Annotated in this window: 35 protein-coding genes; 28 read left to right on the top strand and 7 right to left on the bottom strand. The window is 53.6% G+C overall.

What is annotated here, in order from left to right; translation table 11 throughout:
• The first annotated feature begins 653 nt into the window (after positions 1 to 653).
• The 5 genes from JE47_RS0107260 (at position 654) to JE47_RS0107235 (ending at position 7,254) form a co-directional block, all read left to right on the top strand.
• Complete coding sequence (locus JE47_RS0107260; protein WP_031459118.1) at positions 654 to 2,264, top strand: gamma-glutamyltransferase family protein; 1,611 nt, start codon at positions 654 to 656, stop codon at positions 2,262 to 2,264.
• A 26-nt stretch (positions 2,265 to 2,290) separates the two neighbouring features.
• The gene (locus JE47_RS0107255) at positions 2,291 to 3,814 is read left to right on the top strand and encodes an acyl--CoA ligase (protein WP_031459117.1); all 1,524 of its coding nucleotides are present in this window, start codon (positions 2,291 to 2,293) and stop codon (positions 3,812 to 3,814) included.
• Positions 3,815 to 4,096: 282 nt separating this feature from the next.
• Complete coding sequence (coaA, locus tag JE47_RS0107250; RefSeq protein WP_031459116.1) at positions 4,097 to 5,053, top strand: type I pantothenate kinase; 957 nt, start codon at positions 4,097 to 4,099, stop codon at positions 5,051 to 5,053.
• Positions 5,054 to 5,075: 22 nt separating this feature from the next.
• Positions 5,076 to 6,056 (top strand): 2-dehydropantoate 2-reductase, encoded by a 981-nt coding sequence (locus JE47_RS0107245; RefSeq protein WP_031459115.1) that lies wholly within the window; start codon positions 5,076 to 5,078, stop codon positions 6,054 to 6,056.
• A gap of 316 nt (positions 6,057 to 6,372) precedes the next feature.
• Positions 6,373 to 7,254 carry an ABC transporter permease gene (locus JE47_RS0107235; RefSeq protein ID WP_031459114.1) on the top strand — a complete coding sequence of 294 codons (882 nt, stop codon included), beginning with the start codon at positions 6,373 to 6,375 and terminating at the stop codon, positions 7,252 to 7,254.
• Between the two features lie 237 nt (positions 7,255 to 7,491).
• Here JE47_RS0107235 and JE47_RS0107230 read toward each other — a convergent pair whose 3' ends face one another.
• Complete coding sequence (locus JE47_RS0107230; RefSeq protein WP_031459113.1) at positions 7,492 to 10,653, bottom strand: S8 family serine peptidase; 3,162 nt, start codon at positions 10,651 to 10,653, stop codon at positions 7,492 to 7,494.
• Between the two features lie 982 nt (positions 10,654 to 11,635).
• On the opposite strand from JE47_RS0107230, the gene JE47_RS0107220 reads away from it, so the two are divergent.
• The 3 genes from JE47_RS0107220 to JE47_RS0107210 all read left to right on the top strand — a co-directional run bounded on the left by JE47_RS0107220 (position 11,636) and on the right by JE47_RS0107210 (position 13,535).
• Entirely contained in the window at positions 11,636 to 12,352 is a 717-nt protein-coding gene (locus tag JE47_RS0107220) for a hypothetical protein (RefSeq protein WP_031459112.1), read from the top strand.
• A gap of 70 nt (positions 12,353 to 12,422) precedes the next feature.
• Positions 12,423 to 12,821: a hypothetical protein gene (locus JE47_RS0107215; RefSeq protein ID WP_031459111.1), complete on the top strand. Its 399-nt coding sequence runs from the start codon at positions 12,423 to 12,425 to the stop codon at positions 12,819 to 12,821.
• 48 nt (positions 12,822 to 12,869) lie between these two features.
• Positions 12,870 to 13,535: an SOS response-associated peptidase gene (locus tag JE47_RS0107210; RefSeq protein WP_031459110.1), complete on the top strand. Its 666-nt coding sequence runs from the start codon at positions 12,870 to 12,872 to the stop codon at positions 13,533 to 13,535.
• Positions 13,536 to 13,578: 43 nt separating this feature from the next.
• Here the strand turns inward: JE47_RS0107210 and JE47_RS0107205 are convergent, their stop codons facing one another.
• The gene (locus JE47_RS0107205; RefSeq protein ID WP_031459109.1) at positions 13,579 to 14,322 is read right to left on the bottom strand and encodes a response regulator; all 744 of its coding nucleotides are present in this window, start codon (positions 14,320 to 14,322) and stop codon (positions 13,579 to 13,581) included.
• A complete protein-coding gene (locus JE47_RS0107200) occupies positions 14,304 to 15,026 on the bottom strand; it encodes a Maf family protein (RefSeq protein WP_031459108.1) in 723 nt (240 codons plus the stop codon). Before JE47_RS0107200 ends, JE47_RS0107205 begins: the two co-directional genes overlap by 19 nt.
• A 398-nt stretch (positions 15,027 to 15,424) precedes the next feature.
• On the opposite strand from JE47_RS0107200, the gene JE47_RS0107195 reads away from it, so the two are divergent.
• The 20 genes from JE47_RS0107195 to JE47_RS0107100 all read left to right on the top strand — a co-directional run bounded on the left by JE47_RS0107195 (position 15,425) and on the right by JE47_RS0107100 (position 37,038).
• Positions 15,425 to 17,362: an ABC transporter substrate-binding protein gene (locus JE47_RS0107195; protein ID WP_031459107.1), complete on the top strand. Its 1,938-nt coding sequence runs from the start codon at positions 15,425 to 15,427 to the stop codon at positions 17,360 to 17,362.
• Between the two features lie 122 nt (positions 17,363 to 17,484).
• Positions 17,485 to 18,678 (top strand): ABC transporter permease, encoded by a 1,194-nt coding sequence (locus JE47_RS0107190; protein WP_031459106.1) that lies wholly within the window; start codon positions 17,485 to 17,487, stop codon positions 18,676 to 18,678.
• A 63-nt stretch (positions 18,679 to 18,741) separates the two neighbouring features.
• Positions 18,742 to 19,734, top strand: coding sequence for an ABC transporter permease (locus JE47_RS0107185; RefSeq protein WP_031459105.1), 993 nt, complete (start codon positions 18,742 to 18,744; stop codon positions 19,732 to 19,734).
• 79 nt (positions 19,735 to 19,813) lie between these two features.
• Positions 19,814 to 20,830: an ABC transporter ATP-binding protein gene (locus tag JE47_RS0107180; protein WP_031459104.1), complete on the top strand. Its 1,017-nt coding sequence runs from the start codon at positions 19,814 to 19,816 to the stop codon at positions 20,828 to 20,830.
• A gap of 211 nt (positions 20,831 to 21,041) precedes the next feature.
• A complete protein-coding gene (locus JE47_RS0107175) occupies positions 21,042 to 22,034 on the top strand; it encodes an ABC transporter ATP-binding protein (RefSeq protein ID WP_031459103.1) in 993 nt (330 codons plus the stop codon).
• 219 nt (positions 22,035 to 22,253) lie between these two features.
• The gene (locus tag JE47_RS21770) at positions 22,254 to 22,406 is read left to right on the top strand and encodes a hypothetical protein (RefSeq protein WP_160173278.1); all 153 of its coding nucleotides are present in this window, start codon (positions 22,254 to 22,256) and stop codon (positions 22,404 to 22,406) included.
• A gap of 27 nt (positions 22,407 to 22,433) precedes the next feature.
• Positions 22,434 to 23,660, top strand: coding sequence for a metallophosphoesterase family protein (locus JE47_RS0107165; protein ID WP_031459102.1), 1,227 nt, complete (start codon positions 22,434 to 22,436; stop codon positions 23,658 to 23,660).
• Between the two features lie 487 nt (positions 23,661 to 24,147).
• Positions 24,148 to 25,161, top strand: coding sequence for a Gfo/Idh/MocA family protein (locus JE47_RS0107160; RefSeq protein WP_031459101.1), 1,014 nt, complete (start codon positions 24,148 to 24,150; stop codon positions 25,159 to 25,161).
• A gap of 27 nt (positions 25,162 to 25,188) precedes the next feature.
• Positions 25,189 to 26,304: a DegT/DnrJ/EryC1/StrS family aminotransferase gene (locus JE47_RS0107155; protein WP_031459100.1), complete on the top strand. Its 1,116-nt coding sequence runs from the start codon at positions 25,189 to 25,191 to the stop codon at positions 26,302 to 26,304.
• A gap of 49 nt (positions 26,305 to 26,353) precedes the next feature.
• A complete protein-coding gene (locus JE47_RS0107150) occupies positions 26,354 to 27,367 on the top strand; it encodes an SDR family NAD(P)-dependent oxidoreductase (RefSeq protein WP_031459099.1) in 1,014 nt (337 codons plus the stop codon).
• Positions 27,364 to 28,521, top strand: a complete 1,158-nt coding sequence (locus JE47_RS0107145; protein WP_031459098.1) for a DegT/DnrJ/EryC1/StrS family aminotransferase — start codon at positions 27,364 to 27,366, stop codon at positions 28,519 to 28,521. Before JE47_RS0107150 ends, JE47_RS0107145 begins: the two co-directional genes overlap by 4 nt.
• Before the next feature lie 17 nt (positions 28,522 to 28,538).
• On the top strand, positions 28,539 to 29,546 hold the full coding sequence (locus JE47_RS0107140) for a glycosyltransferase family 2 protein (protein WP_031459097.1): 1,008 nt from the start codon (positions 28,539 to 28,541) through the stop codon (positions 29,544 to 29,546).
• 12 nt (positions 29,547 to 29,558) lie between these two features.
• Positions 29,559 to 30,272, top strand: a complete 714-nt coding sequence (locus JE47_RS0107135) for a polysaccharide deacetylase family protein (RefSeq protein WP_031459096.1) — start codon at positions 29,559 to 29,561, stop codon at positions 30,270 to 30,272.
• A gap of 102 nt (positions 30,273 to 30,374) precedes the next feature.
• Complete coding sequence (locus tag JE47_RS0107130) at positions 30,375 to 31,319, top strand: glycosyltransferase family 2 protein (RefSeq protein WP_031459095.1); 945 nt, start codon at positions 30,375 to 30,377, stop codon at positions 31,317 to 31,319.
• A gap of 18 nt (positions 31,320 to 31,337) precedes the next feature.
• The gene (locus JE47_RS0107125) at positions 31,338 to 32,276 is read left to right on the top strand and encodes a glycosyltransferase family 2 protein (RefSeq protein ID WP_031459094.1); all 939 of its coding nucleotides are present in this window, start codon (positions 31,338 to 31,340) and stop codon (positions 32,274 to 32,276) included.
• A 197-nt stretch (positions 32,277 to 32,473) separates the two neighbouring features.
• Positions 32,474 to 33,391, top strand: a complete 918-nt coding sequence (locus JE47_RS0107120; protein WP_031459093.1) for a glycosyltransferase family 2 protein — start codon at positions 32,474 to 32,476, stop codon at positions 33,389 to 33,391.
• A gap of 346 nt (positions 33,392 to 33,737) precedes the next feature.
• On the top strand, positions 33,738 to 34,280 hold the full coding sequence (locus JE47_RS0107115) for an acyltransferase (protein WP_031459092.1): 543 nt from the start codon (positions 33,738 to 33,740) through the stop codon (positions 34,278 to 34,280).
• A 4-nt stretch (positions 34,281 to 34,284) separates the two neighbouring features.
• Positions 34,285 to 35,289: an exopolysaccharide biosynthesis glycosyltransferase EpsD gene (gene epsD, locus JE47_RS0107110; protein WP_031459091.1), complete on the top strand. Its 1,005-nt coding sequence runs from the start codon at positions 34,285 to 34,287 to the stop codon at positions 35,287 to 35,289.
• An 11-nt stretch (positions 35,290 to 35,300) separates the two neighbouring features.
• On the top strand, positions 35,301 to 35,915 hold the full coding sequence (locus JE47_RS0107105) for a serine O-acetyltransferase (protein ID WP_051871090.1): 615 nt from the start codon (positions 35,301 to 35,303) through the stop codon (positions 35,913 to 35,915).
• 16 nt (positions 35,916 to 35,931) lie between these two features.
• A complete protein-coding gene (locus tag JE47_RS0107100; protein ID WP_035419149.1) occupies positions 35,932 to 37,038 on the top strand; it encodes a glycosyltransferase family 4 protein in 1,107 nt (368 codons plus the stop codon).
• 77 nt (positions 37,039 to 37,115) lie between these two features.
• Here JE47_RS0107100 and JE47_RS0107095 read toward each other — a convergent pair whose 3' ends face one another.
• From JE47_RS0107095 to JE47_RS0107080, 4 genes are all read right to left on the bottom strand, one after another.
• On the bottom strand, positions 37,116 to 38,618 hold the full coding sequence (locus JE47_RS0107095; protein ID WP_236631160.1) for a sensor histidine kinase: 1,503 nt from the start codon (positions 38,616 to 38,618) through the stop codon (positions 37,116 to 37,118).
• A 19-nt stretch (positions 38,619 to 38,637) separates the two neighbouring features.
• The gene (locus JE47_RS0107090) at positions 38,638 to 39,336 is read right to left on the bottom strand and encodes a response regulator transcription factor (protein WP_031459087.1); all 699 of its coding nucleotides are present in this window, start codon (positions 39,334 to 39,336) and stop codon (positions 38,638 to 38,640) included.
• Between the two features lie 309 nt (positions 39,337 to 39,645).
• Positions 39,646 to 40,140 carry a hypothetical protein gene (locus tag JE47_RS0107085; RefSeq protein WP_031459086.1) on the bottom strand — a complete coding sequence of 165 codons (495 nt, stop codon included), beginning with the start codon at positions 40,138 to 40,140 and terminating at the stop codon, positions 39,646 to 39,648.
• A gap of 197 nt (positions 40,141 to 40,337) precedes the next feature.
• On the bottom strand, positions 40,338 to 42,706 hold a 2,369-nt coding region (locus JE47_RS0107080), incomplete at its 5' end, for an aminotransferase class III-fold pyridoxal phosphate-dependent enzyme (RefSeq protein ID WP_031459085.1).

Genomic DNA, 42,706 nt, shown 5'->3' with positions numbered 1-42,706 from the left:
AGAGAAAGAACGCTGAAAACCCCCTCACGTAAGCGTCGCATGAGAACGGTACGCGCCTGATGAAACGTTTTTGATCACCCTCTGAGAGATTGGCAACAGCGGCGTATGCAACAACTGCGATGAGGCACGTATGCAGGATCAGGACGATCCCCAGACAAGGGGTTAAAAAGGGGGTAGCGCGATTTCAGGCATTGGACGGGGTATCGAGATGGGAGACGGGGCCGGAGGTGCAGCGGTGCGGCATCAGGCTCTGCTTCCATTCCCTGAGCGTGTCTCTGAATATTCCCTTGCTGACCAGGGATTGAAGGAATCATTAGCTTGCTGAAGTCAAGTTTTGGCATTTTACATAACTCAACTTTTTTCAGATGCGCTCAGAGGGCTGGCGGATCATTACAGGATCTCTGCGAAAAAGCTTAGTCTAGCGGAACGAAATCTGCCATACTAAGAGCCTATCCGGAATACTCTGTCGCAGAAGAAGATCGGTTGGGGCGCAGCGCCGCTGCGCCCGTACATCTATCAGGTTTCATCCGCTGTACTGTGAGATAATTATTTGGATAGGCACTAAAAACAATCCGCTTCTGTCACCCGATAGTTCGGTTCATTGTATAATCAAATATCTCATCACAATGTGTTTCGTGCAAAGGAGCCTTGTCATGGAACTCAACCTGCACTACTTCCCCTACCCTGGACGACGGATACCGGTAGTTGCCGAGCGTGGTGTGGTTGCCAGTAGCCATCCGCTGGCATCGCAGGCCGGCATGCAGATATTGCAGGCAGGCGGTAATGCGGTCGATGCCGCTATTGCCACTGCTGCGGCACTGACCGTTCTGGAACCGACTTCAAATGGTCTGGGTGGTGATGGCTTTGCGCTCATCTGGGCCGGTGATCAACTGTACGGTATCAACGGTTCGGGGGCAGCACCGGACAGGTTGAGCGTTGATGCGTTGGCTGCCGCTAGCTACACCGAAATCCCCACCCATGGTTGGTGGCCGGTCACAGTACCGGGCGTCGTTAGATTGTGGGGTGATATGCACGATCGGTTTGGTCGGCTTCCCCTGGATCAGTTGCTGGCCCCGGCGATTACCTATGCTGCCGAAGGTGCACCAACTCCGCCGATGGTAGCATACTTCTGGGCGCGCGGCGTAGAAGCGGCCCGCACCCGCCATGGCCCCGAATTTGCCGGTTTCTTACCAACTTTTAGCATCGATGGTCGTGCGCCGCGTCCTGGAGAACGCTTTGTCAGTCCTGGGCATGCCCGTACCCTGCGCCTGATAGCCCGCCATGGGGCTGATGTCTTTTACCAGGGTGAGATCGCTGAGGCGATTGATCGCTTTGCCCGTGAAACCGGTGGTCTGCTGCGTGCGGAGGATCTGGCTCATCATCGTTCTGAATGGGTAACGCCGATTAGTATGCAGTATCGCGGTTATACCGTTCACGAAATTCCGCCAAACGGTCAGGGTATCGCGGCGCTGATGGCCCTCGGTATTCTCGATCAGTTCGATCTTGTGCGCTATCCCCGTGACTCGGCTGCAGCGTTTCACTATCAGATCGAGGCGATGAAGCTAGCGTTTGCCGATACCTTCGCCTACGTAGCCGACCCGCGCAAGGCCGCTGTCCCGGTGGCCGATATGCTGAACCGTGAACGGTTAGCTGCTCGTTCTCACCTCATCGGTGAGCGCGCCAACACGTTCCAGCCCGACAATCTGCCACGTGGCGGAACCGTCTATTTCGCAACGGCTGATCGTGATGGTATGATGGTGAGCATGATTCAATCGACGTATATGGGGTTCGGTTCAGGGGTAGTGATCCCCGGCTACGGTATTGCGATGCACAATCGTGGTTGTGGTTTTGTGATGACACCCGGCCATCCGAATCAGGTTGCACCGGGCAAACGTCCATTTCATACCATTGTCCCCGGTTTTCTGAGCAAGGATGGCTTACCTATCGGTCCTTTTGGCGTCATGGGGGCACATATGCAGCCGCAAGGTCACGTGCAGGTGATCGTTAACACGCTTGACTACGGCCTGCATCCTCAGGCAGCGCTCGATGCACCACGCTGGCGTTGGGAACGTGATGGAACTCTTCGGCTTGAGCTTGAAACACCCCGGCACGTTATCGAAGGGTTAGCAGCTCGCGGTCATCAGGTCGTGGTCGAGAGCGAATTAGGCGGTTTCGGGCGTGGTCAGATCATCTGGCGTCTAGCGAGTGGTTGCTACGTAGCCGGTACCGAACCTCGTTGTGATGGATTGGCAATTGGCTGGTGACAGATAGCATAATGGGTAAGCGTGTTATGACGACCAATCGCACATTGTTTGATCTTCTGTCGAACGGCGCCGATCGGGACCCAGCTTTGATTGCACCAGGTGGGCCGGTCTGGAGTTTTGCCGATATTCGTTCACAGGTCCAACGCCTGGCCGAATGGCTCCAAAACCACGGGCTGGGGCATGGAGATCGGATCGCCATTGCGCTTGGCAACGGGCCGGCAATGGCAATCACCTTTCTGGCTGCGGCCACTGCTGCCACTGCTGCGCCGCTCAACCCGAAATATCGACGTGATGAGTTTGCCTTTTACTACGAAGATACCAACGCTCGCGCCTTGATTGTAGCCCCCAACGAAGGTGAAGAGGCACGAGCAGCACTGCGTTCGGGCATGATGCTGATTGAAGCGTCATTTGATGCTCAACACCAGCTTGTGTTTGTCACCTCTGCTCAGGCTGCTTCTCCCCGTCGTGATGGGCTGGCAACGCCTGACGACATCGCTATGATTCTGCACACCAGCGGGACGACCAGTCGCCCTAAGCGCGTACCCCTGCGTCACCGCAATCTGGTTGCCTCAACCGCAAATATTATTGCGACCTACCAGTTATGTGCTGCTGATCGATCACTCTGTGTGATGCCACTGTTCCACATTCACGGGATCGTTGCCTCGCTGCTCAGCCAATTGGCCGCTGGTGGTGCAGTTATCTGCCCACCTGGTTTCGATGGTCTCAAATTCTGGAGTTGGGTAGAGCAGGAACGACCAACCTGGTACTCGGCTGTACCAACAATGCACCAGGTCTTGCTGGCCCGCGCCAGCCGCAACTCGGCCATCATTGCCGCTCATCCGTTCCGCTTTATCCGCTCGTCGAGTGCACCATTGCCGCCGGTAGTAATGGAACAGATGGAACAGGTTTTTGCAGCGCCGGTCATTGAGAGTTATGGCATGACCGAAGCGGCCCACCAGATGACTTCAAATCCACTTCCGCCCGCTCGCCGCAAACCAGGGTCGGTAGGAATTGGATTCGGGGTAGAAGTGGCTATCATGGATGAAGCAGGCCGCTTGCTGCCAGCAGGTGTCAGAGGCGAGGTCGTGGTGCGCGGCCCAAATGTGATCGACGGTTACGAGAACAACCCCGAAGCAAATGCGGTGGCGTTCGTTAACGGCTGGTTCCGTACCGGTGATCAAGGGTATCTCGATGAAGATGGCTACCTGTGCCTCACCGGTCGCATCAAAGAGCTGATCAATCGTGGTGGTGAGAAGATTTCACCCCTCGAAATTGATGATGTGCTCTTGCGGCACCCGGCAGTTGCTGAAGCATTGGCCTTTGCCGTGCCTCATCCAACGCTTGGTGAAGAGGTGCACGCCGCTGTCGTCTTACGCGAGGGTATGAGTGTTGATGAGCGCGCACTGCGCGAGCATTGCGCCCGTATGTTGGCCGATTTTAAAGTGCCACGGGCAATTCACATCCTGAGTGCCTTGCCACGGGGGGCTACCGGAAAGTTGCAACGCATAACGATGGCAAAGACACTAGGGCTAGACAAGGCAACCACTTGATTGGTGATGGATGCCTGAGAGGCAGATTATGTCTTTCTATTGCGATAGTGGCTTGCTCCCTTTGCTTGTTTTACGGATGGAAGGGAGCAGAGAAAAGGTGAGAACTACCAGTTGTGCTCTGTACAGCCACGCGCCGGGCCACCGGTTCTGCTACCTGATCGGGCCGGCTTCCACTAGCGTATTGCTGGTGCGAAACAGGCGGTAGTCAGGAACCCTGTACCTTCCTCGAAAGAGTAGTGTATTGGTTTTAAATCCACTTCCCAACCGGAGACAGGAAACGGCATGATCCCGAAGCCAGAACTCGAACGCCGCCTTTCGCCATACCTGAGCTTTTCACGCTCAGAATGGGCAGCACTGCGCAATGGAACACCACTACCTCTTAGCGCAGACGAATTAGACTCATTGGTCAGCTTAAACGACAGCGTCTCGATGGAAGATGTTGCCGACATCTACCTGCCGCTGGTGCGGTTGCTCCAACTCTACTACGAAAACGCCTGTCACTTGTATCAGGCGACCAGCACCTTTCTTGGCTCGGCAACAGCGCGTGTGCCGTATGTCATTGGCATCGCGGGGAGTGTCGCGGTCGGTAAAAGCAGCACTGCCCGCATCTTGCAAGCCATCCTTTCGCGTGGTCCTGGGCAACTCAAGGTTGATCTGGTCACAACTGATGGCTTTTTGTACCCTAATCGCGTCCTACAAGAACGGGGTATCATGCATCGGAAGGGGTTTCCCGAAAGCTACGATCGTCGGCGACTGTTACAGTTCATGGCCGACATCAAGTCGGGTTATGGGCCGGTAACGGCTCCGGTTTACTCGCACCTGATTTATGATATAGTTCCTGACCAAGTTCAGGTGGTCGATCATCCCGATGTGTTGATCGTCGAGGGGTTGAACGTTTTGCAACGTGGCGCCAATACCAGGAGGGAACCACAACTTTATGTGTCGGATTTTTTTGATTTCGCGATCTACGTTGATGCGAATGAACATGATCTGGAACGATGGTATATTGAACGATTTTTACGGTTGCGCGAAACAGCATTTCGTGATCCCTCGTCGTACTTTCGCCGCTACGCCGAACTGAGCGAGAGTGAGGCTATTGCAACTGCACGTCGCATCTGGCGCGAGATCAATTATGTGAATCTCAAGCAAAATATCGAACCGACACGTTGGAGCGCCGATCTGATTCTGGTTAAGGGATCACGCCATGAGCTTGAGCGCGTGTATCTGCGCAAACTGTAGTGATTCGTTCAGAGGATAGCGTATGCGTATCTGCATTGTTGGTGCTGGTGCAATTGGCGGCTGGCTGGGGGCCAAACTGATTCAAGCTGGCGCTGAAGTGACATTGATTGCACGGGGTGCGCATTTGGCAGCGATGATTGCCAACGGCTTAACCATCGAGTACGCTGATGGTCACCGTGAGGTTGTACACCCGGCATTGGCGACAGACGATATGAACGTTGCTGGGCCACACGATCTGGTTATTGTTGCCGTCAAAGCGCAGGCATTGTCGGCGCTAGCAGCGCCGATGCGTGTCCTTTACGGGCCTGATACAGCCGTTGTCTACGCTCAGAACGGGATCCCCTGGTGGTATTTCATGCGGCACGGCGGCCCATACGAAGGTCATCGGATCGAGTCCGTCGATCCCGGTGGGGTTATCGCTGCCAATACTGAAATCGAACGGGTTATTGGCTGCGTCGTCTATCCGGCAGCCGCCATTGAACGCCCCGGCGTGATTCGTCATGTCGAGGGCAATCGCTTCGCTCTTGGCGAACCAGACGGTAGCCGCAGTGAGCGTGTTATCCGCCTGAGTAAGTTACTCGAGTCGGTCGGTTTGCGTGCGCCGGTCAAGACTGATATTCGTAATGAAATCTGGCTGAAGCTGTGGGGTAATCTCTCATTCAACCCGATCAGTGCCCTGACTCGTGCGACCATTGATCGGATTATTGCCGATCAGGGTACCTATGCTCTGACAGTAGCAATGATGGCCGAAGCACAGCAAGTGGCCGAAAAACTGGGTGTTCGTTTCCCTATTTCTATCGAGCGGCGCATCCGAATGGCTGAAGAGATCGGTGCTCATAAAACGTCGATGTTGCAGGATATAGAAGCAAAACGTCCAACCGAGATCGATGCTCTGTTGGGAGCAGTGGTTGAGCTGGCCGAATTGACTGGAACGCCGACTCCCACCCTGCGAGCTATTTATGCCGTGACCTCACTGCTTGATCGGATCAACTGTGGACGATGAAGGTATCTCGTTGCCCGTCTCGGGTCTGGATACGATGGTTGTTTCGGTCATACCCTAGACATCATTCTGTTGCGGACACCTGCACGATAATGCAGATGCCGGGAATATGTTACCGGCAGGCGAATACGCTGAAATCTATCCCTACAATGTGAGTGTTGATGCGCGTTCTAAACGGTTTCGCAATCTACCTGTGGCGAACTGAAGCGCGAGCCGACGAGTGTAAGCATAACCAACCGTTCGTCTTGAAACCGAACCATTCTGGTGCCGATGAGCATTCATACCGGTTGATAATACGATTTCTCGCAAAGGAGCATCCATGCATCTGCCAATCGTCAATCCTGTGTTGACACGAGAACTCTTTGGCCGTATTCGAGGTCGTAACGCATGGTTCATTCTAACCGGCTACTTGACCATCATCGGTGCGATTACCCTCTTGGTTTATGCCGTATTTGTCAGTTCGGCTATCCCCAACGATCCGGAAACTTCGCTCAGAATTGGTAAAGGCATCTTTTTTACCGTCATGACCGTGTCGTTAATACAGGTGTGCTTTCTTTCGCCCTCACTGACGGCAGGTGCGATTGTTGGCGAAAAAGAGCGACAAACGTATGATCTGTTACTCGCCTCACCGCTCTCACCACTTCAGATTGTTACCGGTAAAGTATTGGCGGCGATTGCCTTCGCTTTGTTGCTGATTATGGCCTCTCTGCCCATTGCTGGTCTGTCCCTGTTGTTTGGCGGCATTACCGGCCAGGAAGTCTTTATCGGCGTCGTTGGTCTGTTGATAACGGCAATTGCATACGCCGCCATCGGTATATTCTGGTCAACTGTAATGCGCTCAACGCTCGGTGCAACGGTGATGGCTCAGGGCACAGTGCTGGTTATTTTACTCCTGGTGCCATTCCTCTATTTCGTTATTTCATTACTGATCGGTGCTTTTGATGGTCCCCCGTCGCCTTTGTATATCTACATAATGGGTACATTCCTATGTCTGCATCCGTTCATTGCCTTGGGGATGACCGTCGGCGCCCTCGAAAGTGGGAATGGCCCGCTCTTGTGGCAGCTTTCTTCCAGCATTGGCGATTTGTTCGTGCCCTCACCCTGGCTGGTGTACTCGGTTCTGATGATTCTGGTGACGATCACCTGCTTGGCTCTTGCTTGGCAGCGCATACAGTTGGCTGAAGATGATAGCGGTAGCTAGCCTGTCTGTGGTGTGCTGAAGCAACTCGCCACTGCCATGTTGCAGTGAGGAGTAAAACCCGCGGCACGAGGTCAGTGTACTCGAAGGAAGCCGCAGTGGAAACGGCTTGATTCGGTCTGCACATCTATGCTAGAAGAAGGTCATTTGCTGTCACGATAGCGGGGCGACCAGATTGGACGCCCCGACTAGCAATGATGGAACAGATTACGGAAACAGTTTCATCCGTATTCATTCACATCAACGCACAATGATCGCACTGGCCTCACGGCCTTCCGGCGCAAAGGAGTAGTGTAACAGAATACCCGAATCAGTCACATCAGCCGGGGCGCTAAACCGGTAGATTGTGGTATTGAGCGATCCCCTTTCCGGTACTACCCCACTCCCGACATCAATATCAAACCGCGGTGCGCCCAACACCGTGCTCATACCTTCGATCTTGCTTAGCTCAAAACCGGTAAAGTAATTGTCGTAGGTATAGGCATCAACATTGATCTGCTGACCAAGGCTGGTAACACCGATCTGACTTCCGCACATCGTCAGGACAGTGTTCGCGCTGTTGGTAGCGTGGCCGGTGAAGAAGAAGGCGCTGTACGGACCAGCCAATGGGCCAACAAAGAAAGCATTCCGGCCATCAGCCGCAAATGCTCCCGATGGTAGACTCAATTCTGCTGTAAAGCCAACATAGTCGGGTGTCCCATCGCGGTCGGTATCGAAGAGCAGGTCTATCTCCACCGGATAGTTTGAATGAGTGATTCGCTGGTGGGTAGTCACTGCAAACTGAACGATCGGGCTATTTGCCGGGCAGAAACCTGGGATACTGAAAGCTCGCACACCAACGTAGCGCAAATCCATTGGCGGCATTTGTATGCCGGCGCCAGGTGATGCTGTCACAAACGGATTTTCACCGATTAGCGTAAACGGATCGACACTCACCGGATTAGCGCCGGTGTTGGTTAAGCGGGCAGTGGCGGGGCTGGTTGTGGTAGCGCGCACTGAAGTTGGTGCACTAACGGTTCCCGCTGCACGTGGTATGACATGCCATGGCATGGTTAAGTCGTTGGTCGTACCTGCCGCATCAAGCACCAGGTAGCCATCATATTCAACGTCAGTTAGTGCCGCTCCGTTCCCGCCATTTGTTCCTGAATTCAAGACCCAGGTTGGTAGTTTCGTTGGATCGATACGCAGGGTCAGGGTAAAGGTACGCCGACTACGTGGTGGTACCGTAATTGTAGAAACAGAGGTACTCGGTGTCACTGCTCCACTGGCTGCATCGTTGCTATAGCGGAACGTGGGCGTGATGGTGTAGGTGAGAGGTGTATCACCATAGTTACGGACAACAATCGTCCGGCGCAGCGTTGTCGGATTACGTGTCGCATCAACTAATCCAAACGAAATCGTTGCCGCTCCATTTGAAAGCTCCCAGGCGCTGGCCTGCGCGGCAATTGCCCGGTTAATGCGTACTTCGCCACCGCCAATGCGTGTGATAGGAGCCAGCGCTGGGCCGAGGAAGGCCGGTGGACCGTTGTAGATATTCGTTTCAGCAGTGTTGATCAAGCGCGCTTTCAATTCCCACGGTGAGAGGCTCCAGTTCGACGCATTGTACAGTAGTGCAGCCGCTCCGGCCACCATTGGGGCTGCACCGGAAGTACCACCAAACGGCGCCACCCCAGTACCACTACCGGCTACTGCTGAAATGGATGCTCCAGGGGCGCCGATTTCGGGCTTAATGATTTGACCGTACATGATCTGATTGCCGTAGGTCATTTGCCCTAACGTTGGCCCACGTGACGAGGTACCAACCACACTGCCGGCATTACTGAACGGCGTATCAAAACCAATCGTAGTAGTATTTCCGGTGCGCGCTTTAAGCGTATTGCCAGCAGCCTGTGTAATTGAGAGTACCGGTACGGTAGGTGTACCACCGCCAAAGCCAAAAACAGGCGGTACTGCACCGGCAACGTTGTTAGCTACAATCACTGCCACTGCACCAGCGGCAGCACCGTTTGAGCCCTTGATACTGATCGCACAGACACCCCGATCAACCAACAGGATTTGCCCGGTCAATGAACCAGGTGAATACGCTGTACAGCCGAGCGCGTTTCCCAATGCCTGACCGTATACCAGTGTTCCACTTACGGGCGTATTGGGAATCGGTGCCCACGGTTGGGCTACTCCGTAGACTGTCGTACTAAGGACGGTAATCGGGTACGAGGCATCGCTCGGCACAGCCGTCTGTGCTACCGAGAGGGCGGTTCGAGCGCCGGCCGGGGTACCGGTAATGTACGGACGATCCGCACTATTGCCGGCTGAAGCGACGACTAGGATGCCAAGCGGTTGCAGATTATCAACCGCAATGGCGGAATCATCGTCATAGTTTTGCCCATACGCAGCCCCAAGCGACATGTTCACAATGTGCATCCGATCATCGGTTACCCCGTCACCGTTAGGATCGGCAACCCAATCGAGACCTTGCAAGATGGCAACCCCGCTGCACGATGAAGAGACCGCTGAACAGACCTTCACCGCAAAAAGATCAACTTCTGGTGCAACTCCTTGCTCACCACCGATAATGTCGGCGACATGGGTACCGTGACCGCCAGCACACGTGCCGCTGCTCAATCCAGGCGCGCCACAATCAATCGGATCAGGATCAGGCATCAGGGGCCCATTTGGCCAGACTTCGCCAACAAAGTCGTAACCGCCCTTCACGCGATCGGTCGGAAACAGGCCATCGAGAGTCTTGTTACGTGGATCGGCAGGGCTTGTCCCGTAGGCTGCCTGATAGGCTGCCAGCGTCCCAGGGCCACCAAACGCGGCATGTGTATAGTCAATACCGCTATCGAGTACAGCCACCCGTACACCTTTGCCCCGATAACCAGCAGCTTGCACCTCAGGTGTAGCCCCGATGTATGGTACCGTCTCCATCGGTGGTTGCGTTTCCCGTTCATAATTCACGACTGGATTAATACGCACCACTTCAGTGTCACGAGCCAGCGCCGGTAACGCTGCACCATCAACCTCAACAATAACCGCATTCAATGCCACCCGCAACCGGGCCAGTTCGGTCAGGGTTGGATCGATAGTTCGTAAGCGTGCCAATACGCGCTCTTGCTGCTGGGTAATGCGTTGGAGTTGTGCTGCTTGCGCAGCCCCCTCAGGTACACGTGCTGTCGGATTTTCGCTCAAGCGAATGACAACCTCTTGCCGACCGCTAGCCCCAATGAGACTGGGAGAAAGAACGAGAGACCGGCCTTCAAGCATCGCCGGTTCTTCCAGACGTAGAGCTTCAATGTTTGGTAGCGGACGTGGCGGTTGTGCAGCGGATGGGGCAACGAGAGCTATGGTAAGGCCAATGCTTATGATCATCGCAAATAGATGACGTTTCGTGATCGATCTCATACACTCCTCAGCTTGTCAATGATACTACCAAACGAACAGGCTATCACACTGGTTGGTGCAACAAACGCTGATCACTACTTTGTGAGTTGCGAATTCCTCCTTTTCTAGGACGTGCGTAATCCTCCAAAATGCTGACGCATGGGTGAGATGAGTGTTCAGATAGCGCACAGCAACACGTCAGAGTGTTGGATGCACTCTGCACACTCAGCAGCAACGTCGCTGGCAAGATAAGCTGAGGTGAGATGGAGATTTGCAGGCAAAAGGGTAAACTGATTAAACGTATTTGTCAAGCAGAATTTTCTGATCAACAATTAAAAATTCTTCATCTGAGTCATTGCTGCGATGACGTTTTGTTTATCTTCCTTATGGAATGGGGATGAGACGGAGCGGGGTAGTGGGCTGGCACGCCAATCGATAGTGGCCATCCTACCCAATGCGGGCCGGAGGCCCGCGCTCCCAGGAAAGCGGGGGGAAGACGTTTGGCTGGTTCCGATGGTGCCTTGCGCCCAGCCCGCTGTTGTATCACTGCATCACGCTCGTCGGCGCATTGGGGGCGACACCCCCGCTGACGCGGGACGGGGTGGTGGGCTGGCACGCCAGTCAATAGCTGCCATCCTACCCAATGCGGGCCGGAGGCCCGCGCTCCCAGGAAAGCGGGGGAAGACGTTTGGCTGGTTCCGATGGTGCCTTGCGCCCAGCCCGCTGTCGTATCACTGTCTCACGTTCGTCGGCGCATTGGGGGGCGACACCCCCGCTGACGCGGGACGGGGTGGTGGGCTGGCACGCCAATCGAGAGCGGCCATCCTAACCCAATGCGGGCCGGAGGCCTGCGCTCCCAGGAAAGCGGGGGGAAGACGGTCATCGATGAGCACAACTAAAACCTGAAAACGTTGAAAATCACCAGGGGTTGAACCTACACCTTTCTCATTGTGGGCAAGTTGCGGTATACTACCAACAACATTACTCATCGCGGAGGTCCTCAGTGTCTGCCATTGATACGTTGTCAGTTGTCATTTCTGCGATCGACGGTACCCATCTCGAACGAGCGGTTATGGCTGCGCACATTGCTGCTGCTCGCTATAGCCGTCACCACGAAATTATTATCGCTGCCACCCCACCGGCATCTGCCGTCGCTACTCGCCTAGCTACGACCCGGCCACTCGTATATGCCACATATCATTCTCAGCCGCGTCGTGCCGCCTACCTGCTGCGCGATGCATGCTCACTGACAAGCAATGAGATGATTCTGGCGTTTGAAGCGACTGCTCCACCATCAACCCTGGCGCTCGAACGTTTGCTGGCAGCGTATACCGGCCAGGATGTTCTGGTTGGAATGCGGACACCAGCACCGACCCATCCGCTGCAACGAACACACGCAGCTCTTATTCGCCGTATCCTTGTTAGCGATCAGGTTGATCCTCTTCTGCCACTGGCACTCTTCCGCGCTGACCTGACCGATCTCCTTCCTGGTGATGGTGAACTAGCGCCGCCCCTCGCTCACTTATACGCTATTGCCCGCCGCCGCCAGTATGTGACGGCTCAGATTGCCCTTCCTGCGCAGAGCGCTGGTGCCTATCGCACTGGAATCGCTGATCTGGCTGCATTACTGGGCCACGGTCCGGCTCGGGGTGCGCCGCCAGCGCTGGGGGTGCTGGCGGTTGTTGGCAGTCTCTGGTTGTTGTTACGCCGACGACGCTAAGTGCAACACATGGGTGTTGTCCTTCGTCTTCTATACTAGATGTAAGAGGAGTAAGACAAGGAGCAAACGTATGAGTCAACCTGAACAACAGCCCGATCAGTCGCCTGATCTCGGTGCAGAGCTTCGTGAGCTGGGTCAGCGCATCGAAACTGCTTTGCGGAGTGCCCTTGAAAGCGAGCGCGCTCGGCAAGTGCAACACGAACTGCTCAGTGGGTTGCGCACACTTGGCGAACAGGTGCAAACGGCAGTCAAGACGATTGCGGAACATCCGCGTGTGCACGAGCTGGCCGAACGTGGTCAACAAACGCTACATCAACTCCAGCAGAGCCAGGCGGCCCAAGAACTTCAACAAACGCTGGCCCGCGGGATTGCCCAGCTTAATGAACAACTGGCTGAGTTTATTAAGCAAATGCAATCACCGCCACCCGCTACCGGTGAGACGACTCGGCTCGATAAGGATGAATCTTGAGCTTCATCGGTTATCGCTGACCGCGTTTTCTCATCAAAAGGCTTGATCATGTGTGGACGGTACACGCTTGCGGTTTCGCCTGGAAAGCTATCAGATCGTTTTGCAGTCGAACCGCCATTTGATCTGAAACCGCGCTACAATATCGCCCCTACACAGGCAGTTGTCGCTGTGCGTGAGATCGACGGCCATCGCGAACTCGTTTCATTACGTTGGGGATTGATACCGGCGTGGGCAAAAGATGCCAGTATCGGTAATCGTTTGATCAATGCGCGGAGTGAAACGATCCTTGAAAAGCCGTCGTTTCGGACGGCTTTTCAGCGGCGGCGTTGTTTGATCCCTGCCTCGGGCTTTTACGAATGGCAAACACTGCCAGATGGTAAACAACCTTTTTACTTTACCCCTAGTGATGATGCTCTGATAGCATTTGCCGGTGTGTGGGAGCAGTGGCGTGCGCCTGATGGCTCGCTCATAGAGAGTTGCACAATTTTGACCACTAAGGCCAATGAAGTGGTGGCGCCAATTCACGACCGCATGCCGGTTATTGTGCCACCCGATCTCGATGCAGTCTGGTTGTATCCGACAAGTGATATTCAGCAGCTCTATAAACTTTGTCTTACGCCGCCACCGATTGCGTTACGATGTTATCCGGTTAGCAAGGCCGTTAATCAGGTACGTAACGATAGTGAGGTATTGATACAGCCACAGGCGCAGTGAGCGTCTTTCCCTCTCTCCTATCTTGTGGTAGCCGTAAAACAGTCTATTCTTCATCTTCACCGCTGCCCGACTGAATCTGCTGCGGAGTCTCAATCCAGCCACGACGCAGTGCGAGGATCACCGCCTGGGTTCGGTCATTGAGTGACAGTTTACGGAGAATTGATGAAATATGGTTTTTTACTGTCTGCGTACTGATCCCTAGCTCATCAGCGATCTCTTTGTTGCTATGCCCGGCAGCAATGCGTTCAAGCACTTCGATCTCACGTTCACTCAGGGGGGTAAAGACCTGTAAACTGGGATCACCGCCTACTGTCTGCACTTGCGGCAAATTACGAAACTGCGACAGGATTCGGCTTGCAACACGCGGTTCTTCCAGCAAAACATCGTTGATCACGTATTCACCGTAGGCCACCCGCCGCAGCGTTTCGGCGAGTGCTGCTGGTTTAATATCTTTTGAACGGTACGCTGCTGCACCGGCGCGCAGCGCATTAAACGCTGCTTCATCACTCTCGTGCATACTCAACATTACTACGGCGATGCTGGGGTACTGGCGACGAATCTGGCGTGTTAGCTCTAAACCACTCATGCCGGGCAAGTTCAGGTCAACGAGCATCACATTCGGTTCGTGACCGGCATCAACCTGTGCCAGCCAATGTAATGCTTCTTCACCATTCGCCGCCTCGCCAACAATCTGGATGTCCGGTTCGTTTGCCAGCGCCCACCGTACTCCCTGGCGAAACAGTGGATGATCATCAACAACCAGTAGTCTTACGGTTGAATTGACCATGGCGGTGGTTCCTTTCCTTGATTGCGCAGCCATGCGTGATATGCCTGTTCTGGGTCGATAGGAGGTTGTATACCGGCAACCTGTAACAACCTGGCTACTGCTGGTAACGGTAATCCTACTACATTGGTGTAGCTACCGTCGATGGCAGCAATCAGTGCAGCACCGCCACTTTGCAGGCCATATCCGCCAGCCTTATCGAGCGATTCGCCTGATGCAACATACGCGGCAATTTCATCCTCGGATAAAGAACGCATCGTGACCCGGCTGACCACCAGATCAAATAGCACCCGTCGTTGATCGTAGATGAACCCCTCAGTCCCCATATCGGGATGCATTACGATGCACAGACCGGTAAGAACGGTATGGGTACGACCGGCCAGCCGACGAAGCATCGCTATCGCATGATCTTGATTCTGTGGCTTACCCAAAACTGTTCCATCAATTGCAACTTCGGTATCGGCAGCCAAAACGATTGCATCAGGGTGTTGTTGACTGACATCAGCAGCTTTACGCCAGGCAACCAGGGTTGGATGCGCTTCCAATGGCAACGCAAGCGGTAACGCCGGTAGATGTTCGACCAAGTCAGGCGGTGGTGGCGCCGGATAGTCTTCAACCTGACTGACCAGACAGGTATACGAAACCCCAAGTTGGCCGAGTAATTCACGTCGGCGTGGCGACGCTGAAGCCAGGATGAGCGAACGCATAACCCTCCTGTTGTGACGTTCTATGACGACCTCAATCATAGCATGGCCGATAGTGACGCGCAAGACAAACACTTACAAAAATACCCTGCTATAAATCAGGAAGTTTTTCGGTTGACAGTCGCAAACACAACGAGTATAATCCCGCCTAACGATGTACAGTCTCTTCAACAATCGGTAGTTGTCGTTGCACCACGCCTCACGCTATTCAGTCCGCAAAAAGCAGGTTTGTATTATCTCAACATCTAAATTGATAGTGCAACCGGATAAGCGGCATGTAGATTCTGGAAAGGAGGTGCGCGGCAAAGAGTAAACGCAATGGCGCGGTTCGACTACCGTAGCGAAAAGAGGCTGGAAATCGTTGGTTTCGTTGCCCTCGAATACAAGGAGGACACACACAGATGGTTAGCTTTACTAAACGCGCTGTTGCCATCGTGATGGTGATGGCAATGATCATTCCCGTTCTGGCCGCATGTGGTGGCGGTGCTGCGCAGCCACAGGTCATCCGTGAGACGGTGGTCGTGGTACAGACGGCCGAGCCAGTCCGTGAAACGGTTGTTGAGACGGTCGTAGTCACTGAGGCGGTTGCTCCAGAGCCGTACACCACACCACACCCGATTTTGAGTGACATCCGTGTGCGCCGGGCAATTGCCTACTGCACCAATCGCCCAGAGCTGATCGCTTCGGTTTACCCCTATCTCACGCCTGAGCAGCAGCAGGAACTGCTGATGGACACCTTCCTGCCGAAAGCGCACTGGGCAGCAGCCAAGGAGAACATTACCGTCTATCCGTTCGATCCAGAGAAGGGCAAGCAACTGCTAGAGGAAGCAGGTTGGACGGGTGAACCGATCCGCAGCAATGCTAACGGTGAACCGCTGTCGTTGCGCTTCACGACGACGAATGCCCAGTTCCGCCAGACCTGGTCGGCTGTCTTTATTCGCCAGATGCAGGCATGTGGTATCCAGATTATTCCGACGTATGCGCCAGCTTCGTGGTGGTTCGGCAGCAGCACCGGTTTGCGGCGCCGCGATTTCGAGCTGGGCGCCTTCGCTTGGGTCGGTCAGGCTGATCCCGGTGGTCAGACGCTCTACGCCTGTAATCAGATTCCGCTCCCCTCGAATAACTGGGAGGGTCAAAACTATATGGGTTGGTGCAACGAGCGGGCCAGCCGGGCGATTATTGCTGCCAACAATACCCTTGATCGGGCCGAGCGTATTCGCCAGTACGCCATCGTGCAGGAGGAATTCACCAAAGATATGGTGAGCCTGCCGCTCTTCAATCGGCTAGAGGCGTATGCTGCGACCAACCGGCTCAAGAACTTCAAGCCAAACCCAACTGAGTACTACACGGCGAACGCCGATGAGTGGGAGTTGACCGAGGGCGACACGCTTGTGTTGGGCTTCACTCAAGAGCCACAAACGATGTGGAGCCTGATCGAGAGTGCTGCCGTACAGCGGGTTGCTTCGCAACTGCTCGGTGTTCCGGCAACGACCAGCTATGACTACGACTACCAGCCGGTGGGTCTGGATGGTCTCTCAACCATCGAAAGTGGCCGCGCTACCAATGTTGATGTCGAAGTTAAGGAAGGCGACATCGTCTGGAATACCGATGGTGAGGCAGTTCCGCTGGCGCCGGGTGTCGAGATTACCACTGCCGATGGTGAGACGATCACCTATCAGGGTGGTACGGTCAAGATGAAGCAATTGACCGTCACCGACAAGTGGATTTCGGGCATCAAGTGGGAAGATGGTGAGCCGTTGAAGAAAGCCGATTTCGAGCTGGCTTACAAGATCAACTGTGATCCGGATTCAGGTGCTACGTCGCTCACCTACTGCAACTCGATCAAGAGCATTGACTTCAAGAGCGACACCGAGTACACTGTTACCTTCCACCCTGGTGTACAGTGGCCGACCTATTTCGCCGGCGCCGGTCTGGGTGCCTATCCGTCGCATCAGGTCTTGAGCGATGGCCGCAAGCTGGCCGACGTTCCGGCAGCCGAGTGGCAGACCTTGCCCGAGATTATCGAGCGTCCGCTGAGCAATGGCCCCTACATCCTCAAGGAGTGGGTTAAGGGCCAGAGCATGACCTTTGAGGCGAACCCCAATTACTACAAGGGTGAGGTCAAGGTCAAGAAGGTGATTATCAAGTTCATCGCCGACACTAACCAGGCCGTTGCACAGTTGCTGACCGGTGAAGTGGACGTGTTGGGTAGCGAGACACTAGGTGCTGGTGCTGAAGTGCAAACAGTGATCGAAGCAGGTAAGGAAGGCAAGATTCAGGCCTTCGTCGTTGCCAGCCCGACCTGGGAGCACATTGATATGAACCTCTTCACCAAGTAATCGTTATCTGAACGGAAACAGGATGGCGGTGGGCAGTTTCGTTGCCCATCGCCATGCTATCTGTAAGATAATCCACGTCGGTAGACGTGGCAGGTCTATATCCACGTCTGAGGAGTACTCGTATGGCAGGTTACCTTGCCCGCCGTTTCTTACAAATGTTACTTGTTGCATTGGTAGCAGCCATCTGTTCGTATGGCATGTTATACCTGGTACCAGGCGGGCCAATTGATCAATTGCTGGCTGAGCAGCAAAATACCGGTCAAAATCGAATTACAGAAGACGATATTCGCCGCGTGCGTGAGCGTTTTGAATTAGATATCTATTTGCCATTTCGTTTCACCCGTTGGCTGATCGGCTGGCCAGCCGGGCCGTTGCCCGGTGGAATTGGTGCCGATTGGCAAGTGGGTTGTTCCATCCCAGGGCAGGTGCGACTACGTTATCCTGATGGTCGGGTAGAGGTGGTCGAAGAGGGTTGTGAAGTGCCGGTGACTCTGGCCGATCTCGAAGGTCGAAAGGTGAGTCGGGGAATCGTCTTCGGTGACTTTGGGATGTCGCAAGTGATGCTCCGTGGGCGTCCGGTCACTGATTTGATCATGACCCGCTTACCGTACACGCTCTATTTGATGGGTGCCTCTATTTTACTGTCAATCTTGATCGCCATACCAATCGGAGTGTATTCTGCAGTCAGGCAGTATTCGCGCTTCGATTATGTGATGACAACGGTTGCTTTTATTGGGGCTTCACTACCCAGCTTTGTTTTCGGTATCTTCGCTATTCTGCTCTTCTCGGTTTTAGCTAAAAATGCCGGGCTGCCGTATCTCCCACCTGGCGATGCGGTTGGGGTACGTGATTACACGATACCCTGGATCGGAACCGTCCAGGCCGGATCGTTCCTCGACCGGTTTCTGCGCTTCTTGATGCCGTGCGGCGTCCTAACGTTTATCAATATTGCGGGTTGGAGCCGTTTTGTGCGCGGAAGTATGCTTGAAGTGCTGAGCCTTGATTATGTGCGTACTGCACGGGCTAAGGGTGTCGCCGAACGAGTGGTGATCCTCAAGCATGCCCTGCGTAATTCGTTAATCCCATTTGTAACGCTGCTGGCCGGCATTCTGGTTTCGCTCTTCAGTGGTGCATTGATTACCGAGACCGTGTTCAATTGGCCGGGGATCGGTCGTTTGTTCATCGATGCGCTTAGTCGCAATGATTATAATGTAGTCATGGCATTGCTGATCATCAATATCGTGTTATTGCTGATCGGGATTTTAATTGTTGATATTCTGTACACGGTTGTCGATCCGCGTATCCGACTAACGTAAATTGGTATAGTTGACCGACAAAGGTGTTGGTCGTATTTCAATCAATTCACGAGGAGAGTTTTGATGGCCACTAGCACGACTGCCGTGCCGCTTGAAGAGGCCGTGACCCGGCGATCTGAAGGGCAATGGGCGATTGTTTTTCGTCGTTTCCGACGCCATCGTCTGGCAATGTTTTGTATTGGCATATTGGCGCTATTGCTGCTCTTATCGGCGGCAACGCCGCTTATCGCCCCTTACGAACGCGATCAACCAAACCTGACTGGGCGCTTTCTGACACCACTGGGGGTTGATGCGGATGGCGGTTTCCATCTGTTAGGTACCGATCACCTTGGCCGCGATTACGCAACGCGATTGCTGTACGCTTCGCGGGTGTCACTCGGTACGGCGTTTATCGCGACTCTGATCTCTTCAACCATTGGCATCTTGCTGGGCATGCTGGCAGGATATTTTGGTGGATGGGTTGATACAATTATCAGTCGGACCCTCGAAATTGTTGCAACCTTACCTACGCTCCTCCTCCTGCTGATTCTGGCATCAATTCTGGTACAGAACATCAACGCTGTACCGTTACCGTCCTGGGGGGCTTCACTGCTGGCGTTCATCTTTGCCGTTTCAGAGCGTGAGGCGCGCATTATTTTTGCGGTGATCCTGGTATTGGCCTTCTTTGGTTGGACGGGAACGGCCCGTTTGATGCGCGGTATGGTACTCTCGGTACGCGAAAATGTGTATATCGAGTCGGCACGTGCGTTGGGCGCTAGTAATATGCGCATTCTGTTCCGCCATGTCTTCCCGAATGCCCTGCCGCCGATGATTGTCGATTTCACGTTGGGCGTTAATGGTACGCTGGTTGCCGAATCGGCGTTGAGTTTCCTCGGTTTCGGCATTCAGGACCCAACACCAACCTGGGGGAATATGCTCAGCTATGCTCAAAGCTATATGTTCCAGCATCCGTGGATGCCACTTATCCCGGCAATGCCGATCCTGATTGCCTCAATCGCGATTAACTACATTGGTGATGGTTTGCGTGATGCGCTTGATCCGCGTCAGCGTGGCTGAAAAAGAGGCTCGTAGTTCCTTTTGCTCTCTAGGATCGCTGAGGGCATGAACGCTTGAGATATAAAGATACGGAGTAACTGTGGCAACTGTATCTCGTGTCGTAACCGGTGCAGAACGTTCGGTTGCCCGTCGTGGCGCTGAGTTACTGCGTGTAGAAGGGTTAAAAACCTACTTTTTCACTGAAGAAGGCGTGGTGCAGGCGGTGGATGGGGTCGATTTTACCCTCCACCGTGGTGAAACGCTCGGGATTGTCGGTGAGTCGGGGTCGGGTAAGAGCGTAACCTCGCTGTCAATCATGCGCCTGGTCAGCCCGCCTGGCCGTATTGTCGAGGGGAAGATCATTTTTGATGGGATCGATTTGCTTACCCTCGATTCTGAATCGATGCGCAAGATTCGCGGTGATCGGATCGCGATGATTTTTCAACAGCCAACGACTGCGCTGAATCCGGTATTCCGGGTTGGCGATCAAATTATCGAGACACTGGAGATTCATCAGGGATTGAAGGGTGAAGAGGCGCAGAAACGCTGTATTGAACTCCTTTCAATGGTCGGTTTACCCGATCCTCAGCGTCGGATGCGTCAGTATCCCCATGAATTGTCCGGTGGCCAATGTCAGCGGGTGATGATTGCCATGGCTTTGGCGTGTAATCCAGAGCTTTTGATCGCCGATGAACCGACAACTGCGCTGGATGTGACGATTCAGGCCCAGATTCTTGATCTGATGCGCGAGTTGCGCGAAAAGATTGACACGGCCATTATGTTGATCACGCATGATATGGGGGTGATCGCCGAAATGGCTGATAGTGTGGTCGTGATGTATGCCGGTCAGGTCGTTGAATATGCCGATGTCCGGTCGCTCTTTAGCGATCCAAAGCACCCCTATACACGCGGTTTGCTCAATTCTATGCCGGTACTTGGCGATACCCGCGAAGAATTGGAAGTTATCCCCGGTACCGTTCCCAGTTTGATCAATCCACCGAAGGGGTGTCGTTTCGCTTCGCGTTGTAGCAAGCGGTTTGAGAAGTGTGACCAGCCCCCACCGATGATCGAGCTAGGAACACAGCGGCGAGTGCGGTGCTGGCTGTATGAGGAATGAAGCGAGTGCAACGTTACTGCCCGGTAGCGCTCTTGCCCGTTCCGAACGTAGAAAGTTATGATCAAAATAGCTTGCAGACGCTCTCCAAGCGTGATTGTACGGTGATCTGGCAGGGTAGCATGCCCTCGCCCCGCCTGTTCCCGTCTGTAGGAAAGAAACATCTGTCGCGTCCTGCAAAGCTGTTTTTACGATAAGTTCATGGAGTGAACGAATGGCGTCAATTCCATCGACCGATGATACCTTACTTGAGGTTCGTAATCTCAAAAAGTATTTCCCGATTAAAGGTGGCTTTTTGCGCCGCACCGTTGCCGAGGTACGGGCAGTTGATGATGTCAGTTTCACCATTAAACGAGGTGAAACGTTAGGGCTGGTCGGCGAGAGTGGGTGTGGAAAGACCACGACTGGTCGCACGATCCTCCGTCTGGAACGGGCAACCGCTGGCGAAGTTGTGTTTGAGGGTCAGGACGTCATGCGGGCCAGTGGTCGCACCTTGAAGGCCCTGCGGCGCGATATGCAAATTATCTTTCAAGACCCTTATGCCTCACTTGATCCCCGCATTACCATCGGGGAAAGTGTGGCCGAAGGGTTAGTGATCCACGGGATCGGAACGCCGGCCGAACGGCGTGAGCGGGTGCGCGAGGTGCTGGCAAAGGTCGGTTTGAGCGCCTCGCACATGACACGCTTCCCCCACGAATTTTCCGGTGGTCAACGGCAACGAATTGGGATTGCTCGCGCTTTGATCATGGAGCCGAAACTGATTGTTTGTGATGAGCCGGTTTCTGCTCTCGATGTGTCGATTCAGTCGCAGGTGCTCAATCTCCTGCGTTCGCTGCAACGCGAGTTTGGTTTGACCTATCTTTTCATTGCGCATAACCTGGCAGTGGTGGAACACATCTCAGATCGGGTCGGTGTGATGTATCTGGGCAAGATGGTCGAACTGGCAACCAGTGAGGAGCTGTTCCGGGAACCACTCCACCCGTATACCAAAGCGTTAATTTCGGCTATTCCCAATCCTAATCCGTTTGCCAAACGGGAACGGATTGTATTGCAGGGTGATGTTCCCAGTCCTATTAATCCACCAAGCGGCTGTCGTTTCCATCCACGTTGCTGGATTGCCCGGTCTATCTGCAAGGAACAGGAACCGGTCTTTGAAGAGAAACGCAAAGGGCATTGGGTAGCCTGCCATTTTGCCGGTCAGTTTTGATAAAATGAACCCCTTGCTGAGCTGATCAACCCTTCTCTGCACCAGCATAGTGTGCAGAAGGAAGTAATACCAGGCAAATATGAAACGGTTGTGAAGCCAACGTGCCATCGGTGAGCTGGTTGTCTGGAAGGCATGTGCAGTGAGTGGCTGATACCTTTCGCCTTCTTCCTGGCCCTCTGTTGCTCCTCTACCAGGAGCAACAGAGGGAAGTAGAAAGCGATGGATGACACACTAGTTGCACATTATCAGTACGCTCTGATGGATGATAAGAAACCCGCTCCTCGCGATCCAGCACGCCAGGAGCGGGTAGAATCACCTGGTGACACGTTGGTACAAGTTGATGGAAGGGATACCGCGTCGTTGCGCTCGTAAGCTCTACAATGTCCTGCTGAGGTCGCAATGATCCGCATGCTGCATCTGGCCGATCTGCATCTTGGGATAGAGAACTACGGTACTATCGACCCACGGCGTGGCCTACATTCGCGTCTGCTCGATTATCTTGAACGTCTTGATGAAGCGATCACCATTGGTCTAGATCACCAGATCGATATCTGTCTTATTGCTGGTGACGTATACAAAAATCGTTCTCCCAATCCGACGGTACAACGTGAGTTTGCCAGTCGCATTCGTCGTCTCCGCGAAGCAGGTGTCGCAGTTGTCATTTTGACCGGAAACCACGACATCTCACCGGCGCAAGGGCGTGCCCATTCGGTCGAAATCTTTGCGACGCTGGCGTTAGAAGGGATAACAGTAGCCGATCGCCTGCGGCTGCATCGGATTGATACTCGTCATGGGCAGATACAACTGATTGCTGTACCGTGGGTAACCCGTCAGATGTTGTTAACCCGTGAAGAGATGGCAGGTGCATCATTTGCATCGGTAGAATACGAATTACGACGGCGAATCGAACAGTTTATTGAACGTTCCGTTGAAGCGCTCGATCCTGATATTCCAACCGTTCTAGCCTTCCACGGTACTGTGGAAGGCGCCCAACTCGGTACCGAGCGGGCCATGATCCTGGGGCAAGACCTGAGCTTGCCCCGTTCGGTGTTGGCTCAACCTGGCGTTGATTACGTGGCGTTAGGTCATATCCATCGCCACCAGTGTCTTGGTGAACGGCCACCAATGGTCTATCCCGGTAGTATCGAGCGCGTCGATTTTGGCGAGCGTGATGATCCAAAAGGATGTGTCCTGGTTGAACTGGTACGCGGTCAGACACGCTGGCAATTCGTACCCCTGGCCGCCCGTCCATTTGTCAGTATCGAGCATGATCTGCGGCGGAGCAGTGATCCGGTGCACGCACTACGTACATTCATCGAGCGTCACGATCTGCGTGACGCCGTTGTGCGTGTCCAGGTTCGATTGTCACGGGAACAGGCAGCTTTGCTGAAGGAAGAACAGGTACGTGAGTGGTTGCGTGCTGCGCGGGCTGGGGTCATCGCTACAATTGTGTTCGATGTCGAACGACCCGCCCGCCAGCGCTTTGCCGGTGTTGCCGAGGAACTGAGCAACGGTCTGACACCGTTACGGGCGCTGGAGCTGTACCTTAAGAGCAAACAGGTACCACCAGAGCGGATTGAGCAGTTACTGGCAGCGGCAAATGAGCTTATTGATAACCGCGAGTAATCGTGGTAGCGCGGAGCATAGCAGATTCTAGGGATTGTGTCTGAATTCATATCTGCTCTGATTGCCACGCTGTGAAATCTCATCAGGCGAGTAAGGTTGAGAAGCCTTATATTCCTATCGCTCGACGGACGGGTGGGTGAACGAAGTGTCTTTGCCCACCCAATTTGATTGTCGCTTACAGTGTCTTGAAATACGTTTGCACAACGTCTAACGAGATTTGACTCAAACGATGGCGGTCAATATCAACCCCATAGCATTGGTCTCAACCGTAATGCGTATTGTCGATGCAAAGGATCATCATTTTGCTTCACTTATTAAAGAACCTCTCATACCCTCCTGTAATTCTCTCACGTTCATATCATCTTTCCTACGTATGATGGCAGTGGTAAGACAGTGGTGCGTTCATTCACTTATGATCACAGAAGTAAGGACAGAACCACTGTTCATTTCAATCTCATTGCAATCTCTGACAAAGGCAGGTGTCATCATGGTCGGAATTGGCGTCATTGGATATGGCTATTGGGGCCCCAATCTTGTCCGTAATTTCGCTCAGGTCACTGGCGCACGGGTAGTGGCTGTCTGTGATCAGCGCGCTGAACGACGGGCACTGGTCGAACAGGTGTATCCGTCGGTAAACACCTACGCTGATGTCAGCGAGATGCTCCGCAATCCGAAGGTAGATGCGGTAGCCGTAGCAACACCGGTCTCGTCACATTTTGAGTTGGCACTGATGGCATTGCAGGCCGGTAAGCATGTGCTGGTTGAGAAACCATTTACCGCTACCGTCGCTCAGGCTGAGCGATTAGTTGAAGAGGCTGAACGACGCCAATTAACGCTGATGGTTGATCATACGTTCATCTACACTAGTGCGGTGCGTAAGATTAAAGAACTGGTGGATAACGGTACACTCGGCACCCTCTACTACTACGATTCAGTGCGCGTCAATCTCGGGTTGTTCCAGAATGATGTGAATGTGCTCTGGGATCTGGCGGTGCATGATTTGTCGATTATGGATTATCTGGTCCAGTCGAGCCCGACCGTAGTCGCTGCGACTGGGATGGCGCATGTACCAGGAAAACCGGAAAACATGGCATATTTGACGTGTTATTTCCCCGATAACCTGATAGCTCATTTTCATGTGAACTGGATGGCGCCGGTCAAGATTCGTCAGACACTGATCGGCGGTTCGGAAAAGATGATCGTTTATGATGATATTGAAATGAGCGAGAAGGTTAAAGTCTACGACAAAGGCATTATTGTCAGTGAGAGTGAAGATGCGGTATATCAGCGCCATGTTGGCTACCGAACCGGTGATATGTGGGCGCCACGGCTCGACAATGTCGAGGCATTACGAATCGAAGCCGAGCATTTCGTTGATTGTGTACGAACTGGTCGGCGTCCGCTATCTGATGGTTACGCCGGTTTGCGCGTTATCCGCATTCTTGAAGCTGCTACGCAATCAATGGTCAATCGTGGACAGCCTGTTACGTTGTCGTGGTAACAACCAAGGCATGTAAGGGAGTATCACATGATCCCGTTTGTTGATTTGAAGGCCCAGTATCTTTCCATCAAAGAAGAGATAGATCGGGCAGTTCTTGACACCCTTGCCAGTACCCAATTTGTGTTGGGGAAAGAGGTTGCGGCGTTTGAAGCGTTGTTTGCTGTGTATACCCAGTGTCAGTACGCGATAGGCGTCAACTCAGGCACTAGTGCTCTTCATCTTGCGTTATTGGCTGTCGGCGTAGGTCGTGGCGATGAAGTAATCACCACCCCTCATACCTTCATTGCAACCGTCTCGGCCATAGATTACACTGGCGCCCGTCCGGTCTTTGTCGATATTGATCCAGTGAGCTTTACCATTGACCCGAAACAGATCGAAGCGGTGATCACACCGCGCACCAAAGCGATTATTCCGGTACATCTGTATGGTCAGCCTGCTGACATGGATCCAATTATGGCCATTGCTCGCAAATATGGGCTGGCTGTAATCGAAGATGCAGCTCAGGCGCACGGTGCTGAATACAAGGGACGACGTGTCGGTAGCATCGGTGATGTAGGCTGCTTTAGTTTTTATCCTGGCAAAAATCTGGGTGCGTATGGCGAAGGTGGGGCAGTGACCACCAACAATCCTGAACTGGCCCGTACCATCCGAATGTTGCGTGATTGGGGCGCCGAGCGACGCTATCATCACGATCTGAAAGGGTTTAACTACCGGATGGAGGGAGTACAGGGGGCAATTCTACGGGTAAAGATGAACTATATCGAACACTGGACTGAGCTGCGGCGGGCGGCAGCGGCGCGCTACGATGCAATGCTGGCGCCGATGGGTATTCGTACACCGGTCGCTCTTCCTGAGCGTCGTCATGTCTACCATATTTATGCGATTCGCGATCGGCAACGTGATTCACTCCAGGCCTATTTGAACGATCATGGGATAAGTACCGGTATTCATTACCCGATCCCGGTTCATCTCCAGAAGGCATTCGCTGAATTGGGCTATCGGCCTGGCGATTTTCCACAGGCCGAAGCGGCAGCAGCAGAGGTGCTTTCATTGCCCATGTTTCCTGAGTTGACTGTTGAACAACAGCAGGTTGTGGCCCAAGCATTACAGGGTTGGATGGCGCACGTCGCAGCAAAGAGCTGATAATCTTTCGGACCGTATTTCGTGAGATTGATGTTCCAGGATAAAAACAATGACAGCAAAACGGATTTTAGTAACCGGCGGTGCAGGTTTCATCGGTAGTGAGCTGGTAACACAACTGGCTACTGCCGGTCATCGAGTTATTGTGGTTGATAATCTGGTCAACGGGAAACGGGCGAATCTGGCCCATCTGGCCGGGGCCGATGTTGAGCTGGTAGAGGCTGATATTCGTGATCGTGACGTCATGGCTCGCTTGTTGCCTGGTGTTGAGATTGTCTACCATCTGGCCTGTCTGGGTGTCAGACACAGCCTTCACAATCCGTTCGAGAACCACGAGGTGAATGCAACCGGTACGCTGATCTTGCTTGATCTGGCTCGACGTGCCGATGTACCGCGTTTTGTCTATGTGTCGAGTTCGGAAGTGTACGGTACTGCCCGATGGGTTCCTATGACGGAAGAGCACCCGACCTACCCGATGACCGTGTACGGTGGTGGAAAACTGGCCGGTGAGTGCTATACTCGTGCCTTCTGGGAAAGTTACCGCTACCCCACAGTAGTAGTACGTCCGTTTAACAGCTTTGGGCCACGGAGTCACCACGAGGGCGATAGTGGTGAAGTCATTCCCAAGTTTATGTTACGGGCGATGGCTGGTAAGCCGATGGTGATCTTCGGCGATGGCTCGCAGACCCGCGATTTCACGTATGTGAGTGATACAGCGCGAGGTATCATCCTGGCTGGCATGGTAGATGCTGCGGTCGGCGGTACGTTTAATCTTGGGCAAGGGCGCGAAATTTCGATCAATGAACTGGCACGCACCATTGCAGCGGTTGTTGGTCGGCCCAATGCACCAATTACGCATGATGCCCCACGTCCGGGCGATGTTTTGCGGCTCTACGCCGACAGCACCCGAGCTCAGCACGTATTGGGTTTTGTACCAACTGTCTCGCTTCACGAAGGCCTACAGCGTTTACATGAATGGTATCTGGGATGCGGAGTTGCGATTGAGGATTTGCTGGCCGAAGAGCGGGTCTACAACTGGAAAAAAGAGGAGAAGGTTAGTCTATGACAACAACAGCAAAACGGCATATTCCCCTCACCAGACCGGTAATGGGAGCGCCTGAGGCTGAAGCAGCCCAACGTGTTATTCTGTCGGGATGGATTACACAGGGGCCGGAGGTTGCTTCCTTCGAGCAAGAGTTTGCTGCCTATACCGGTGCTGAATATGCTGTAGCTGTATCAAACTGCACGACGGCATTACATCTGGCTTTGCTGGTGGTAGGTGTTGGCCCAGGCGATGAAGTGATCACGGTCAGTCATTCCTATATTGCGACGGCGAACAGTGTACGCTACTGTGGGGCCGTGCCGGTTTTCGTCGATATTGATCCGATGACACACAACATGGATCCGACCCTGATTGAGGCGGCTATTACCCCAAAGACAAAAGCAATTTTAACGGTTCATCAGATGGGGATGCCAGCAGATCTCGAGCGGATCCTGGCTATTGCTGATGCTTACCATCTGCCGGTTATCGAAGATGCGGCATGCGCGATTGGCAGCGAGATATTATTCCATGGGCGCTGGGAACGGATTGGAAAGCCGCACGGTGTGATTGCGTGCTTCTCATTCCATCCGCGCAAGGTGCTCAGTACTGGCGATGGTGGCATGCTAACGACGAACAACCCGATGTATGCCGAGCAGTTCCGCTTGTTGCGTCAACACGGAATGAGCGTTAATGATCGCGTGCGCCATTTAGCCAATCAAGTGATTTTCGAGGAATACAACGTGATAGGCTATAACTACCGTATGACCGACATTCAGGCGGCTGTTGGGCGCGAGCAGTTGCGGCGTTTGCCCGAAATCATTGTAGCGCGTCGCCGGTTAGCCGAACGATATGCGCAGATGTTGAGTGCAATCCCAGGAATAGAGGTACCGGTAGAGCCGCCATATGCCCGCACGAACTGGCAAAGCTATCCGATCTACTTGCCGGAATGGTGTGACCAGCGTGCGGTCATGCAATACATGCTCGATCACGGTGTTGCCACCCGGCGCGGGATCATGTGTGCTCATCGCGAAAAACCGTATTGGCGTCAGGAGGGATACCATCTACCAAAATCGGAATATGCACAGGATCGTAGCATCTTGCTCCCATTCTACCCGCAGATGACACCTGACGAGCAAGAGTATGTTGTTGCAACCCTGGCAGCAGCCTGTGCATCTTGATTATCAAGGAGTTGGCAATGACTGCCAGTAATGATTCGCCATTGTTATCAGTTACCGTTCTGAATTACAATTATGCTCATTTTCTGAGCCATTGCCTCGATTCAATCTTGCAGCAGAGCTTTACCGACTTTGAGGTTATTCTGATCAATGATCGTTCGACCGATAACTCATTAGCGGTCATCAAGCCATATTTGCGTGATCCACGAATACGATTCGTTGACCATGCACAGAATCAAGGATTCGTTGCCTCGTTGATTGAAGGCATGCAATTATCACGCGGGAAGTATCTCAGTGTGATTTCTGCCGATGACTGGGTGGTTTCACCACACGCCTTTGCTCGGCAGATCGAAATTCTCGAACGCCACCCACAGGTGGTGATGGCGTTTAGTGCTTACGGGCTTTATGCCGATGAGCAAACACTTAGTTTTGTGAGTCGAGCGGCGCCCGCTAGTTACGTGCGTGATGGGCGATCAGTCTTTGCCGATTTCCTGCTAAAAGGGTATCCACAACACAGTGGCACGATGATCCGGAAGAGTGCGTATCAGGCGATTGGTGGCTACGATCCGAAGTTACGCTGGTCACTTGATGCACAGATGTGGCTGGGATTGTGTCATTTTGGCGACATTGCCTATATCGATGAGATGCTCTACGCATATCGTCGCCATCCATCGAGTATGTCGAAGGACCCAACAGCGTTACGCAACGCGATTATTGAACTATTTAACATTTTTGACTGGACGTTTGGCCTGATGCCGGAGACCGAACGACGCAAACAACAATGGCTGTACCGCAAAGCACGTCAGCGGGCACTGATCTCATTTGCAGCCGATGCAGTCTTCAGCGGGAATGTCAGGTTAGGCTGGCAGTTTTACAAAGTCGGCCTGCAAGTAAGTCCGTGGGAGACCCTATTCCAGAAAGGAACGCTGGCCATTGCGCTGCGGGCGTTGTTGGGTGCCAGGCTGTATGATCGTTTATTCCGTCGTGCAGCGTCAACGTCCTCCGGGCGTCCAGTGGTGTCAGCCTGAGTGAGGAGCATTATGAATTTGCGTGCCACTGTTACCCGTACTATCGATCAGCTCGGCAATCTGTTCCTCAGTCCACCATACGGTGGGTTTGGTTACTACCACAATCATGGGCCACGCACGCGACGGGCAGTAGCCTTTACCTTCGATGATGGGCCGAGTAAGCCTTGTACCGAATTGTTACTCGATACCCTGGGTGAACTCGGCATTAAAGCGACATTTTTCTGCGTTGGGTTGAGTGTGCAGTGGCATCCCGATGTGGTGCAGCGGGCATTTGCTGAGGGACACGTTATCGGCAACCACTCAATGATGCATAGCCGTAAAGCTGGCTTGATGCCGTGGGGCGGTGACCACATCGATGAAGCAACCACCGCTATCAAGCAGGTGATTGGTCGGCGACCGCGTCTCTATCGGCCACCATGGGGCTGGTTAACGCCATGGGAAGGGTGGCGTCTGCAGCAGCGCGGATATACAGTGATTGGGTGGGATATTTATCCTGATGATTGGAAAGTGCCAGAGGTGCCGGCTGAACAGTTGGTTGCCCAAATCAAGCCATTGATCAGACCCGGTTCGATTATTTTGATGCATGACTCGGTTTCTAACCAATTTCGGTGGGAAAAGACTGAGACAGCACGAGCAGTACGTTTATTGACACCATGGTTGCTTGATAAGGGTTATGAGATTGTGACAGTGCCAGAGTTGTTAGGCGTACCAGCATATCACGTATGACATGTGTCTGTTAGCTGTGGTGGAATGTCATATCTGTATGAAGATCTGCAAGCCGGAGCGCCATCAGGTTGGTGAAGATAGGTGTATGATAGGGGCCAGGAGATGTGTAGGCCAACCATTAGCGCTGTAATCTGTACCCGTAATCGTGGTAAAAGCATCTGTGCAGCAGTCGCAAGTGTTCTAGCGAACGATCATCCTGCGTTTGAACTCATTGTCATTGATCAAAGCACGGATACCGTAACAGCCACCGCATTGCAGCAGTTTAAGCATGATCGGCGTTTGCGTTACATTGCTACCCACACGAAGGGTTTGGGTATTGCGCGAAACATTGGGTTGCGACTGGCCCATGCACCTCTAGTAGCCTTCACTGATGATGATTGCCGGGTGCCGACCGATTGGTTACGGATTATCGAAGATGAGCTGCACCGTGAACCTCAGGCTGCCGTTCTTTTCTGCAACGTACTGGAAGGACCGCACGATGCCAATGCCGGCTTTATCCCAGGCTATCAACGTCGCCAAAAAGTGGTTGTCAAAACGTTCAGTGGCAAATGTCGAGCTCGTGGAATTGGGGCCGGTATGGCGGTTCGGCGTGAATTGGTGTTAGCACTGGGTGGATTCGATGAAGCGTTGGGGGCTGGTGGACGTTTTCCATCGGCAGAGGATGCCGACATTGCGGTACGTGCGATTGCTTATGGGTGGAGTGTGATCGAGACACCAGCCACGTATGTTATTCACGATGGTTTTCGTACCTGGCGTGAAGCACGTGAGCTGGCTGCACGCGATTGGGAAGGTTTAGGAGCAGCTTACATTAAGCCGTTACGCGCTGGTCACTGGCGGGCTGGCATTGTGTTTTTGTACGAATTACTGGTGCCAGCCCTGCTTGAACCATTGTTGCCATTGCTCCGATTACGGCGACCCCGTGGCTTAGGACGGTTCATAGCATTTCTTCGCGGCAGTTTACGTGGTCTGGCTCATCCGATGGATCGTGAATACATGGTTTATCAGGGGGTGGCGATCCATCCTATGGTGATAGAGCGGTCATTGTAACTGTTAAGGATGAGATACATGCTAGTGTCGATCATTATTCCCACCAAACAGCGTCCACAGCCATTGTACAGTGCGGTGCAAAGTGTTTTTCGGAGTACGTATCAACCATTTGAACTCTTTGTGGTTGATCAAAGCTCTGATGATTCAGGTGCTGTGCTTCTGGAATCATTTCGCAGCGACCCTCGCTTTCATTATCTCTCCAATCGGCGTTCGGGCTTTGGGGCGGCTAGCTCACGCAATCTTGAAATTGCAGCCGGTCATGGCGCGATTGTCGCGTTGATTGATGATGACGTTGAAGTTACGCCGAACTGGTTAGAACAAATTGTTGCTGAGTTTAGCGCCGATCCTGAACTTGATTTCATTGCCGGACGGTTGACAGCTTCGCCATGCGATTCTGCGCAAGGGTATACACTTTATGCCTGGCCTGGATTGTCACGATGGCACTTTTCCCTGCATGCTTCAGGCGCAAATTTCAGTATGCGTCGGCGTCTGTTTGACCGTGTTGGCGGCTATGATGAATTTTGCGGGCCCGGTAGCCGGTTACGAGCCTCTGATGATACCGATCTATGCTGGCGGATTGTGCGCAGCGGTGCCCGTTATAAGATTTGTCCGCATATTGAGGTTATTCATACCCACGGCTTTCGACCACGCGATAAAGCGGAAGCTCTCTTTGCGCGTTATCAGTATGGGAATGGCGGTAATTTTGGTCGCTTTACGCGACGTGGCGATCTCTTCGCGGGGGTATGGTTTCTAGCTCGCGAATTCAGGCATATAGTACGTGCACTAATAGCAGTGTTAGGCGGGGATCGGCGTGAGTGGCTCTATTCCAGACAGCGGTTACGAGGTTTATGGGATGGTTTTTGTTTGCCACCCAATGGGGGATTTGTCAGTGGTAGCCGATTACAGCAGATGGCACTTTCTCTGGCCTTTACCTCAAGCGACTGTAGTTATCCATGATCTAAGGACGGTGGATTGGGTTGATACAGGTTGATCGCAGAGCGCAAAATTGTTGAACTGTGCAATACAGTACAGATGGGTCTCTCGTGTATAGACAGGTGGTATACAGGTTTCTAGAGTGGTCATCATCACGGAGCAGAAACCACGGTTTCCGATTAGAGAGCATAGGAGTGAGTAAGTATATTTTTCAGGTACTTATGAAACCACCAACTATCAGCGTTGTTATTTGCACGAGCGATCGTGGAACACAAATCATCAGTGCGGTCGAAAGCATTCTTGCTAATGATCATCCGGCTTTTGAACTGATAGTCATTGATCAGAGTAGGGATACGGCCACTGGATGTGCGTTACAACGGTTTGCACAGGATCGACGTTTCCGCTACATTCCTGTTCGGTTTAACGGATGGGCGCGTGGTCACAATCTCGGATTGCGCATGGCGCGATCGCCAATTGTTGCGATAACCGACGATGATTGCGTGGTACCCCCCGATTGGTTGCACACGATTGAGCAAGAATTGCAGGCTGAGCCACAGGTTATGGTACTCTATTGCAATGTCTTGCCAGCTCCCCATGATCCCGATGCTGGGTTTGTGCCAGAGTTTCAGTGTTCTCAGCGTCTGGTCGTTCATACATTGCAAGATAAGTGGTATTTGCGTGGGATAGGGGCCGGGATGGCTGTTCGTCGCGACCAGGCACTGGCCATAGGTGGATTTGATGAAGCGCTAGGCCCTGGTGCTCGCTTTAAGTCGGCGGCAGATGTTGACATCGCGATACGGGCTATTTTGTTCGGTGGTTCTGTCGTAGGAACACCGGCGACGTATGTGATCCATTACGGTTTTCGCACTTGGGAAGAAGGCCGTCATTTGACAGCTCGCAATTGGGAGGGATTGGGTGCAACGTTTGTCAAGCCGTTGAAGGTTGGCTACTATCAGGCTGGGATTTTGATCTGGTACGAGTTGCGATTCGTTTTACTCGAACCGCTCCTGCCGCTCTTGAAATTGAAACGCCCTCACGGATTGGGACGATTTGTCGCGTTTACGCGCGGGGTGCTACGGGGATTAGTCCATCCGATAGATCGGAAGTCGCTGAAGTACAGAATTGAAAGTAGGTCTTAGGCCTCTCGTTGCGACGGTTCTCTTTTCGTATGGGAATAGGTTTCTCCCCCTCTATGCCTGTTACCGCACGAGTGGGGTAGGGTTCAAACCGCTCTGCCAGGGCATGAGTAATGATCGTTCCACACAATGCTGGGGCACAGAGCCGTTGCGCCTCTATCATGGTGTGGGATTGCTTCTCGCCGTCCACTCGCTCCTGTCAGGATGCAGGACGGATATTCGTATTGCCAGACCATCATTTGCAAAGAAACGTACAACGAAACTGTCAGCCGGTGAGATTGTTTTATTTAGCATTCGTTCATATCGCACGGGTAATGTGCATGTGGAATAATGATAGAGGGGATCGGTCATGTCGTCACGATCGCTAACTAATGTTGTGAGTGACATTCTGGCCGTGTTACGGGCACGCTGGTATTTGCGTAGTGCTGAATTAGGGCCGCGAGTCCGTTTGTGGGGGCGTCCCGTCGTTCATAATGATGGTCGGTTGATTATCGGTGAGCGGGTACGGCTCGTTTCGACGATTGTCCCGCTTGAGTTGGCGGTCGGGCATGGCGCTCGGCTGGAGATTGGGCCGGGAACGTTCATCAACTATGGTTGTTCCATTGCTGCAACCGAGCTGGTACAAATCGGCCCACGTTGTAATATCGGTACCTATGTCATGATTATGGATAACGATTTTCATCGTCTTGAACCGGAGCGGCGTCAGGAACGACCACCATCAGCACCGATAGTCCTAGAAGAGAATGTCTGGCTAGGTGGGCGGGTGACCGTTCTGAGTGGCGTTACCATTGGCAGTGGCAGTGTAGTTGGAGCCGGAAGTGTAGTAACCAAGAGTATTCCGCCGCGTACCCTGGCTGCCGGGGTACCGGCACGGGTCATTAAGCCATTGTAAGCGTATGAGTGATAAGCGATCTTTGTCTGTCAGCATTGTCATCCCAACGTATAACCGCCTGCCCCGCTTGCAGCGGGTGTTAGCGGCGCTGTCGGCACAACAGTATCCGTTGGATCAGTTTGAAGTGATTGTCGTCTCCGATGGCTCGACTGACGGGACGGCTGAGTATTTTCAGCAAGCTCGGTTTCCATTCGAGCTAACGTTTATCCAACAGCCCAATGCCGGGCCAGCAGCGGCGCGTAATCGTGGCGTAGCGGCGGCACGGAGCACAATGATTTTGTTTCTTGATGATGATGTTGTACCGGTACCTCATCTGGTGAGCGAACACCTTCGTTTGCATGCGGAACGGTCGTGCCGGGTCGTACTTGGGACGATGTTGACACCACCCGATGCTCAACTCTCGCCCTGGGTAGCCTGGGAGCAGGCAATGCTCGAAAAGCAATATCAGGCTATGACTGATGGTATCTGGCCGGCAACCGCTCGCCAGTTTTATACCGGTAATACATCATTGGCCCGTCAACTCGTCCTGGATGCGGGTGGTTTTGATGAGCGGTTTCGCCGTGCGGAAGATATTGAGCTGGCGTATCGGTTAGCTAAACTGGGTGTTGAGTTTGTCTTCGCACCGCAGGCTGCCGGTTATCACTACGCTGAGCGTAGTTTTGCTTCGTGGCTGACTACTCCTTACATTTACGGGCGTAACGATATTATCTTTGGCCGTGAGCAGCAGGTTGATCTGATAGGGTTTGTCCGTCGTGAGTTTGCGCAGCGGAATCGTCTGACCCGCTGGTTAGTTTGGACATTACTTGACCGTCCGCGGGCCAGCGCTGCGGCGCTAGTGCTCATGCCTAAGATTGCCCTGGTAGCTCATCGTTTACTTGGTGAGCGAGGTAGCCGACCGATTTACAGTGCCATCTTCAATCTTCGTTACTACCAAGGGGTGGCCGATGAATTGGGTGGACGAGATCACTTTCTGCGACCAGAGCATACTGTGAAGGCGGCTCATACTTGAGGGAGGTTTTCATGCTTGAACTCTTTTTGCAAGATGCCCGGCGTTGGGTTGTACCCGGCCAGATCAGCACGGCGCCGTTGAGCTTACGCCAGATTTTAGGCTTGCTCTTCCGTCACCTGCCGCTACGGGCAATGCTCTGGTTTCGTTTTGGCTCGTGGTGTAAGCAGCGCGGCATTCCCTTTATTCCCGGCTATGTACAACGACGGCTTTACCGCCGCTACGGGCTGGAAATTGTGGTAGGCGCCGATATTGGTGGTGGCCTGTATATTGCGCATCCAATTGGTACAGTGGTAGCACCCCAACGGATAGGTCGCAATTGTACGATTGTGGCCGCAGTGACAATTGGTATGCGTAATGAATGGGAATTTCCCATTATTGGCGATGAAGTTTTTATTGGCGCTGGCGCCCGCGTTTTAGGAGGAATTACCGTTGGTGATCGCGCACGGATCGGCGCCAATGCCGTTGTGACTCGTGATGTGCCACCTGGGGCGACAGTGGTCGGAATTCCGGCACGGGTAGTAAAGAAGGATGGAACCGAATCAAGCGCTGAGCAACTCTCCATCGCTCATCAAACGGCAGACAGTAATATGCAGGAGCCTGTGTCGCAGATAGAAGGAACTTCTTAAGTTAAGGAATAGTGATATGATCCGAGGTCTCTTTATCCTCGAACAGCATCTCGGACATCAGACATACGCGACGAATCTTCGTTGGGGCCTGGCGCAGCAGACAAAGATTGTGCCTGAATGGGCAGCAATTACATATGAAGCCTGTGGCTGGCTTGAGAAGATACCGTTACCGGCCAGGATACGGGGGGCACTGCGCGGACGATGCCAGGTGCGCACGATCCTTCGTCGAGCCAGGTATGATGTCGCCCTCTTCAATACACAGGTGCCAGCGGTGCTAGCGGGAAACATTGTTCAGCAGCGACCGTATCTGATTGCAACCGACATTACGCCGCGCCAGTATGATGCAATGGCGGCGTTTTATCAACACCACGCCGACCGGCCCGGTCTTGTGTCAACCATCAAACATCGGTTGAATGTCCGTTTGTTTCAGCGGGCAGCTTGGGTACTACCCTGGTCACATTGGGTTCGCGAATCGCTGATTCACGAGTATCATGTAAACCCCGAACGGATTCGCGTCATCCCGCCTGGACTCAATCTGTCGCAATGGCGGCCACGTGATGAGCGCACCGATGGCCCATTTCGTATTCTATTCGTTGGCGGCGATTTTGTGCGTAAAGGTGGTACGACACTCCTGGCCGCATTACAGCAACTGAAAACACCGGTCGAAGTTCACATTGTGACGCGCAGTGCCGTCGAGCCGACAACCGATGTCTATGTGTATCGTGATCTCACCCCTAATGCACCGCGCCTGATCGAATTATACCGGCAGGCCGATGTGTTTGTCTTTCCAACGCAAGCCGAAGCGTTCGGGATCGCTGCACTTGAAGCCATTGCCTGTGGGGTACCGGTGATCACTACGTCGGTGGGAGGTCTGACCGATATTGTGCAGGATGGGATTAATGGTTTTTTGGTACCGCCCAATGATCCGGAGGCGCTGGCCTCACACTTGCAACTCTTGATCGACCGACCGGAGACAAGGTGGCACATGGCGCGGGAAGCGCGGTTGCATGCAGAACGTCATTTTGACGCGATCAAGAATGCAGACTTTATTGCCGATCTGATGGTACAGACAGTTGAGCAGATCGGTTTGTCTCAGCCGGCGTATCGTCAGGTGCAATCGTGAGCGGCATGCCGGTACATCTGTTTGCTGCGCTAGCTTGCCTGCCGATTCAGGGTGACCGCGAAGGGAGAGACCTCCTCCTACCGTACCGCTTTGGAGGCAGACCGTTCCGGGGTCGGGATTACAGATGGTGTGTTTTCCAGAATGGACTGCCTGGATTGCGGCAGTGATACCGGTAACGAAAAGCTTACCGTGGTACCTTGACCGGGGGTACTGGTAGCCCAGATTTGCCCGCCATGTGCTTCCACCAATCGGCGGGCGATGGCTAAGCCCAGACCAGCTCCACCGCTGCTTCGACTGCGCGCTCTGTCAACCCGATAGAATCGTTCAAAGATGTACGGAAGATCTGCCGGATCGATGCCGGTACCGGTATCACGGACTGTAAAGCAGATACCGTTTTGATCACGGTGAGCGCTCACCACTACTTCACCACCAGTCGGAGTATGGCGCAGGGCATTGCCGATCAAGTTCCCCAACACCTGTGTAATCCGCTGCGGATCGACTTCGATGTCTGGCAGATGATCTTCAACGACGCTACTCAATTGTACTTCACGCTCAGTCGCCAGGGGGGAGAAGGAGCGCACTGCCTCGTTCACCAGCATAGCCGGTGATACTACTTCTCGATACAGCGGAAGTTGACCGGCATCGGCCAGAGCAAGTAAATGGAGATCGTTGATTAGCCGTTCGAGCAGGGCCACTTCGCTCAAGAGGGCTTCGATCTGTTCAGCATCTGCTTCATAGATACCATCCTGGATTCCTTCCAGGCGACCTTTAATGATTGAGAGCGGGGTACGCAGCTCGTGTGCAATATCGGCAGTAAGTTGGCGACGTTGTTGATCGGCGCGTTGCAATGCTTCGGCCATGCGGTTAAAACTATCGGCCAGTTCTGCCAGTTCGCGGACATTGGCCGGTTGAACACGACTCGAGTGATCACCACCGGCAATAGCCTGGGCGGCGCTGCTGATGTGGCGCAGGGGAGCACTGATCTGCCGGGAAAAGATCGTTGCCAACACTAATAAGACGGCCGTCAGGCCGAGACCAGCGCTTAGAATGCCCAACACCAGCGGACGTTGATTGAACGCACCAACCGGAAATGCTTCTTCGGTGTCAACTACCGAGATCACCAGCGTACCAACGTGTTGCCCTTCAACGACGATGGGAATGCGCCGCACGGCTTCGTTGCCGCCACGAGGTTCAAGCAGTCGGCGGCGACCGGCTACAACGCGCCCTCGCTCGTCGAGGAGCGATGCTGTACCTTTGATCCCGCCAAATGTCTGTGGCAACGGCCCCAGCCGTCGTTCGACATGACGCCACGAACCGTTTTGCCGGTAATAGGCAGCGAGGCGATCCACTTCGGCACGAGCAGCCTGTTCGGCCTCTATCCAGCGGAGACGTTCCGGATCACTTTGCCGCACGACTAACCAGAATGCAAGCACCATGCCACCGATCCCCAGGATGATGACCAGGATAAAGGCGGTGAGCATAAGATTGAAGATACGTGGCATCTTCTTCGAGCGCTGGTTGGTAGTGACCAACGTTGTCTCTTGCTGAAGGGTGCCTGGCCGTTCATCCGTTGCTGGCATAGTTCCCTCACTCTGGCTCCTATTCGCGATCGGCAAACTTATATCCTACGCCGTAGACAGTCAAAATGAAGCGCGGTGGAGCGTCTGGATCAGGTTCGATCTTCCGGCGCAAGTTTTTAATATGAGCATCAATAGTACGGTCAAAACCGGTATAGCTGGTATTGTAGAGCTGATCGAGGAGTTGGGCACGTGTGAATGGACGTCCCGGTGCACTGGCCAGGATTGCAAGGAGGTCGAATTCAGTTGCAGTCAGATCAATAGTCTCCTGCCCACGCCTGACTATGCGGCGTTCGAGATCGATGATCAGCTCGCCAGTGTTGATGATTCTGGTCGGTTGCAGTGCACCTTCGCTCCGGCGTAACACGGCTCTGACGCGAGCCACCAGTTCACGTGGACTAAATGGTTTAGTAATGTAGTCATCGGCGCCCAACTCTAACCCGATCAAACGGTCGGTCTCTTCAACGCGGGCTGTGAGCATGATGATCGGAACGTGTGCAGTGAGCGTATCCTGGCGCAGTATTCGCGTGATGTCAAGACCATCCATACCGGGGAGCATGAGATCGAGCACGATCAAAGCCGGTTGTTCCTGCCGGGCTAAACGAAGGGCAGTTGGTCCGTCGCCAGCACTAATAACCTGAAATCCGGCACGTTCGAGGTAGTCGCGGGCAATCTTGACAATGCCAGGTTCATCATCAACTACAAGGATGGTACGCGCCATAGGTCACTCTTTTCTACGCTACCGCGTTCATCGCTTGTCTTTCACCGGATGTACCCAGCACATCCGAGTAAGAGTATTGTACTCCGGCCAAAGGTAGATTGGGTTGGGTAGGTGGCAGATGATGCGTACTCGCCAAGACTGAAAGTGATGATGTCCTTTCGACGACTGCCTCCGGCAAGAGTGTATACAACCTGTGTTAACGTTATCTTCGGGGCACGGCATGCCGTGCCCCGAAGCACCGTCGTCTTCCTGGTAGTTATCCTGTTAGATTGCTGATCAACGGGCAGTGGCACCATGGAAGACTTGCCACTATTCTACCCGTGGATCATGACCGGCTGGTGTGAGTGGTGGTTGTGGGGTTGTTGGTGGATTGGTTGACGGAGGTTGGTTCCTGCGCTGACGGAAAATCTTGAAGCCTAGCCATATGAGTAGTGCTAATGCTGCCAGTTTGAGCAGGCCATCGATAAACCTTATCAACCCACCAAACCAGTCTCGACCACCCATCACACCAAAGCCGTGTCCCCTGATACCGGGGTTCATCCATCCACCATGATCACGCCATGCCGGTGGTGCAACCTGCCCACGATCACCGCGTCCACGTCCTGGCGGCATAGCCTGACCTGGTCCTCCACGTTCACCCCAACCGGGAGGCGCGACTTGTGGTGGGTTCGACCAGCCGGGCATTGTCCACATACGCCATGCCGACTGCTGGCTTACTGCCATGCTCCCGAATGCGACGATCAGTGCCATGAGTGAGACGCCAAGCGCTATCCAGGCTGGCCAGTTTGTTCGTTGTTGTTCCATCGTCCGTACTCCCTGGTTTATGATGATGTTACCTTCACTATCAGGATAGTTGGTAATTGTGAAGATATTGTGAAGGGATAGTGGATACTTTTCGATGCTGGTTGCTATCGGTATTATCGGTAGGAGCACGACGTTGCCTGGGGTGTGGACGAAGTGCCGCCTGCCCCTACCCATTTCGGATTGGGGGGATGATGTGTTCAGAGGCACACCGAGCGAATAATAAAGGTTTCGTTCAAAATTGCATCGAGCCGTTCGAGCAAGATAGTCAGTGCCGGACGGTCGAACGTTAATGGTGGCCGAATTTTCAGAACGTTATCGTAGGGGCCTTCGGTACCGATCAGGATGCGTTCGGCGCGTAATCGCTCTTTCACATACTTTGCCGCAGCCGAAGCTGGTGTTAGCGTTTCGCGGTTGGTTACCAGCTCGACGCCGATAAACAAGCCCATTCCTCGTACATCACCGATGATCAGGTGTCGTTGCTGGAGTTCGCGGAGACCGGCCAGCAGTTCGCTGCCGATCTGCGCTGCATGTGCCATCAATCGTTCTTCATCGACGATTCGTAGTACTTCTCGTCCAATCACGCACGAGAGGGTGCTGCCACCAAATGTTGAGAAGAATTCAAGACCGTTACCAAAAGCACGGGCGATTTCGGCTGTGGTAATAACGGCACCGATGGGATGGCCGTTCCCAAGCGGTTTGCCTAATACAACAATGTCGGGTACCACGTTCTGGCTCTCAAATGCCCAGTAGTAATGACCCAAGCGCCCTAACCCTGTCTGCACTTCGTCGGCAATACAGACGCCACCAGCAGCGCGCACTCGACGGTACACTGCCGCCAGGTAGCCAGGTGGTGGAATGATTTGCCCGGCTACGCTGGGGAAAGTTTCGGCGATAAAACCGGCCAGGCGTCGCCCACGATCAGCGATACGCGCTAATGCCTGATCAACCTCGGCAGCGTACCGCTCACTATCGGCACCGTAAGGGCCACGGTAGGGATCGGGGGCCGTTATCACTTCAACCCAATCGGGTTTACCACTACCGGCGGGATGGTTGAATTTGTAGGCCGAAATGTCAATCGCACCGGTTGTATGACCATGATAGCCGTGGTCGATTGTAATCATATCTCGCGCACCGGTGTAGGTGCGGGCCAGACGGAGTGCCAGTTCGTTTGCTTCTGAGCCAGAATTGACAAAGAAGCACACACTCAACGCTGGTGGGAGTTTGGCGAGAAGTTCGTGAGCGAACGCGATTTGGGCGGGATGCAGGTAGCGCGTATTAGTGTTGAGCATTTGCATCTGTTGAGCGACAACTGCCTGAAGTCGGGGATGGGCATGACCGACATGCGGAACATTGTTGTAGGCATCAAGGTACGTATGACCCAGCTCGTCGAACAGATAGTGTCGCCAGCCGCGGAAAAATGTGCAAGGTTCGGTGTAGCTAAGACGCAAATTACCGGCAAAGTGCTGGCGTCGTTCACGCAGCAGGTTGGTTTGGTCAAGCGGTTGGTATGCGACATACGCAGCGGGCAAGTTGAGGAGTGGTGCCGGATTTGGACAGACTGCCCGCCACCATTCCCATTCGGCAGGTGCAGCTACGCCAGGCCAGCTTCCGGCTACGGCGCGCAGATCGAGAATAAGCTGGAAGTGAAGGTGAGGCTGCCAGCCACCGTTGTTTGTGTTATTGCCCAGTGCGGCAAAGAGCTGTCCGGCTTCTATTGCTGAGCCTGGCCGGATATGATGAGTGCTGAGCGGATCGAGATGCCCGTAAAGGGTATAAAAACGATTTCCGTGAGGTGTCTGGTGTTCCAATACCACCATCCCGCCGAAGTCGAGCGGTGTGTTGAAATGCTCGATAGCTACCACAACCCCGCGCAAAGGTGCACAAACCGGTGTACCGGCTGGTGCGAAGAGGTCAACGCCGAGATGAATGGTGCGGCGTTCAGCCAGTGGCTGGTAATCAGTAAAAAAGGCTGCATCAGTATAGATTAAACGTGGTTCGCCGTAACGCCCGATGTGAACGGTATCCGGTGATGAGTCAGTCAATGCGTTCGCTTCAGCTTTTGTCAGCATGAAGGGGTCTTGCGGGAGTGGTCGTTCTGCGACAGCCAGGCAGACGAGCGGCGCATGAGTTAGATCGTGGCCCAGCACTGGGGCAAAATGACCACTTTCTGCCTCCAGCCATGCCAATACTTGCTCTGCTGCATCACTGATTGGTAGATGACAGGCGGCACGTAGTCGTGCAGCAACCAGATCAGCCTCCGTCTTAGCCGTTGCCGTCAATAAACGCCAGGCCGCAGCTTCCGAGATCGTAACGTAGGGATCGTCTGGTCGTTGCTGTTTCATTAGCGCCGCATTGATAACACTTACGGCCAGTCGTGTTCGTACCAGCGGCCAGAGCAGATCGATCTCGGTCGCAGTCAACGGCCATTCGGCGTGGTAGCCGGTGATAAGTTCACTCAGCGCACGGATTGGATCAGACTGATCGAGCACAGCATACGCCGCTGCAATAGCAAGTTCGCAGATACGGGGGGCAGCGCATAAATCGCCAAAGTCGAGAATACCACTAA

The organism is Chloroflexus sp. MS-G (assembly GCF_000735195.1).
In the GTDB taxonomy this organism is placed as follows: Bacteria; Chloroflexota; Chloroflexia; order Chloroflexales; family Chloroflexaceae; genus Chloroflexus.
This window is presented reverse-complemented; position numbering and strand designations above follow the sequence as displayed.

What these genes read in the sequence shown, in the direction of transcription:
- JE47_RS0107260 (WP_031459118.1), top strand. Translation starts at nt 654, where the DNA reads ATGGAACTCAACCTGCACTACTTCCCCTACCCTGGACGACGGATACCG.
- JE47_RS0107255 (WP_031459117.1), top strand. Translation starts at nt 2,291, where the DNA reads ATGACGACCAATCGCACATTGTTTGATCTTCTGTCGAACGGCGCCGAT.
- coaA (WP_031459116.1), top strand. Translation starts at nt 4,097, where the DNA reads ATGATCCCGAAGCCAGAACTCGAACGCCGCCTTTCGCCATACCTGAGC.
- JE47_RS0107245 (WP_031459115.1), top strand. Translation starts at nt 5,076, where the DNA reads ATGCGTATCTGCATTGTTGGTGCTGGTGCAATTGGCGGCTGGCTGGGG.
- JE47_RS0107235 (WP_031459114.1), top strand. Translation starts at nt 6,373, where the DNA reads ATGCATCTGCCAATCGTCAATCCTGTGTTGACACGAGAACTCTTTGGC.
- JE47_RS0107230 (WP_031459113.1), bottom strand. Translation starts at nt 10,653, where the DNA reads ATGAGATCGATCACGAAACGTCATCTATTTGCGATGATCATAAGCATT.
- JE47_RS0107215 (WP_031459111.1), top strand. Translation starts at nt 12,423, where the DNA reads ATGAGTCAACCTGAACAACAGCCCGATCAGTCGCCTGATCTCGGTGCA.
- JE47_RS0107210 (WP_031459110.1), top strand. Translation starts at nt 12,870, where the DNA reads ATGTGTGGACGGTACACGCTTGCGGTTTCGCCTGGAAAGCTATCAGAT.
- JE47_RS0107205 (WP_031459109.1), bottom strand. Translation starts at nt 14,322, where the DNA reads ATGGTCAATTCAACCGTAAGACTACTGGTTGTTGATGATCATCCACTG.
- JE47_RS0107200 (WP_031459108.1), bottom strand. Translation starts at nt 15,026, where the DNA reads ATGCGTTCGCTCATCCTGGCTTCAGCGTCGCCACGCCGACGTGAATTA.
- JE47_RS0107195 (WP_031459107.1), top strand. Translation starts at nt 15,425, where the DNA reads ATGGTTAGCTTTACTAAACGCGCTGTTGCCATCGTGATGGTGATGGCA.
- JE47_RS0107190 (WP_031459106.1), top strand. Translation starts at nt 17,485, where the DNA reads ATGGCAGGTTACCTTGCCCGCCGTTTCTTACAAATGTTACTTGTTGCA.
- JE47_RS0107185 (WP_031459105.1), top strand. Translation starts at nt 18,742, where the DNA reads ATGGCCACTAGCACGACTGCCGTGCCGCTTGAAGAGGCCGTGACCCGG.
- JE47_RS0107175 (WP_031459103.1), top strand. Translation starts at nt 21,042, where the DNA reads ATGGCGTCAATTCCATCGACCGATGATACCTTACTTGAGGTTCGTAAT.
- JE47_RS21770 (WP_160173278.1), top strand. Translation starts at nt 22,254, where the DNA reads ATGGATGACACACTAGTTGCACATTATCAGTACGCTCTGATGGATGAT.
- JE47_RS0107165 (WP_031459102.1), top strand. Translation starts at nt 22,434, where the DNA reads ATGATCCGCATGCTGCATCTGGCCGATCTGCATCTTGGGATAGAGAAC.
- JE47_RS0107160 (WP_031459101.1), top strand. Translation starts at nt 24,148, where the DNA reads ATGGTCGGAATTGGCGTCATTGGATATGGCTATTGGGGCCCCAATCTT.
- JE47_RS0107155 (WP_031459100.1), top strand. Translation starts at nt 25,189, where the DNA reads ATGATCCCGTTTGTTGATTTGAAGGCCCAGTATCTTTCCATCAAAGAA.
- JE47_RS0107150 (WP_031459099.1), top strand. Translation starts at nt 26,354, where the DNA reads ATGACAGCAAAACGGATTTTAGTAACCGGCGGTGCAGGTTTCATCGGT.
- JE47_RS0107145 (WP_031459098.1), top strand. Translation starts at nt 27,364, where the DNA reads ATGACAACAACAGCAAAACGGCATATTCCCCTCACCAGACCGGTAATG.
- JE47_RS0107140 (WP_031459097.1), top strand. Translation starts at nt 28,539, where the DNA reads ATGACTGCCAGTAATGATTCGCCATTGTTATCAGTTACCGTTCTGAAT.
- JE47_RS0107135 (WP_031459096.1), top strand. Translation starts at nt 29,559, where the DNA reads ATGAATTTGCGTGCCACTGTTACCCGTACTATCGATCAGCTCGGCAAT.
- JE47_RS0107130 (WP_031459095.1), top strand. Translation starts at nt 30,375, where the DNA reads ATGTGTAGGCCAACCATTAGCGCTGTAATCTGTACCCGTAATCGTGGT.
- JE47_RS0107125 (WP_031459094.1), top strand. Translation starts at nt 31,338, where the DNA reads ATGCTAGTGTCGATCATTATTCCCACCAAACAGCGTCCACAGCCATTG.
- JE47_RS0107120 (WP_031459093.1), top strand. Translation starts at nt 32,474, where the DNA reads ATGAAACCACCAACTATCAGCGTTGTTATTTGCACGAGCGATCGTGGA.
- JE47_RS0107115 (WP_031459092.1), top strand. Translation starts at nt 33,738, where the DNA reads ATGTCGTCACGATCGCTAACTAATGTTGTGAGTGACATTCTGGCCGTG.
- epsD (WP_031459091.1), top strand. Translation starts at nt 34,285, where the DNA reads ATGAGTGATAAGCGATCTTTGTCTGTCAGCATTGTCATCCCAACGTAT.
- JE47_RS0107105 (WP_051871090.1), top strand. Translation starts at nt 35,301, where the DNA reads ATGCTTGAACTCTTTTTGCAAGATGCCCGGCGTTGGGTTGTACCCGGC.
- JE47_RS0107100 (WP_035419149.1), top strand. Translation starts at nt 35,932, where the DNA reads ATGATCCGAGGTCTCTTTATCCTCGAACAGCATCTCGGACATCAGACA.
- JE47_RS0107095 (WP_236631160.1), bottom strand. Translation starts at nt 38,618, where the DNA reads ATGCCAGCAACGGATGAACGGCCAGGCACCCTTCAGCAAGAGACAACG.
- JE47_RS0107090 (WP_031459087.1), bottom strand. Translation starts at nt 39,336, where the DNA reads ATGGCGCGTACCATCCTTGTAGTTGATGATGAACCTGGCATTGTCAAG.
- JE47_RS0107085 (WP_031459086.1), bottom strand. Translation starts at nt 40,140, where the DNA reads ATGGAACAACAACGAACAAACTGGCCAGCCTGGATAGCGCTTGGCGTC.